The 57,671-nt window shown below is 29.8% G+C and carries 42 protein-coding genes and 1 tRNA gene (2 of these 43 cut by a window edge); 16 read left to right on the top strand and 27 right to left on the bottom strand.

The genetic code is table 11. The features are described from left to right. The 3 genes from rpoB to BTO04_RS05805 all read left to right on the top strand — a co-directional run. On the top strand, positions 1-671 hold the 3' end of the coding sequence (gene rpoB, locus BTO04_RS05815) for a DNA-directed RNA polymerase subunit beta (protein WP_087563606.1). Its footprint begins 3,142 nt before the window's first position; the window shows 671 of its 3,813 coding nt (coding positions 3,143-3,813); its start codon lies off the left edge, out of view; it ends in the stop codon at positions 669-671. A gap of 105 nt (positions 672-776) precedes the next feature. Next, positions 777-5,054, top strand: a complete 4,278-nt coding sequence (gene rpoC / locus BTO04_RS05810; protein ID WP_087563605.1) for a DNA-directed RNA polymerase subunit beta' — start codon at positions 777-779, stop codon at positions 5,052-5,054. A 137-nt stretch (positions 5,055-5,191) separates the two neighbouring features. Continuing rightward, on the top strand, positions 5,192-5,503 hold the full coding sequence (locus tag BTO04_RS05805; RefSeq protein ID WP_087563604.1) for a DUF3467 domain-containing protein: 312 nt from the start codon (positions 5,192-5,194) through the stop codon (positions 5,501-5,503). 2 nt (positions 5,504-5,505) lie between these two features. Here BTO04_RS05805 and BTO04_RS05800 read toward each other — a convergent pair whose 3' ends face one another. Both BTO04_RS05800 and aroC read right to left on the bottom strand, forming a co-directional pair. Next, positions 5,506-6,618 (bottom strand): heparan-alpha-glucosaminide N-acetyltransferase domain-containing protein, encoded by a 1,113-nt coding sequence (locus BTO04_RS05800; RefSeq protein WP_087563603.1) that lies wholly within the window; start codon positions 6,616-6,618, stop codon positions 5,506-5,508. An 81-nt stretch (positions 6,619-6,699) separates the two neighbouring features. Beyond that, complete coding sequence (gene aroC, locus BTO04_RS05795) at positions 6,700-7,764, bottom strand: chorismate synthase (protein WP_087563602.1); 1,065 nt, start codon at positions 7,762-7,764, stop codon at positions 6,700-6,702. A 243-nt stretch (positions 7,765-8,007) separates the two neighbouring features. Between aroC and BTO04_RS05790 the strand changes: the two genes are divergently transcribed. Then, positions 8,008-8,092, top strand: a tRNA-Ser gene (locus BTO04_RS05790). A 564-nt stretch (positions 8,093-8,656) separates the two neighbouring features. Further along, positions 8,657-9,949 (top strand): MgtC/SapB family protein, encoded by a 1,293-nt coding sequence (locus BTO04_RS05785; protein ID WP_087563601.1) that lies wholly within the window; start codon positions 8,657-8,659, stop codon positions 9,947-9,949. Between the two features lie 123 nt (positions 9,950-10,072). Here the strand turns inward: BTO04_RS05785 and BTO04_RS05780 are convergent, their stop codons facing one another. The 8 genes from BTO04_RS05780 to BTO04_RS05745 all read right to left on the bottom strand — a co-directional run bounded on the left by BTO04_RS05780 (position 10,073) and on the right by BTO04_RS05745 (position 20,183). Next, a complete protein-coding gene (locus tag BTO04_RS05780) occupies positions 10,073-11,893 on the bottom strand; it encodes a PAS domain-containing sensor histidine kinase (RefSeq protein WP_087563600.1) in 1,821 nt (606 codons plus the stop codon). A gap of 494 nt (positions 11,894-12,387) precedes the next feature. After that, positions 12,388-13,830 carry a hypothetical protein gene (locus tag BTO04_RS05775; RefSeq protein WP_087563599.1) on the bottom strand — a complete coding sequence of 481 codons (1,443 nt, stop codon included), beginning with the start codon at positions 13,828-13,830 and terminating at the stop codon, positions 12,388-12,390. A gap of 12 nt (positions 13,831-13,842) precedes the next feature. Then, entirely contained in the window at positions 13,843-15,441 is a 1,599-nt protein-coding gene (locus tag BTO04_RS05770; RefSeq protein WP_087563598.1) for an SLC13 family permease, read from the bottom strand. Positions 15,442-15,499: 58 nt separating this feature from the next. Next, positions 15,500-15,976: a CYTH domain-containing protein gene (locus tag BTO04_RS05765; protein WP_087563597.1), complete on the bottom strand. Its 477-nt coding sequence runs from the start codon at positions 15,974-15,976 to the stop codon at positions 15,500-15,502. A 6-nt stretch (positions 15,977-15,982) separates the two neighbouring features. After that, a complete protein-coding gene (locus BTO04_RS05760; RefSeq protein ID WP_087563596.1) occupies positions 15,983-16,624 on the bottom strand; it encodes a hypothetical protein in 642 nt (213 codons plus the stop codon). A 2-nt stretch (positions 16,625-16,626) separates the two neighbouring features. Beyond that, positions 16,627-18,210, bottom strand: a complete 1,584-nt coding sequence (locus BTO04_RS05755) for a lamin tail domain-containing protein (protein ID WP_087563595.1) — start codon at positions 18,208-18,210, stop codon at positions 16,627-16,629. 21 nt (positions 18,211-18,231) lie between these two features. Continuing rightward, a complete protein-coding gene (locus tag BTO04_RS05750) occupies positions 18,232-19,602 on the bottom strand; it encodes an OprO/OprP family phosphate-selective porin (RefSeq protein ID WP_087563594.1) in 1,371 nt (456 codons plus the stop codon). A gap of 140 nt (positions 19,603-19,742) precedes the next feature. Next, a complete protein-coding gene (locus tag BTO04_RS05745) occupies positions 19,743-20,183 on the bottom strand; it encodes an Hsp20/alpha crystallin family protein (RefSeq protein WP_087563593.1) in 441 nt (146 codons plus the stop codon). A 364-nt stretch (positions 20,184-20,547) separates the two neighbouring features. Here BTO04_RS05745 and BTO04_RS05740 point away from each other — a divergent pair, with 364 nt between their 5' ends. The 4 genes from BTO04_RS05740 (at position 20,548) to BTO04_RS05725 (ending at position 28,446) form a co-directional block, all read left to right on the top strand. Beyond that, positions 20,548-21,021, top strand: coding sequence for an Hsp20/alpha crystallin family protein (locus tag BTO04_RS05740; protein ID WP_087563592.1), 474 nt, complete (start codon positions 20,548-20,550; stop codon positions 21,019-21,021). 125 nt (positions 21,022-21,146) lie between these two features. Next, positions 21,147-23,801, top strand: coding sequence for a cation-transporting P-type ATPase (locus BTO04_RS05735; protein WP_087563591.1), 2,655 nt, complete (start codon positions 21,147-21,149; stop codon positions 23,799-23,801). Between the two features lie 534 nt (positions 23,802-24,335). Beyond that, complete coding sequence (locus tag BTO04_RS05730; protein WP_087563590.1) at positions 24,336-25,409, top strand: response regulator; 1,074 nt, start codon at positions 24,336-24,338, stop codon at positions 25,407-25,409. Positions 25,410-28,236: 2,827 nt separating this feature from the next. Further along, positions 28,237-28,446: a dodecin family protein gene (locus BTO04_RS05725; protein WP_087563589.1), complete on the top strand. Its 210-nt coding sequence runs from the start codon at positions 28,237-28,239 to the stop codon at positions 28,444-28,446. Positions 28,447-28,634: 188 nt separating this feature from the next. Here the strand turns inward: BTO04_RS05725 and BTO04_RS05720 are convergent, their stop codons facing one another. After that, positions 28,635-29,303, bottom strand: a complete 669-nt coding sequence (locus BTO04_RS05720) for a BON domain-containing protein (RefSeq protein WP_087563588.1) — start codon at positions 29,301-29,303, stop codon at positions 28,635-28,637. 255 nt (positions 29,304-29,558) lie between these two features. Between BTO04_RS05720 and BTO04_RS05715 the strand changes: the two genes are divergently transcribed. Beyond that, positions 29,559-29,966, top strand: coding sequence for a hypothetical protein (locus BTO04_RS05715; protein ID WP_157662437.1), 408 nt, complete (start codon positions 29,559-29,561; stop codon positions 29,964-29,966). A 38-nt stretch (positions 29,967-30,004) separates the two neighbouring features. On the opposite strand, the gene BTO04_RS05710 is transcribed toward BTO04_RS05715, so the two are convergent. Then, positions 30,005-31,732 (bottom strand): PAS domain-containing sensor histidine kinase, encoded by a 1,728-nt coding sequence (locus tag BTO04_RS05710; protein WP_087563586.1) that lies wholly within the window; start codon positions 31,730-31,732, stop codon positions 30,005-30,007. Next, positions 31,722-34,706, bottom strand: coding sequence for a CheR family methyltransferase (locus tag BTO04_RS05705; RefSeq protein WP_087563585.1), 2,985 nt, complete (start codon positions 34,704-34,706; stop codon positions 31,722-31,724). The genes BTO04_RS05710 and BTO04_RS05705 overlap by 11 nt, the downstream gene beginning before the upstream one ends. A gap of 715 nt (positions 34,707-35,421) precedes the next feature. Here BTO04_RS05705 and BTO04_RS15630 point away from each other — a divergent pair. Further along, on the top strand, positions 35,422-35,547 hold the full coding sequence (locus BTO04_RS15630) for a hypothetical protein (RefSeq protein WP_302849207.1): 126 nt from the start codon (positions 35,422-35,424) through the stop codon (positions 35,545-35,547). 120 nt (positions 35,548-35,667) lie between these two features. After that, entirely contained in the window at positions 35,668-35,907 is a 240-nt protein-coding gene (locus tag BTO04_RS05695; protein WP_087563583.1) for a hypothetical protein, read from the top strand. A gap of 56 nt (positions 35,908-35,963) precedes the next feature. Here BTO04_RS05695 and BTO04_RS05690 read toward each other — a convergent pair whose 3' ends face one another. The 11 genes from BTO04_RS05690 to dnaN form a co-directional block, all read right to left on the bottom strand. Next, a complete protein-coding gene (locus tag BTO04_RS05690; RefSeq protein WP_087563582.1) occupies positions 35,964-37,502 on the bottom strand; it encodes a hypothetical protein in 1,539 nt (512 codons plus the stop codon). Between the two features lie 10 nt (positions 37,503-37,512). After that, positions 37,513-39,807: an FdhF/YdeP family oxidoreductase gene (locus BTO04_RS05685; RefSeq protein WP_087563581.1), complete on the bottom strand. Its 2,295-nt coding sequence runs from the start codon at positions 39,805-39,807 to the stop codon at positions 37,513-37,515. Then, the gene (gene fdhD / locus BTO04_RS05680; RefSeq protein WP_087563580.1) at positions 39,797-40,606 is read right to left on the bottom strand and encodes a formate dehydrogenase accessory sulfurtransferase FdhD; all 810 of its coding nucleotides are present in this window, start codon (positions 40,604-40,606) and stop codon (positions 39,797-39,799) included. Before fdhD ends, BTO04_RS05685 begins: the two co-directional genes overlap by 11 nt. 176 nt (positions 40,607-40,782) lie before the next feature. Beyond that, on the bottom strand, positions 40,783-41,961 hold the full coding sequence (locus BTO04_RS05675) for a class I SAM-dependent methyltransferase (protein WP_087563579.1): 1,179 nt from the start codon (positions 41,959-41,961) through the stop codon (positions 40,783-40,785). Positions 41,962-41,968: 7 nt separating this feature from the next. Beyond that, positions 41,969-43,051 (bottom strand): AI-2E family transporter, encoded by a 1,083-nt coding sequence (locus tag BTO04_RS05670; RefSeq protein WP_087563578.1) that lies wholly within the window; start codon positions 43,049-43,051, stop codon positions 41,969-41,971. Next, a complete protein-coding gene (locus BTO04_RS05665) occupies positions 43,051-44,328 on the bottom strand; it encodes a hypothetical protein (protein ID WP_087563577.1) in 1,278 nt (425 codons plus the stop codon). Before BTO04_RS05665 ends, BTO04_RS05670 begins: the two co-directional genes overlap by 1 nt. 240 nt (positions 44,329-44,568) lie before the next feature. Further along, positions 44,569-45,423, bottom strand: a complete 855-nt coding sequence (locus BTO04_RS05660; protein ID WP_087563576.1) for an RluA family pseudouridine synthase — start codon at positions 45,421-45,423, stop codon at positions 44,569-44,571. Next, positions 45,423-45,845: a VOC family protein gene (locus BTO04_RS05655; RefSeq protein WP_087563575.1), complete on the bottom strand. Its 423-nt coding sequence runs from the start codon at positions 45,843-45,845 to the stop codon at positions 45,423-45,425. The genes BTO04_RS05660 and BTO04_RS05655 overlap by 1 nt, the downstream gene beginning before the upstream one ends. A 46-nt stretch (positions 45,846-45,891) precedes the next feature. Continuing rightward, positions 45,892-47,577, bottom strand: a complete 1,686-nt coding sequence (gene ggt, locus BTO04_RS05650) for a gamma-glutamyltransferase (protein ID WP_087563574.1) — start codon at positions 47,575-47,577, stop codon at positions 45,892-45,894. Between the two features lie 2 nt (positions 47,578-47,579). Further along, on the bottom strand, positions 47,580-48,179 hold the full coding sequence (locus BTO04_RS05645; RefSeq protein WP_232455959.1) for an ACP phosphodiesterase: 600 nt from the start codon (positions 48,177-48,179) through the stop codon (positions 47,580-47,582). Positions 48,180-48,280: 101 nt separating this feature from the next. Further along, positions 48,281-49,399 carry a DNA polymerase III subunit beta gene (gene dnaN / locus BTO04_RS05640; protein WP_087563573.1) on the bottom strand — a complete coding sequence of 373 codons (1,119 nt, stop codon included), beginning with the start codon at positions 49,397-49,399 and terminating at the stop codon, positions 48,281-48,283. 179 nt (positions 49,400-49,578) lie between these two features. Between dnaN and BTO04_RS05635 the strand changes: the two genes are divergently transcribed. From BTO04_RS05635 to BTO04_RS05625, 3 genes are all read left to right on the top strand, one after another. Continuing rightward, complete coding sequence (locus tag BTO04_RS05635) at positions 49,579-52,095, top strand: PIG-L family deacetylase (RefSeq protein ID WP_087563572.1); 2,517 nt, start codon at positions 49,579-49,581, stop codon at positions 52,093-52,095. Between the two features lie 387 nt (positions 52,096-52,482). Continuing rightward, on the top strand, positions 52,483-54,207 hold the full coding sequence (locus BTO04_RS05630; RefSeq protein ID WP_087563571.1) for a sodium:solute symporter: 1,725 nt from the start codon (positions 52,483-52,485) through the stop codon (positions 54,205-54,207). A 3-nt stretch (positions 54,208-54,210) separates the two neighbouring features. Further along, positions 54,211-55,182 carry a Gfo/Idh/MocA family protein gene (locus BTO04_RS05625; RefSeq protein WP_087563570.1) on the top strand — a complete coding sequence of 324 codons (972 nt, stop codon included), beginning with the start codon at positions 54,211-54,213 and terminating at the stop codon, positions 55,180-55,182. Positions 55,183-55,312: 130 nt separating this feature from the next. Here the strand turns inward: BTO04_RS05625 and BTO04_RS05620 are convergent, their stop codons facing one another. The 3 genes from BTO04_RS05620 to BTO04_RS05610 all read right to left on the bottom strand — a co-directional run bounded on the left by BTO04_RS05620 (position 55,313) and on the right by BTO04_RS05610 (position 57,530). Next, positions 55,313-55,525, bottom strand: coding sequence for a DUF2892 domain-containing protein (locus BTO04_RS05620; protein ID WP_087563569.1), 213 nt, complete (start codon positions 55,523-55,525; stop codon positions 55,313-55,315). Positions 55,526-55,760: 235 nt separating this feature from the next. Then, entirely contained in the window at positions 55,761-56,357 is a 597-nt protein-coding gene (locus tag BTO04_RS05615) for a YkgJ family cysteine cluster protein (RefSeq protein ID WP_087563568.1), read from the bottom strand. Between the two features lie 255 nt (positions 56,358-56,612). Further along, the gene (locus tag BTO04_RS05610) at positions 56,613-57,530 is read right to left on the bottom strand and encodes a DUF2911 domain-containing protein (protein WP_087563567.1); all 918 of its coding nucleotides are present in this window, start codon (positions 57,528-57,530) and stop codon (positions 56,613-56,615) included. Between the two features lie 112 nt (positions 57,531-57,642). On the opposite strand from BTO04_RS05610, the gene BTO04_RS05605 reads away from it, so the two are divergent. Then, on the top strand, positions 57,643-57,671 hold the beginning of the coding sequence (locus BTO04_RS05605; RefSeq protein ID WP_087563566.1) for an MIP/aquaporin family protein. It continues 634 nt past the right edge of the window; the window shows 29 of its 663 coding nt (coding positions 1-29); its start codon is at positions 57,643-57,645; the stop codon falls past the right edge of the window.

Raw genomic sequence — 57,671 nt, 5'->3', positions numbered from 1 at the left:
AGATGGCAGGTCGTCATGGAAATAAAGGTATTGTAGCTCGTATTGTTAGAGCAGAAGATATGCCTTTCTTAGAAGACGGAACTCCAGTAGATATCGTTTTAAATCCATTAGGTGTGCCATCTCGTATGAATATTGGTCAGATTTATGAAACTGTTCTTGGTTGGGCAGGTCAAAAATTAGGAACTAAATATGCAACACCAATTTTTGATGGAGCCTCTTTAGATCAAATCAATGAGATTACTGATGAAGCAGGTGTACCAAGATTTGGACATACTTATTTATATGATGGTGGAACAGGAAAACGTTTCGATCAACCAGCAACAGTTGGTATCATTTATATGATTAAGTTAGGACACATGATTGAAGATAAAATGCACGCGCGTTCTATTGGTCCTTACTCTTTAATTACGCAACAACCTTTAGGAGGTAAAGCACAATTTGGAGGTCAACGTTTTGGTGAGATGGAAGTTTGGGCACTTGAAGCATATGGTGCATCAAGTATCTTAAGAGAAATCTTAACTGTAAAATCTGATGATGTAATGGGTAGAGCTAAAACTTACGAAGCAATCGTAAAAGGCGAAACTATGCCAGAACCAGGTTTACCAGAATCTTTTAACGTATTAATGCATGAACTTAAAGGTTTAGGTTTAGACGTTAGATTAGAGGAATAACAAAAAATTGATGTTAGAAGTAGGTTTTAAAACCTACTTCTAACACTCATTTATTTATAAGTCTCATTGAGACCATTTTTACAATTTTAATTCGAATCCATAAAGATGGCAAGAAAACAAGAGAAGTACACTGTAAAAAAGTTTAATAAAATCTCAATTGGTTTATCATCACCAGAAGCAATTTTAGAAATATCTAAAGGTGAAGTTTTAAAACCAGAAACAATAAATTACCGTACACACAAGCCAGAAAGAGATGGTTTATTTTGTGAACGTATTTTTGGTCCTGTTAAGGATTATGAATGTGCTTGTGGAAAATACAAGAGAATTCGTTACAAAGGTATCGTTTGTGATAGATGTGGTGTAGAAGTAACAGAAAAAAAAGTACGTAGAGATAGAGTTGGTCACATTAATTTAGTGGTACCAGTTGCTCATATTTGGTACTTTAGATCATTACCTAACAAAATGGGATACCTTTTAGGTTTACCATCTAAAAAGTTAGATATGATTATTTACTACGAAAGATACGTAGTAATTCAGCCTGGTATTGCGAAAGGTATTGAAGGAGAACCATTACAAAAAATGGATTTCTTAACTGAAGAAGAATATTTAGATATTGCTGAAGAGTTACCACAAGACAACCAATATTTAGATGATTCTGACCCAAACAAGTTTATCGCTAAAATGGGAGCAGAGTGTTTAATTGATTTATTAGCACGTATTGATTTAGATGCGTTATCTTTTGAATTAAGACACAAAGCAAATACAGAAACCTCTAAACAACGTAAAACTGAAGCATTAAAACGTTTAAATGTTGTTGAAGCATTTAGAGACTCTCAAAAGAATAGAGAGAATCATCCAGAATGGATGATCATGAAAGCAGTTCCGGTAATACCACCAGAATTGAGACCATTGGTTCCATTAGATGGAGGTCGTTTTGCAACTTCAGATTTAAATGATTTATATAGAAGAGTTATTATCAGAAATAATCGTTTAAAAAGATTAGTTGAGATAAAAGCTCCTGAAGTTATTTTACGTAATGAAAAACGTATGTTACAAGAATCTGTAGATTCATTATTTGATAACACACGTAAATCATCAGCAGTAAAAACTGAATCTAACAGACCTTTAAAATCTTTATCAGATTCATTAAAAGGTAAACAAGGACGTTTTCGTCAGAATTTATTAGGAAAACGTGTTGATTATTCTGCACGTTCTGTAATTGTTGTTGGACCAGAATTAAGACTTTCAGAATGTGGTATCCCAAAAGATATGGCAGCTGAACTTTACAAGCCTTTTGTAATTAGAAAATTAATTGAAAGAGGAATTGTAAAAACAGTTAAATCTGCAAAGAAAATAATAGATAGAAAAGAACCAGTTGTTTGGGATATTTTAGAAAATGTAATTAAAGGACATCCAGTTTTATTAAACAGGGCTCCTACTTTACACAGACTTGGTATACAAGCATTTCAACCAAAATTAATTGAAGGTAAAGCAATACAGTTACATCCACTTGCATGTTCTGCCTTTAATGCCGATTTTGATGGGGATCAAATGGCTGTTCACTTACCATTAGGACCAGAAGCTATTTTAGAAGCACAAATATTAATGTTAGCTTCTCATAATATCTTAAACCCTGCAAATGGTGCTCCAGTTACTGTGCCTTCTCAGGATATGGTACTTGGTTTATACTATATGACTAAAGAGAGAGTTTCTACTCCAGAAGTAAAAATTAAAGGAGAAGGATTAACTTTTTATTCACCAGAAGAAGTAACGATTGCTTTTAACGAAGAAATGGTAGACTTAAATGCTGGAATTAATGTAAGAACTTATGATGTTGACGAGAACGGAGAACAAGTTAGAAAAATTATAAAAACTACCGTTGGTAGAGTTTTATTTAATGAAGTTGTTCCTGCAAAAGCTGGTTATATCAATGAAGTATTAACTAAGAAAAACTTACGTGGAATTATTGGTGGTATTTTAAAAGCTACAGATATTCCAACAACGGGAGATTTCTTAGATCAGATAAAAAATATGGGTTATAAATTTGCCTTCCAAGGTGGTTTATCATTCAGTTTAGGGGATATAATTATTCCTAAAGAAAAAGCAGGAATGATTGCTGAAGCTAATAAAGAAGTTGAAGTAATTGTATCTAACTATAACATGGGTATGTTAACGCAAAAAGAGCGTTACAATCAGGTAATTGATATTTGGGGAAGAACCAATAACGATTTAACTGAGTTATCTATGAAACGTTTACGTGAAGACCAACAAGGATTTAACTCAGTTTATATGATGCTTGATTCTGGTGCGAGGGGTTCTAAAGAACAAATTCGTCAGTTAACAGGTATGCGTGGATTAATGGCAAAACCTAAAAAATCTACTGCTGGAGGTGGAGAAATTATTGAGAATCCAATTCTTTCTAACTTTAAGGAAGGATTATCAATTCTTGAATACTTTATTTCTACTCACGGTGCGCGTAAAGGACTTGCAGATACAGCTTTAAAAACTGCAGATGCTGGTTATTTAACACGTAGATTAGTTGATGTTTCACAAGATGTTATTATTAATGAAGAAGATTGTGGTACATTAAGAGGTTTAGAAGTTTCTCCTTTAAAGAAAAATGATGAGATTGTAGAATCTTTAACGGAAAGAATTGAAGGTCGTATTTCTTTACAAGATGTTTATCATCCTTTAACAGGAGACGTAATTATTGAAGCAAACCAACCAATTACTTATAAATTAGCGAAAGCAGTTCAAGATGCTGGAATTGATGGAGTTCAAGTAAGATCTGCATTAACGTGTGAATCAGCTAAAGGTATTTGTGCAAAATGTTATGGTCAAAGTTTATCAACTCTTAACAAGGTACAAATTGGTGAAGCAGTTGGTGTAATTGCTGCACAATCTATTGGTGAACCTGGTACACAGTTAACATTGCGTACTTTCCACGTTGGGGGTGTTGCAGGTAACATATCAGAAGAAAATAAATTGATTGCCAAGTTTGATGGAAAAGTAGTTATTGAAGATTTACGTTCAGTTGTTGGTAAAGACAATGATGGTAATGAAGTTGATATTGTAATTTCTAGAACTGCTGAGATTAAAATCATAGATAAGAAAACTGGACTTAACTTAAGTACTAATATTATTCCTTATGGTTCTCATATTTTTGATAAAGATAGAAAATCGATTAAAAAAGGAGATGTAATAGTTCAATGGGATCCATTTAATGGTGTGATTGTTTCTGAATTTGGAGGAAAAGTGAAGTTTGACAACTTAAGCCAGGGTATTAATTACTCTGTAGAAGTTGATGAGCAAACTGGTTTCCAAGAGAAAGTAATGATTGACTCTAAGAACAAGAAACTTATTCCTTCGTTAATTATTGAAGACAAAGACGGTACTGCTTTACGTTCATACAGTTTACCTTTAGGAGCACAATTAATGGTTAGTGATGGAGATGTTGTAGAATCTGGTCATACATTAGTAAAAATACCTCGTAAATCTGGTAAAGCAGGTGATATTACAGGAGGATTACCTCGTGTAACTGAGCTATTTGAAGCACGTAACCCTTCAAACCCTTCTGTTGTTTCAGAAATTGATGGTGTTGTTTCTTTCGGGAAAATTAAGCGTGGTAACAGAGAGATTATTGTTGAATCTAAAACTGGAGATATTAGTAAGTATTTAGTAAAGCTTTCAAATCAGATTTTAGTTCAAGAAAATGACTTTATTAAAGCAGGTATGCCATTATCAGACGGAGCAACCACTCCTTCAGATATCTTAAGAATTAAAGGACCAGCAGCAGTGCAAGAATACTTAGTGAACGAAATTCAAGAAGTATATCGTTTACAGGGTGTGAAAATTAATGACAAACATTTCGAAGTTGTTGTACGTCAAATGATGCGTAAAGTTAAGATTATTGATTCTGGAGATACTTTATTCTTAGAGAATCAATTAATTCATAAAATTGACTTTATTAAAGATAACGATGCAATCTACGGAATGAAAGTTGTTGAAGAGTCTGGAGATTCTGAGAACTTAACTGCAGGTCAAATTATTTCTGCACGTCAATTAAGAGATGAAAATTCTTTGTTAAGAAGAAATGATTTAAACTTAGTTGAAGCTAGAGATGCTAAACCGGCAACCGCAGAACAAGTTTTACAAGGTATTACAAGAGCATCACTTCAAACAAAATCGTTTATTTCTGCAGCTTCTTTCCAAGAAACTACAAAAGTATTAAACGAAGCTGCTGTAAGTGGTAAAGTAGATACTTTAGAAGGCTTAAAAGAGAATGTAATTGTTGGTAAGAGAATTCCAGCAGGTACAGGTATGAGAGCTTATGACCACGTAATTGTAGGTCCTAAAGATGAAATAGAACAAAGTTTTAAATAAGCGTTTAATCGTTTAAAAGTTTAAAAGTTGAATTGTTTACTGTAATTAAATTACAATATTCAGTTCAACTTTTTTATTTTTTGTATCTTTTCAACAGTGAAACAATTACACAATTACACAATTTAACTATTTAAAGTATGGAAGAAAATAAAAAAAAAGAAGGACAATTAAATATTGAATTAGATCAAGAGATTGCCGAAGGAACGTATTCTAACTTAGCAATTATTAATCATTCAATGTCTGAGTTTATTGTAGATTTTATAAATATTATGCCTGGAATACCAAAGGCAAAAGTAAAATCAAGAATTATTTTAACTCCTCAGCACGCAAAAAGATTAACAAAAGCTTTAGCTGACAATGTTCGGAAATTTGAGAATGCTCATGGAGAAATAAAAGATTCTGAACAAGCTCCAATTCCAATGAATTTTGGGCCTACAGGACAAGCGTAGCCTTATAACTTATTTGGTAAAATCGATATCAACCTTTTTTTTATTTTGTATGAAGCAATGGTTGTATAAAGATAGGAGATTGGTTTTTTGTAGTAGAATGCAATAAGGCAAACTCCTACTAAAAAAAGAATTGCTCCAATAGCACTTTGCCACGGGTTTAGGTTTTTCTCTATAAAATGTTGCAACCCAAATTGAATAAAACTGCCATAAATAATGATAAAATGGATGATATAAATAGACAATGTTTTTTCTCCAATTTTTAAGATTACAGGATGTTTTAAGTACTGTTCTAGGCTATAAAAGAACGCAAAGCAAATAAGTACATCACCAAGTCTAGCGTATAAATAATTATAATAAGCAACACTTTTAAATAATTGAATATCAGTTTGGTTATATAATTTAATTAGTGTAGATGACGAATAAAAAATTAAAAAAATACCACAAAAAAAGAAAGAAAATATCATCGTTTTCTTAAAATGAGGTTTGTCTAAATTCCAATAAAATAAAGTAGCTATAAAAGCACCAAAAGAAGAATATCCAAACCATGGTAGTACCGTAAATATAGACCCATTATTTTTTGAAATATAGTTGCCTAGAAACTCAGGAATTACTTCTATATTCAAAGTTCTGTATAGCGGTTCAAATAAAAAGATAAGTACACCTATGCCAAGAGTAATTAAGGAAAACACAATAGTTTTTTTAGCACTTAAAAAATATAAACTTACTATTAGAAGTAAACTTACTCCAATACATTGTAATACATCAATCGCAATAAATTTTGAGTTAAATTTTCCTGAAAACCATTGCACAAAAGGAATTCGAATTAAATAACCGATACCAATAAGCATAAAGCCTCTAGTTATTCCTTTTTTCATTCTGTATTTTTCGGTCCCTTTTTCTTTAGACTTTAGTAAAAGGTACGTAAATATTAAACCAGAAATTGTAAAAAAAATAGGTGCAGTAATTCCTCTAAAATAAGACCAAATTCTAAAGATAGTTGGATTTAAATCACCATAGGTATTTCCTAAAAAAGTGTGAATAAAATGACCTTGCAACATCATTAAAATGGCAAATGCTCTAACAATATCAATAAAATAGATTCTACTACTTTTCACAGGTTTAAAGGTACTTAATAGAATGATTCAAATTAAAAAAATCTACAAAGGTATTTATCCTTATTTGTAAGAAGATACATGTTAAATTTTCCGAGTCTTATTTAGTAACCAAAAATCTGCTAAAACCAAAGCTGTTAAAGCTTCTACGATAGGGACAGCTCTTGGAACAACACAAGGATCATGTCTTCCTTTTCCTGTTATCTCTGTAACTTCGTATTCAGAATTTATTGTTTGTTGAGAACTCATAATGGTTGCAACAGGTTTAAAAGCTACTCTAAAGTAGATATCCATTCCGTTACTAATTCCTCCTTGAACTCCTCCAGACAAATTAGATTGTGTAGAACCATCAGCATTAAATATATCATTATGTTCTGAGCCTTTCATTTTTGCTCCACAAAAACCGCTACCAAATTCAAAACCTTTAACGGCATTAATAGATAGCATTGCTTTACCTAACTCTGCATGTAATTTATTGAAAATTGGCTCTCCCAAGCCTACAGGTACATTTTGAGCGACACATGTAACGGTTCCTCCAATTGTATCACCCGCTTTTCTAATTTCTTGAATTTTAGTAATCATTTTTTCTGCAGAAGCTTCATCAGGGCAACGTACAATATTACTTTCAGTTTTAGAAAAATCTAATTCTTGATAAGGTTTGTCTAAAAATATTTCACCAACAGAAGAAGTAAACGCATTAATATTCATACTAGAAATTAATTGTTTTGCCAAAGCTCCTGCAACTACCCAATTTGCGGTTTCACGAGCAGAACTTCTACCACCACCTCTGTAATCTCTTTCACCAAATTTCTTATCATAGGTGTAATCTGCATGAGATGGTCTATACACATTTGTATTGTGGTTGTAATCTTTAGATTTTTGATTTGTGTTTTTTATAATAAAACCGATAGAAGTTCCAGTAGTTTTTCCTTCAAAGATACCAGACAAAAATTCTACAGTATCTGGTTCTTTACGCTGAGTTACAATTTTAGACTGTCCTGGTTTTCTTCTGTCTAATTCTGCTTGTATCGCATCAAAATCTACATTTAATCCAGCAGGAAACCCATCAATAACACCACCAATAGCAGTTCCGTGTGATTCTCCATAAGTTGTTACTCTCAATAAATTTCCGAAAGAATTAAAAGGCATAGTTCGTTTTTATAAAATTGAATGTAAATATACTAAAGTATCAAATAATAAAGGAGTTGCTATTAATAATAAATTATTTTTAAGCCTTTAAATTGTGGTTATTTATCTTGATTATTAGGGAGTTATATTTAATTAAATATTATTCCTAAAATTTTAGATAAAAAACATTTATTTTATTTCGATATAATGAAAAAGGTTTCTATATTTGCAGCCGCATTCAGGGAATACCTGATGAGACACACTGGAGAAATGGCAGAGCGGTCGAATGCGGTAGTCTTGAAAACTATTGACTGTAACAGGTCCGGGGGTTCGAATCCCTCTTTCTCCGCAAAAACCCTTATAATCATTTGATTGTAAGGGTTTATTTTTTGTGAAAACTGACAGTTTGAGGTCAGATACCTATATTTTCTTCAAATAATATAAATAAGAATCTATCTATTAATTTTTCAATTTTTAAAAAGAATTAACTTAATATTTATGATCTAGGTCATTTCAATATGCTTTTTTAACTTTTAAATTTGTTAAATGATTAGTGTAATATGTATTGTAATAATTATAATAGCGCATAAATTAATTTGATATCTTTTGTTCTTCATCATAATATAGATTAATATATTAATTGGTTTATAGTTAATTTTTTAACAATTGTTACGCTGCTTTTTTTACTTTAACGTATAAAAAGTATCGTTTTAGTTATTTTTTAATTTGTGTTTTTTTATTCTTACCTTTTTATGCTATAAAATAACCTGTGCAGAAAATTTGTTTAGTTATTGGCTTCAAGACCTTTTTCATTTATCAAAAAATTATTATAACAGACTTGTTTATTTTAGTTTTGCTTTTTATGATTTGTATTTGCTTTTGTTTTTAAAGAAGTGTCAAAACCGCAAGAATAATGGAAGAGATTCTTATCATACAAACAGAAAATTTTAAACTTACACAATCTGAGTTTCTAATAAGAATGCTTATTTCTTTAGGAATCGGACTCGTTATAGGATTAGAACGAGAATTTTCTAGTTCAAACCATAAGGAAATTTTTGCAGGACTTAGAACACTATCTATTGTTGCAGTTTTGGGGTTTACTTTCGCATTACTTAATTTTCTTATTCATCCCTGGATTTTTATTATTGGTTTAATAAGTGTTGTAGTGATTGTTTCTATTTCATATTGGATTTCAGGTAGTAAAGGTGAAATAGGTAGTACTACTGAGTTTGCTACTATTTTAATTTATTTACTGGGTGGGCTAACATTGTTAGGATATATTGAGTTTAGTTTGGCTTTGACTGTAATTCTTGTAGTGTTATTGTCCTTAAAAATGAAATTTAAAAATATTATTGGACAAATTAACAAACAAGAACTATCCGCATTTATTCGCTTTGTGGTCATTGCATTGTTAATTTTACCTTTTCTACCCAATCAAAATTTTGGACCTTATAATGTTATTAACCCAAGAGAAGTAGGGTGGATTATTGTATTAACTTCAGGTATTGGTTTCATTGGCTATATTCTAATGAAATTTTTAGGAACCAATAGAGGTATATTACTCACGGGTATTTTTGGAGGTTTAGTTTCTAGTACAATAGTAACCTGGACTTTTTCAAAAAAAAGTAAAGAAACACCAGCGCTTTCAGCCAATTATGCAATTGCAATTTTTGCAGCAGCTAGCATTATGGTTCTAAGAGTTGTGGTTTGGGTTTATATTTTTAATAGAGAAATGTTAGAGAACCTAAAACTTCCATTATTCATAATTTTTTGTGCAGCCTTGGGAACCACATTATTCTTTTACAATAAACAAAAAGGACAAAAAAAAATTAAAGATGTATTACCTTTAGGTGAACCTCTTAATATAAAAGATGCTGTATTTTTTGGACTTCTTTATACAGGTATATTAATTTTAGTTAGTTATGCTAGTAATGAGTATGGCGCTAAGGGAATTTACATTTCTAGTGCTATTAGTGCATTAACAGATATTGATGCTATTGCAATTTCAGTATCAAAATTAGGAGGAACTACTCTTAATTTTTTAACGGCTCAAAATGCCATTTTATTAGCAACATTATCAAATACAGTAGTTAAAATTGGTATTACGTTTTATTCTGGAAGTAAGCTTATTAAAAAATATGTATTAGTGGGATATGGCATTATTTTTATAGCAGGTATAGTAGGTTTTTTACTTTTAAATACATAGTTTATATCTAGTTTTTTCCTTTGCTATACCTGTTTTATCATTCTCCGTTGTATCGATTCCACAATTATTAAATGCTAAAATAGCAACAGTATGCTCTCTTAGATCTTCAACAATACCTGTTTTTTATTTTATATTTATTGGTAATTCTACCTTAAAGGAAGTTCCTTTATTAAGCTTACTTTTAAAGCTGATAGTTCCGCCCATTAATTCTGTATTTTGCTTCACAATATTTAATCCTAAGCCTGTTCCTTGAATATTTACTGAATTTTTAGCTCTAAAAAAACGTTCGAATATATTTTTATGTTCACTTTTTGGAATACCAATACCTTCATCTACAACTTCTAAAGTGATGTGCTTTTCGTTTTTTGTTATTACTAATGAAATTTTCTTGTCTTTTGGAGAGTATTTAATAGCATTTGATAATAAATTAGACAGTATATGAAGCATCAGTTTTGGATCTAAGCAGACTTCTACTTCAGCAGTGTTTTTTATTAGAGTAATAATTTGTCCGTTCTTTTTATTTGGTTTTATTTCATTAATTACTGAACTTGAAAATGCTATAAGATCAAAAAGTTTTGGTCTTGCTACAACTTTTCCTTCTTCTAATTTACTTATGGATAAAAAGTCATTAAGAATCACCACTAAGTTTCTTACATTAGATTTAATCCTCTCTAAATGCTTCTTTCTTTTCTCTTCAAATCCTTGTTTATTTAACTTTTCTATAAGTGTAGTAGAAGAAAGAATAACACTTAAAGGGGTTCTGAATTCATGGGATGCGGTAGAAATGAAACGAGATTTTAATTCATTAAGTTCATGTTCTTTTTTTAGGGAGTTACGAATCTCTTGTTCTATGTTTTTTTGATTATTAATATCGTTATAGACCAATAAAGCTCTATCAATTTTTTGGTTTTCATCAAATAAAGGAGTCGTATTTACAGCGAAAGTAGTATTGTTATAATTGGTTTCAAAAGAGAGGTGTTTTCCATTAAGAGTTTCTTGAATATTTTTTTTTAATTTAGCTCTTAGTTCTAAAGAAAAAATGTCAATTTCATCAATTTTCATTCCTTTCAAATTAATTTCATCTAAATTCATCACCCTTAAACCTTCTCCAACACAATATAAAATTTCAAAATCATTGTTTACTACAGTGATAATACCTTTTGGGAAATTTTCAGCAATGGCAAAGCACATAGCTTGGCTGCTTAATGCTTCATTTTCTGCGGCTTTAGTAATTCTTATTTGGTCTTCTAAGTTTAAATTACTCTCTAATAATTGATGCACTGTAACTTGGAGTTCATGAGTACGCTTATCAATTTTTTCTTTTAATTTAATGGTATCGGCTTGTAACTCTTGTTGATTCTTGATCGCTTTTGTTTCTACCTTCTTTTTTTCTGCAGTATTAGTTACTAGTTTTATTTTATCAGGAACTCTATAACTGTCTTCTGAAAGTGTTTTATAAATTTTATCAGATCCATTTCTATCAGCTGTTCTTAAGTTCCAAGAATTGCTTTTTTTAAGAGAAGTGTTTTGTACTTCGATTATTTTGTTCTCATCTATTTGAGAATTATTTTTTGTTAAGATTCGCTGAGTAACATCTATTATTAATATAATAACTGCTTCATTATTATCTATTGTTGTTGGACTTAGACTTATTTCTACGGGAAATTGTGAACCATCTTTTTTAAAACCTTGAAGATCCATAACTCTTCTCATAGATTGATTTTTGGGTGCTTTTGTATATGCACTTCTATAAACCAAATGTTTGTTTCTAAATGTAACCGGTATTAATTTTTCAACTTTTACACCAACTAAACCTCCTTGTTGATAACCAAACAGACACTCGCAAGCTGGATTAGACTTTATTATAGTTCCTAACTCATCTACAACTAAAATACCTTCCATTGTAGCTTCAAAAATTTTTAATGCGAACTCTTGATCTTTCATTAATTTATTTATGTATGATTATCAAAATTTATTGCTAATAGTATCTTCTAGTTGAAAAACAGCATCTATATTATTCCTTTCAATGTCCCTCTAACTTATTAGTTCTTTTGGATAGATGATTAAATCATAATATGGGAAGTAGGAATCCTATTTTCATAATATGCTATTACTTATTTTAGTTTCAAAGATATTTAACTGGTTGTTTTTTATTTATGACTTAGATCATAAATAAAAAGAAGAATTATAAAATAGGCCTAAAAATTTCAGTTAATCCTTTTTTTTTAACGGTTCTGTTTCGTGGCTCTTCTAAATTTTCATTATATAATCACTGTTTACTGTTTACTGTTTACTGTTCACTCTTCACTATACACTATTCACTATTCACTGTTTCGTTTAAAGTTAGTTAAGAGGTCACCTTTTGTATGATTTTATCAAGTTAAATATTTATAATATGCTTAAAATCAAGGAACTTTATTTTTGTGTTAAATGCTATTTTAAAGTACTTTTTCAATACGTTTTATTCCATTTCTGCTCATAATAATTCGGTAGCGGTTAAATTCAATACCCACTTCTGTATACTGTTTTTGAATAATATTTATGGGGTATACCTTGTCTGCAACTTTGGTATATAGTTCTCCTTTTTTCACTAAAATATAATCCTTTTCAGGATCATCCATGTACTGTATAAATCGATGAAAATTAAATCGTGTAATATCTGTTAACCCCAAAATATCTTCATCTGGCAAGTCTTTACCAAATTTAGTAGGATATAAAATTACTTTCTTTTTATACTGAATGATTTGTTCTCGCAATGTTCTTGTGTTTATAATTCTATCTTTAAAGCGATAATTTCTAATGGTAGGTTCTAGTTTTTTAAAAGGAACAAAAACAAAACTTTCTTTAAAAAGTCCAATTTTCTTATTCATTGAATCTGTAATATTTATTTTATAATCATAAAGAAAAGTACTGGATTTGCTTACAAACAACAGACTTATAAAACCTTTTATTCTATCCTTTAGCATATAACTTACAACCAAAGCAATAAAAAAAGGTGTAGTTAAACTCCCATAATATTTTTGAAAATAGAACGCCACTCCTGTTGAAAATATCATGGCAAGACCAGCGGAAATAGCTAACAAGGTTTGCTCAAAAACAGCACCATCTTTACGAATATCCTGATTTAAGAAAAACACACTATCTATATACTTTTTTAATTGATTTCTTTTGTATAATAAGTCTTCTGGGGGAATAGATTTATTTTTGGGAGAATCATAGTCTACATTTTTTTTATACTTTTGTTCCTCATCTATTATTTTTATAATTGTATCTAGTTTTTCTTTAGAAACGTTCTTTTGTAAATGATTATATAACCGCATTAGTTGTAATTCAACAACATTACTTATATGCTCATCAGCATACAAAATAAATTTCTTGTCGTCAGGTTTTAAAGAAGAAGAAGAAATTTTAAGGACCAACAATCTATATTGAGAAAGTATCGTTGGTATTGTAATTAAAAACGGCTCAATCTCATTATAAATTAAGTTTTTAGTATTGATAAACTCATCTACTTGATCGCTTAGTAAGGCACTAAAAGTTGAAGCAAACATTTTTACCCGTTCTTCATATAAAGACCTGTTTCTTTTAGAAGGATCTTTAATAAAAGTCTCCGTATTTTTATGCAACTTTTTTAATAAAGAGTTCTCTACACTATCAATTTCGTTTAAAGAATGGTATGGAGTATCATATTTAATAAACAATCTTACATCATTATAAAATTTTGTACTTGGATATGTTTTATTATTAATATTTAAACTGTCAGGAAAAAATAAGTAGGTTATGGTTGTATATTCTGATTTTTTTCTTTCAAAAATTTTATCATAAGTAACATCGATAACTACTGAAAATTTATCATGTATTTTAATAGTACTTTTAATCATAATATTTATGAATTAGAACAACCCATTAGGTGTAATTTCCAACCATTTATAATAGGTCATTGCCATTAATATAGAAGTTATCCAAGCGATGCACTGCATGGAAAAACCAAATTTAAAAGCGTCAGACATACTATAATGATTGGTAGAGTAGAGTAACAACCCTGGTTTACTGTTAAAAGGCAATACATACACATGCTCAATTAAAAGTGCCATTGGTAATGCCAGACTAATAATTTCAAAATTAAAACGAGTTGCAATTCCTATAGCAATAGGAATAAAAATCATTGTTCGCATGGTTTTAGATTGCATCAACAATGAACTAAATATCATTACACCGGTTAATACAATATATAAGACCCAAAAAGGTGTGTTAGTACTAAACCCTAAGGCATCAAAAAATGCGTTTACAGAAATTGAAGGTAAATCTGTTACATTAAATCCAGCACCCAAAGTGTAAGCGCCTGCCGAGAACAATAATAAGTGCCATGGTATATCAACATCATTCCATTTTATAATTCCTATTCTAGGTAATAACGCAACAATTGCACCTACAAAAGCGACTGCAGTTGGGCTAATTCCGTGCCATCTATCTGTTATCCAGAACCCTAAGATTAAACTAAAAATAATAATAGATTTTACTTCAATGAAAGAAAATTCACCCATACTTTCCAATTCCTTTTTTAAACTTTCCATACCTCCAGTTATACTTGGTAACCGTTCTTCTTTAGGAATAGGAAAGATAATTTTTGTGCCTATAATCCAACCAATTAGCATTAAACCTAAGGCTACAGGAAAAGAGGCTAGCATCCATTGTGAAAAAAATATATCAGTTCCAATTGCTCCAGCAATTAAAGAAGCTGCTAATAAATTAGCACCAGAACCTGTTAAGAATGAAGAAGCGCCCATATTTATTTGAAATAAATTTTGAATAATTAAATTCCTTCCAAAATTGTTTCGATCTCCTTTTGAAGCACCATAAACAGCAGCAACAACCATCATAATAGGTAATAAAATAGCTGCTTTTGCAGTTGTTGCAGAGATAAATAGCGATAAAATGATATTTATAACCATAAAACTCAGCATAACTGAAGAAGCATTTTTACCAAACTTAAGAATAAACCATAAGGCAAAACGTTTGGCAATACCAGTTGCTACCAACATACTGGCTAAAATAAATGACATTATATTTAGCCACATCACCTTATGACCTAATTGTGCGTAGGCAACCTCTTCTGGCAATACTTTTGTTAATACCAGCGTAATAATTAATATTAGTGAGGTTAAGTAATTGGGTATGGCTTCAGTAATCCATAAGATAAGTGATGCTACAAAAATGGCCAACATGGCTTTATTGGAATGAATAAATTGCTGAAGACCAATAGCATCAAAATTTGCTTTTCCGCTTTTACTTAAAGTGGCTGTATTTATATGTTCTAAAAACGGAATATCAATAAAAAATAATAGGAGTATAAAAGATAAAATAGCCAATGGTCCTCCAATTTTTACTAAAAATTTCTCAAATTTTGATTTTTCTTTTATAGGAAGTTTTTCCATGCGGTAATTTCGCATGTCTAGAACATCAAATTCTTTTTTCTGCTTAATCGCTTCCATTTAAGTGTTTTTGAACCTCAGTGTTGTTTTTAATCACAATTAAAAAAGATAATTTTATTTATTCCCAGTTTTTAAATGGATGTTTCATTAACATTGAATTATAGTATTTTACTTCTCCTGTTACTTCCTTGCCCAACCAATCTGGTTTTTCAAAACTTTCATCTTCAGACGTTAACTCCAATTCTGCAATCACCAGACCTTTATTTTCACCATAAAACTCATCTACTTCAAAACGATGATTACCTAATTGTACATTAAAACGAGTTTTATCAATGATTCCTGGTTCGCATATTTTTAGCAACTCTTTTGCATCCTCTAATGGGATTTCTTTTTCCCATTCAAAACGAGATGCACCTAATTTATTACTGATTCCTTTTACAGTAATAAAAGCTTGGTTATCTCTTATTCGTATGCGAACGGTTCTTTCAGGAACTGAAGACAAATAACCTTGGGTTATTCTCATTGCTTTTATAGACTCTTTTTTAAATGCATTATTTTTTATTAAAAATTTCCTTTCAATTTCTCTGTTTTTCATGATGTATTAATTTGCAAGTGGCTTATTAATCCAGCCAATTACTCTTTTAATTGCTTGTAAATAATTGATATTTTCAACACCAATTAAACCAACATCTGATATTGTTTTTTTAATAGCTTCTATCGCTGTTGATTCAGAATTTATAGTAACAACTTTGGCTCCATTAATAAGTACATTCGCTATTTCACAAATGGTGTTATTTACCATATAACCAAAACGTTGTTTATGAATTTGAACACCTTGTAGCTCTTTATGCGCATCAATCAGTTCCAAAAATTCTTCCAAAGTATAAGCATCTTGATATAATATTGGTGCTTTTACTTGAAAAGCAGGAAAAATATCAGTTACCAAAACCGATTTAGAAATAGGGAATTCCTCCTTCATTAAAGGATTCCATTGTTCTAAACCATTAACCGTTTTTACATAGGTTTTTATATCCATTTTACCATCTCGTATTTTGGTGTTATTGAGATTATTTGTTTTAGATAGGATGTATATTTCGCTTGATTCTCGTTCCCATACTTTTTTAGGAACAGGAACTGATAAACGAGCCATCAATTTTGCTTGTTTGTCAAAATTCTGTCCAAAGGACCTAAACTCAAAACGTGGCTTTGATATTTCTCCAATTGTCATTGCTTGTTCTACCATTACTATTGAACATTATATACATTCCAAAGTGAAGGATCTGCTTTAAAAGCATCAGATTCATCTGTTGTTCCTCCTCCTGGAGTATCATCTAAATACATAGTGCCATCATTTGAATAATAATATTCTGCTGTTGCTGTAGCAATTCTTACATAGAAAGAAACTTTTGCACCCGTTTCACTTAAAGATAAAAGATCACCATCTGTAACTACATCTTTTAAATTAATAGTAACTCTCGTTTGTGTAAACGAGGCATCATCTTCACCTGAAATTTTATTTGCTTTTAAATAAAATGGTGAGTCTCCTACAGAAAAATAAATACGAGCTTCTAGAATAGTTTCTGAACTTGAATAAGCTAAAACGATATTAATATCAGTATCAGGTACTGGGTTTGTTGGGAATAGAACACTTGTTAAAGGTCCTGTAGAAGCGTTAATTGTTGTATTAACAACGTCATCGTAGTTGATTGCTTCAACCGTATAACTTGGCCAGGTTGTACCTAAATCATGATTAAAATCTCCACCATTTTCAAGAGGATAATAGGTTTGAGTACCCTCAATATATTCAACTCTTAGGTAATATCTAATTATATCATCTGTATTTTGAGCAGGAATAACACCTACAAAAGTATCATTGTTTTTAGATAAAACTACTTTCGTTTTATCATCATTAACGTCGTCTTGTAACTCACCTGGTAATAAATAATACAATCTAATTTCATCTACTTGTTCTGGGTAAAAAGGATAGGCTGTAAAAGTTACTTCCCCCCTAAATCCAGCGCTTTCACCTACTATTTCTAATTTATCAATACCACCTAAAACTGTAAAAGTAGCTGGCGTATTATTACCATTTTCAGGATAATAGGTTGTTAAACCTGTATTGTCTGTTGCTACGATATAATATTGTATAATATCACCTACATTAGTTTTGGGTACAGAAGTTTTAAACGCTCCTTCAACTAAAGCCATATCAATAGACTGCACTCCTTCATTTATCATAAACACTAATTTAACAGCAGCTAGTCCTTCAGCATCAGAAACATTCACAGCATAAAGGTTATCAAATTCAGTTAACGGTTCTGCGGTAATTACAGGTGCTAAATTTACATTGCTATTTGCCATCCCTTTTGATGGGCTTTGTACAACCCAAGTATTACCACCATCTACTTCTCGTCCATAAGTTAACCCAACTTGTGAAGCCATATCTGGTGTTGTTATTTCATCAATAATTTCTCCAGCAACATTTCTTAGGGTGATTTTTTCTCCACCTGAAGAAATTTTGAAATTGGTTGCAACATTTGCCACATTTGAATCATCACAATTAAAGGTAACAAATTCACCAGCTGCAATAGAAAGGTTATCAATAGTCCATTCCTGACTTGTGTCTGATAATGTATAACCTGATATGTTAATGCTTGCACTACCACCATTATATAACTCTAGCCAATCTGGGTCGCCAGTTGACATAATTTCGTTCAGTTTAACAGCTTCAGAAACTACGGGTCCAGAAGTGTCTTCTATTGCCTCATCATCTACGCAACTCGTTAGTATAACTAAAGTTATTACTAATAAATATTTTAAATTTTTCATTTTAATCTTGTTTTAAAATTTTTAAAAATCAATTTCTAATCTCATAGTTACCATACTAAAGTCATCACCTGCATTGCCATTTTTTTCTACAACATCTAAAGGATCTTTAGTTAAATCACCATTAATATCGTGGCCAACGTATAATTTACCTTTTCCATTAGCATATCTATCATTATTAGTATATACAAAGTTGACCATGAATTTTACATTTGGGTTAAAGTGATAATTTAAACCAACTGTATACCCTTCAGCAGCACCTCCATAAATCTCAGCATCAAAATCATTGGCATCAACAAAATCGTATCTAAAAGCAAGTTCTAAGTCACCATATTCTTTACCTCTCGTAATTCTAGTGAATTCCCCTTCAGCTTTGTTATAGTTGTATGTACCTCCAAAAAGTAAATACCCAACTTGAGCATAAAAACCATTTAGATTAACTGTGGATAAATCATCTATTCTATTCACATTTGCTATTTTATACTCGCTTTGAAACAGAAGCCCTTTATAAGACCCAGCCAGTTCAAAATCAAACATGTTTGTATTATCAACATTCAAAATATCATCAGTATCTATGTATTTTTTTCTATTGATTGAAGTATACGAACGTGTACTATATCTAAATGAATTTGGCACTTCAGCAGTGGTTTGTGGAGTTCGATAGGTGGCTGCAAAACCTAAATGCAGTACTTTTTTATTATCAATAATAGGTCTATAAACAACTCTACCCGTATATGCATATCCTTCATCTAAACCATAATCTTTATTAGCATCTTTAGAAAAAGTAACTTCTTCTAAGTCACCAACTGTATTAAAATGAACACCTCCAGATACTACATATTTTTCTGCCCAATGGTTTACTTGGATTCCTAAATGACGTGATGGGTCTAATTTGGAGGCTAAAGAACGTTCTATAAAATTTACATATCGAGAAGTTGTGTTGGTTTCCAACCCAAAGCTTTCTCTAAAATGACCCGCTTTAATATTTAAATCACCAGAATCAAAGGTGTATTTAATATAGGCATCTTTTAATTCTACAGCTGAACCTGAAAAATCTAGATCTAACTCAGCATACCAATTATTCCACATAATGGCTTTAATAGCAAATCTAGCTCTACGAATTGTGGCGCCATTACCTATTAAATTTAATGTGTTATCTGAAAAGAATCCACCATCAAATTGAACTCTATTATCAAACCAAAATGAATAACTTTTATCATCTGATGTAAACTTTAAAAAGCCATCTTGAGCTTCACCATTTAAACTTAAGGAACTAACAATTTTTTGACCATACTGATTAATAGGAATAGAATCATTTTTTTTAATCTCCTGAGCAAATGTGCCAATATTATAAAGGAACAATGCTACTAGTACTGCATAATATTTATTTTTCATGTTTTCATTTTTTATTTTTTTTAATAAATCAATCCTATTATTTTTTAATTCTTTTAAAAGTGTAATTTTTAGAATTATATAAGTTTTGATCCATAAATAACTGAGGAAACCTTTCGGTTTCCTCAGTTTAGAAAAGAATTTTAAGAAATTTCTACCATTTTAGGTGCTACTTTTTTAACTTCCTCTTTTTTAGAAAGACTGAATTTTAGTATTCCGTTTTTGTAAGAAGCCTTTACTTTATCATCTTCAATAGTATCAGGTAAAAGCAATGATTTTTCAAAAGAGTTATAGCTAAACTCTTTACAAGTATAGTTTTCTTCCTTTTCTTCTTTAGCACTTGATTTTTTCGCAGAAATATTAAGATATCCGTTATCAATATTAACTTCAAAATCTTTTTTAGAATACCCTGGAGCCGATAACTCAACTTGAAAATCGTCATCTGTTTCTTTGATATTTAAAGCAGGTTCTTCTAATGTATTTAGAAATAAAGGGCTCTCAAAAAAATCGTCTCCATTAAAAAAATCAGATGCAATAATACTAGAGAAAGGTCTTTTTTTGTGTTTAAAACTTATTAACGCCATAGTTTTATGATTTTAAATTAGACAATCTATCAGAAGTAAATTTATTACTGAATAACCGTTTTAGAAATGATCTAGGTCAGTTGGAAGATTCTTTATTAGTGTTTATTATTAATAATTTAAAAAGAGCTCCAGCTGTTGCTCTAGTTTTACTTAATACTTATAAATTACTGAAAAGAACCATTAGAGTGTCTTTCATAATACAAGAACTATGTTCTATTTTTATGTCTAGTTTTCACTAAAATATAAATAATATTTTGAAATTATTTTTTATAAAATTCACCACATTGACATAGGTCATTTCATAGATTACTTTATGGTAATAGATTCGTAAAATATAAATTGTTTAATCCTAAAATATAAAATTATGTCACTAGTAAAATTCAAAAACAGAAGAAGACCATTTGGAGGTCTAAGCACAAAAGATTTATTTGATACCGATGAATTTGTAGGTAATCGATTATGGAATAATGGTCAGTCATTATTAGAGAATTTTTGGAATGGAAAGTCAGATGAACCCGCTTTAAATATTAAAGAGGAAGAGGGTAAATTTGAAATAGAGCTTGCAGCTCCAGGATTTTCAAAAAAAGATTTTGAAGTAACAGTAGATAACGGATATCTTAATATTTCTGCAGAAAAGTCAGATTCTAAGAAGGAAGAAGAAGATAATTACACAAGAAAAGAATTTAGCTATAATTCATTTTCGAGATCGCTACTATTACCAGAAAATGTTGAGGAGGAAGAAATTAAAGCGAGTTACCATGACGGTATTCTTAGCTTTGATATTGTAAAAAAAGAAGAAACTAAAAAGGAAGAACCAAAAAAAATAAAAATAGCTTAGTGCAATTAGCTGCTAATAAAGTTTTTTAGTTTTTCAAACTTAATCACCCTTTAATCTAAGTAATAAAACTATTATTTAGATTAAAGGGTGATTTTTATTAATCACCTTTTTTATACGTTACAAAGATGATACTTAATTACTTCTCAATTTCTTTTCAGAATGTAGCTAAAAAGCTTGACACAAATATCAATAAAGGTATCAGCTCAAAAGAAGCTTTAAAACGCCTACTTTATTACAAACAAAATGAAATTTTAAAAAAGGAGAAGCAAAGTAAATGGAAAATTTTAGTCAATCAATTTATTGATCCAATTATATATATTCTAACTATTGCTACCCTAATTGCATTTCTATTTCAAAATTGGCTAGAAGGATTTGCAATACTTATTGTTATTATTATTACAACAGCTATTGGTTTTTTTATGGAGTTGCAAGCGAGACAATCGCTAGAAGCACTTAGAAAAATGAGTTTAAGTCATTTATTATCTCAAGTAATAAGAGATGGAAATATTTTAGAAGTGAAAACTACAATGTTGGTTCCTGGAGATATCATTATTCTTAAAAGAGGTGATGTTGTACCTGCAGATGCACGCTTAATTTCCGTAGAAAATTTAATGATAAAAGAGGCTTCATTAACAGGAGAAAGCATTCCTGTAGAAAAAAAAACAAATGAGTTGAGGTCTATAAACACTCCCATAGTTTCGCAAAATAACATGATTTTTAAAGGAACTACTGTTTTTTCTGGTAGCGGAAAAGCCATTGTAGTAGCAACAGGAATGAATACCCAATTAGGTAAAATTCAAGAAATGGCTATTAATGCTAAAGAAGAACATACGCCTCTTGAAAAAAAATTAAATAGATTGAGTGGGCGTCTTATTTGGCTAACGTTCTTTTTTACCATATTTATTGTGATTTCTGGTATTATTAGAGGAAATGATATTTTGTTAATGTTTCAAACAGGAATTGCTTTAGCAGTAGCAACAATACCTGAAGGTTTACCAATTGTAGCTACTATTGCTCTTGCTCACGGAATGCTCCGACTATCAAAAAAAAAGGTCATTATAAAAAAATTAGAAGATGTAGAAACTTTAGGAGCTACTAATATTATTTGCACAGATAAAACAGGAACACTTACGGAAGACGAAATGAAAGTACAAACAATTGTACTAGGAACACAATTGATAGAAAACACACATTCTCATGAAACTCATTTTCTACAAAAATTGAAACAAAGAAAAGATTTTGATGCACTAGTATTAACAGGCATACTTTGTAATGATGTGCAATTATCAATACAAGAAAGATATGGAGACACTATAGATTTGTCTTTATTGGATTTTGCAGAACAAAATAGATTCGATTTAAAATCAATCAGAAATAACAATCCTGAAATTTTTAAAATACCATTTAACACCAAGAGTAAGATGATGATAACCGCGCATTCTAATATTGATGGTTATTGTATATATATGAAAGGAGCTTTTGAAAATGTTGTTACCAAATGCAATATGATTTTAAAAAATGGGCAATCTAAACTTTTTGATACCAAAGAAGAATGGAGTGATAAAGTGAATGATTTGGCCTCAAAAGGTTTTAGAACATTAGCTTTTGCTTATAAAAAAACAATATCAAAACCAGAAAAGGAAGATTTATTAGAACATCTTACGTTTATAGGTGTTATCGGTTTTATTGATCCTGCAAGAAAAGATGTAAAACCAATAATTGAAAGTTATAAAAAAGCTGGAATAAAGGTAATAATGGTAACTGGTGATCATCCTGGGACTGCAAAGAAAATTGCTACAGATATAGGACTACTAATTGATAACAGGTTTGAAGAGAACGTTTTTTTGGGGAATGCCTTTCAAAATATTGAAACACTTTCTAAAAATGAAAAAGAACAATTTCTTAATGCTTCTGTCTTTGCAAGAGTAACTCCTGAGCAAAAAATTGCCATTATAACGTTCTTTCAAAAAAACAACAATATTGTAGGAATGATAGGAGATGGTATTAATGACATTCCAGCATTAAAGAAAGCAGATGTAGGAATTGCTATGGGAATTAGAGGCACTGATGCTGCAAGAGAAGCAGCAGACATTATACTGTTAGATGATAAATTTATAGCAACTGAATTGGCGATTAAACAAGGAAGAGTTATTTTTCAGAATATTCGTCAGTTTGTAGTATATCTTTTGTCGAGTAATTTTGCAGAAATACTTTCTGTGGGTGTCGCTGCAATTCTAAACTTACCATCTCCATTATTACCCTTACAAATTCTATTTTTAAATGTTATAACAGATATTTTTCCAGCATTAGCTTTAGGATTAGGAAAAGGAGAGAAGGATATAATGCAATTACCGCCAAAAAACGCTAAAGAACCAATAATGACAAAACAACATTGGCGAACAACAATAATTTATGGTATAAGTATAAGTATAGCAGTACTGGGTATTACTGTATATTCTTTTTTTGTATTAAAGCTCTCTACAAATCAAATAAATAATATGGGTTTTTATACACTTATTTCTGCTCAACTACTTAATGTTTTTAATATGCCTGCACGTCATTTATCCTTTTTTAAAAATGAAGTTACTACCAATATTTGGGTTTGGGTAGCAATTGTTTTATGTGTGTTTTTAACATACCTGGCATATATTACACCTGTTATTTCTAAAGCGCTCTCGTTGATACCTTTATCGTCCAATCAATTTTTAACAATCCTAATATTTTCTGTCAGTTCTTTAGTTTTAGTACAAATTATTAAACGTTTTGGTGGTACACTTTGAGTTTGAAATTATTTGATTTTTTAAGCTATAATTCTAGGTAATTTTTCCAGATTTTATCTCTTTTATTTTTTAATAATTTAAGAACAACTTGTTTTTGTGTTTTGACAAATTCGCATTGTTCTGAAATATGATTTTGTTCCATCACTAAATTAGCGATGAGGTAGCACACAGTAAATTCTGTACCTTAATTTAGATTGACGTAAGTTTTTTATAAACCATCATAGCAGCTACCAATTCCTTATACGATACATAAAAAAATCATCAATTAAAAAATATTTATTATAGATTATGATAGTTATCATATTGTTTTTTAATACATAAGCGTAATTTTAAAGCTCTAATGTATTTTGTGTTATAAATGAAAAATAAAACCTGGTATACCCTTTGTTTTAACTTTTTTAATAAAAATATTCAAAAATTAGAAGAGTAAGTTTAAGGTGAGAATTATATATAGAAACTAATGCAAAGTCTATTTGTTTATGGAAAATTATATTTTAAGAAATATATTTATTACAAATTAATATATAAATTACGATGGAAAAAGTATTAATAATTGAAGATAATGAAGATGTTAGGGAGAATATTGCTGAGATACTCGAATTAGCAAATTATAATGTTGCAACAGCTCAAAATGGTAAAGTTGGTATTAAGATAGCAAACAAAGTTAAACCAGACTTGATTATTTGTGATATTATGATGCCAGATATAGATGGATATGGAGTGTTAGAGGCTTTAAGTAGTTCAAAAAAAACGGCAAGTGTTCCCTTTATATTTTTAACAGCCAAAACAGAAAAGTCAGATATACGAAAAGGTATGAATTTGGGAGCAGATGATTATTTAACCAAACCATTTGAAGAAAAAGACTTACTTAAGGCAATAGAATCTCGTTTAAAAAAACATGATTTTTTAAAAAAAGAGTTTTCAAAAAATGTTAAAGGTCTAAATGATTTTATAGATGAAGCATCAGAGTACATAAGTTTTGAGAGTTTAACTCAAGATTTAAGTATTTATAATTATATAAAAAAGGAAAGTATTTATATGGAAGGTTCAGCAGCTCATAATTTATACTTTATTCAAAGTGGTGCCATAAAAACTTTTCTAACAACAGATTCTGGGAAAGAATTTGTAACAGGTCTTTATGGTCCTGGAGATTTTATTGGCCAATTATCCTTATTAAGCGATAAAGGTGTTTATGTTGATTCTGCAGTGGTTTTGAAGAATGCAGAAATTTGTGAAATACCAAAGACAGATTTTATAAAACTACTTTATGAGAACAAGGTTGTTTCGAGTAAATTTATAAATATGATTTCTAATAATTTAATAGATGTTCAAGAGAAATTAAAAAACATGGCATATGCACCCGTAAGACAGAGGGCTGCTAAAACGTTATTAAAATTGCTTGATAATGGGCTTTTAATTGATAAAGAAAGTGCTGGTATAAATATTTCTAGAGAAGATTTTGCAGGAATTATTGGTACAGCTACAGAGACTGCTATTAGAATGTTAACACAGTTTAAGCAAGAGGGATTAATAACCATTAATTCTAGTAGAAAAATAATTTTGAAAGACAAAGAAAGTTTAGAGTATTTAGCAAATTTTATTGATTAAACTAATTTGATATTGAATACTTTTACTTCAGAAATATTATTATTCGTTTATACCTAGACGGATAATAATATCGCTTTTACAAAGTGAAATTGAATAACTATTTTTTAAATTTTATAGAAATTAAAACCTTATTAAAAAAGAAACGGGAAGCTTAGCTTCCCGTTTCCTATGTTGAGGTTAATTTATTTTAAATCATTAATTCAATGTGTTTAAACACGCTATTGCTAGAATATAAAACAAAAGAATTTTTGACTAAAAATTAAGTCAATCCCTTCATAGTGATCTTACTCGCTATACAGCAAAAAAAGATCAATATTTTAATTATTTTTTAAAAGAAAACCAGAACACTAAAGTGTTCTAGTTTTCTAAAAGGCATTTTATTACTTTAGAACCACTTACAGCTTTTAGGCACACACTTATTACTAAGTCAACACAAAAAAACAAGGTTTAAAAAGAAGTCAGACACCTTTAAGATTTTGGGGTATTACTACATCAAAATCTATACTTTTATATTTTTAAAAGAACGTTTCCTGTTAATTATACAGCTAAGATATAGCCGTATTTTAATTTAGAAAATGATCTAGATCAGTTGCGTGATTTTTTTTAATAAATTATCAAATTAAAATTAGAAACGGGAAGCTTAGCTTCCCGTTTCCTATGTTGAGATTAATTTTATTTTAAATCATTAATTCAATGTGTTTAAACACGCTATTGCTAGAATATAAAACAAAAGAATTTTTGACTAAAAATTAAGTCAATCCCTTCACAACGATCTTACCCGCTTTACAGCAAATAGAGACCAGTACTTTAATTGTTTTTTTTTAAGAAAACCAGAACACCAAAATGTTCTGGTTTTCTAAAAGGCATTGTATTACTTTAGGACCACTTACAGCTTTTAGGTACACACTTATTACTAAGTCAATACAAAAAAACAAGGTATAAAAAGAAGTCAGACACCTTTAAGATTTTGGGGTATTACTACATCAAAATCTATACTTATATGTTTTTCAAAGAACGTTTCCTATTAATTATACAGCTAAGATATAGCCGTATTTTAATTTAGAAAATGATCTAGATCAGTTGCGTGATTTTTTTTAATAAATTATCAAATTAAAATTAGAAACGGGAAGCTTAGCTTCCCGTTTCCTATGTTGAGATTAATTTATTTTAAATCATTAATTCAATGTGTTTAAACACGCTATTGCTAGAATATAAAACAAAAGAATTTTTGACTAAAAATTAAGTCAATCCCTTCACAACGATCTTACCCGCTTTACAGCAAATAGAGACCAGTACTTTAATTGTTTTTTTTTAAGAAAACCAGAACACCAAAATGTTCTGGTTTTCTAAAAGGTATTTTATTACTTTAGGACCACTTACAGCTTTTAGGTACACACTTATTACTAAGTCAACACAAAAAAACAAGGTTTAAAAAGAAGTCAGACACCTTTAAGATTTTGGGGTATTACTACATCAAAATCTATACTTATATGTTTTTCAAAGAACGTTTCCTATTAATTATACAGCTAAGATATAGCCGTATTTTAATTTAGAAAATGATCTAGATCAGTTGCGTGATTTTTTTTAATAAATTATCAAATTAAAATTAGAAACGGGAAGCTTAGCTTCCCGTTTCCTATGTTGAGATTAATTTATTTTAAATCATTAATTCAATGTGTTTAAACACGCTATTTCTAGAATATAAAACAAAAGAATTTTTGACTAAAAATTAAGTCAATCCCTTCACAACGATCTTACTCGCTTTACAGCAAATAGAGACCAGTACTTTAATTATTTTAAAAGAAAACCAGAACACCAAAATGTTCTGGTTTTCTAAAAGGTATTTTATTACTTTAGGACCACTTACAGCTTTTAGGTACACACTTATTACTAAGTCAATACAAAAAAAACAAGGTTTAAAAAGAAGTCAGACACCTTTAAGATTTTGGGGTATTACTACATCAAAATCTATACTTATATCTTTTTCAAAGAACGTTTCCTACTAATTATACAGCTAAGATATTGCCGTATTTTAATTTAGAAAATGATCTAGATCAGTTGCGTGATTTTTTTTAATAAATTATCAAATTAAAATTAGAAACGGGAAGCTTAGCCTCCCGTTTCCTATGTTGAGATTAATTTATTTTAAACCATGAATTCAATGTGTTTAAACACGCTATTGCTAGAATATAAAACAAATGAATTTTTGACGAAAAATTAAGTCAATCCCTTCATAACGATCTTACTCACTTTACAGCAAAAAAAGATCAATATTTTAATTATTTTTTAAATAAAAACCAGAACACCAAAATGTTCTGGTTTTCTAAAAGGCATTGTATTACTTTAGGACCACTTACAGCTTTTAGGTACATACTTATTACTAAGTCAACACAAAAAAAACAAGGTTTAAAAAGAAGTCAGACACCTTTAAGATTTTGGGGTATTACTACATCAAAATCTATACTTATATGTTTTTCAAAGAACGTTTCCTATTAATTATACAGCTAAGATATACCCGTATTTTAATTTAGAAAATGATCTAGATCAGTTGCGTGATTTTTTTTAATAAATTATAAAATTAAAATTAGAAACGGGAAGCTAAACTTCCAGTTTGAAGGCAAAACAATTAAGGTTATTCACCTCGCTTCTAATCTATCTATTTTATTTTTAAACAATAAAAGCATAAATTATTTAACTGACCTAGGTCAGTTAAATGGTTTTCTATGAATTATAATAGTATAAAGAAGAGGTAGTGACCAAGGTCATTTCTTAAGATTGTATTAACCGTTAACTTTAATACTTTATTAACAATATAAAATTAAATATCATGTCAGTATTAAAGGTAATTGAAGTCTTAGGAAACTCTACCGTGAGTTTTGAAGATGCAGTACAAAATGTTATTAACGAAGCATCAAAAACGGTAAAAAATATAAAGTCGGTATATGTTAAAGATATGCAAGTGACTGTAAATAATAATAAAATAGCAGAATATAGAGTAACTACAAAAGTATGTTTTGGTATTATGGATTCTCATTGAGTTACGTTTTTTTAGTTAGCTTCTAAGGTCAGTTTTAAGATAAGATACTTCTTATTAATATTAAAAGATAATTCGTAGAAACGAATTATCTTTTTTTTTTTTGAATTAAAAAAAAATAAATAACCCTGACTTTATTACTAAAGTCAGGGTTATTTACTAAATAAAATAATACTTAGTAACAATAAGTTTTAAGCATATTCTGTTCTGTATTCTATTTTAAGCTCGTTCTTAACGTCGTAAACTCCAGGAGCATTATATGCTGCTGTTTCTGCATCTTCTTTCTCTTTAATAGAATGTACTTTACCACGTAATGTAACAGCATGACCATGAGTTTCAAGAGTAATAGCATTTGAATCAAGAGTTGCCATTCTATGAAATGCTTTTTTAATTCTATCTTTTACTTCTTTGGGTTCAATATTATTTTCTAATTTAATAGAATTACTTACACCTTTTACACCTAATAAGTTTTTAATGGCATTTCTTGCAGCATTTTTTTGATACATCCATTGTACTTCACCAGATAGAAAAACCCAACCATTTTCAACTTTTATGGAGATTTCTTCTTCAGGAACAGAAGAGTTCCATTCAAAAGCATTTACAATAGCTTTTGCAATTTCTTTGTCTGTTTTTTTGTAACTAATTCCGTAAAGAACTTCAATATCTTCAGCTACTGCTTTTACGCCTTCAACATTTTTTACTGCTTTTTCTGCAGCTAGTTTTTTAGAGTAATTATTAACTACACCACTAAGGGTTACTACACCGTTTTCAACAATAACTCCAATTTGAGTTTCATCAATACTAGGTTGCCATGCTAATTCATCTAATACATCTTCTTTAATTTCTACATCTGTTTTCATAATTTATAATATTTTAATTAAACAATAATTATTTGCTTCAAATTTACTTTAGGGTTTAGTCTCTGGAAATGATTCACATCAGTTGTGGTGATTTTTTTATTTTTTATTTTTTTTAGCAATTAGAACGATTGGTTTAATGACTTCCGTCATGTTTTTTTGTTTTTAAAAGTTAAAACTTTGTATTTCTGATGATCTAGTTTCTTGATTAGAAGAATAAGACATTCATTAATAATGAAAATTATCAAACTTAAAAACATGAATACAGAAGTTTTAAATTCAAAGGCAGCAATGTTATTAGAAGTTGGACTTAATATTTTACATTTAGAAAGTAAAGAATGGTTAGAGACCATTGCTTTTTGGAAAGATGAGATTCAACTTTTAGATAATTTACTTAAGGTAAAAAAATCTCAAGATGATCATAAACAAGATTTTATAAAAATTCTGGACTACTTAGATGACCTACATGCCAACCTCTTTAAGTATATAGAGAATGATATTGTTGCACATGAAAAATTATTATATAGGCTGCAACAAAATGAAAAAGGATTATTTGATGCAATTTATAGAGTAATGCATCGTCAACTTAAAGATAGAATGGATTCTTTTAAAAGTGATTTCCTAAATTTTAAGAAAATTGTGTTTAAATATGTAAAAGAGGTATAATGTTTTTTCTATTAGAGTAAGATAATCTAAATGAAATATTAAGCCTTTTGTGGTAATGAAATGTTAAAAGTAGAACCTTCTCCTAATTTACTTTCAAAAGAAATTTCTCCTTCCAGTAAATCAACATAATGCTTAACAATACTTAAACCAAGTCCAGTTCCTTGAATATTAGTAGCATTTTTTGCTCTAAAGAATTTACTAAAAAGATGTTTTTGCTCTTCTTCTGGTATACCAATTCCTTTATCAATAAAAACAATATTTACAACATCATTTTTAACAGTTGTAGAAATTAATATATCAGTATTTGAGTATTTTATAGCATTTGTAATTAAGTTCAAAAAGATATTTCGTAGTATTTTTATATCTAAAAGAACTATAGCATCACCTTTGTGATTATAGTTTATATGTTGCTTTTCTTTTAAAGACCAATTTAGGTCCTCTAATATTTCTTTAATAAGTATTTTTAAGTCAAAAGAATTCTTAGTTGTTTTTATAATTCCTCTTTCCAGTTTATCCATAGAGAGAAAATCTTCTAAAATATCAGTAAGTTGTTTTACAGAAGACTTAATCCTATCAATATGGCGTGGTTGTTTATCATATTGTTTAAGAGTATTGTATTTGTTTAATAAAATTGCAGAAGATAGTACGCTAGTTAATGGTGTTCTAAACTCATGAGATGCCATAGAAACAAATGCCGATTTCATTTCGTTTACCATTTTCTCATTATGTAAAGCTTCCGTTAATTTCTTGGTTCTTAGTTCTACTATATCTTCAAGATCTTGTGTGTATAGTTCTTTACGGGTTTCTATTTTTTTTCGTTCTGTAACATCTTCACCAGCCATTAAAGTTCCTAAAAACGCTCCTTTTTCATCCAACAAAGAAACATTAGACCAAGACATAATAATTGATTCACTATTAGTGCTTTCTAGTTTACTTTCAAAATTAGATGGTATTAGTATCGTTCCTTTTTTATGATTAGCTATAATATCTTCAACTACAGAATTATCATCTAAATCATTTATAAATTTATTAAACCAATTCTTTCCGATGATATTTTGCACTTTTTCACCTATTAAATAACGGCCCTTTTGGTTAATTATTTGTACATTATTAGCTGAATCTAATATGAGAAAAAGAATAGGCGCTAAATCTAAATATTGCTGTATTATTTTTTTTTCTTTTTGTAAGGCTTCATGCTGAAACAATAATGCTTCCGCTTCTTTTAAACTAGTTATATCTTGAAAGGAAATTCTGCAGACATAATCTGTTTGCTCTTTATTTTGCGTAATAATACCTTGTAGAGATGCTTTAAAAAAAACGTTGCTTTTATGTCTCATTTCAAGTTCAAAATCTTCAAGCTTACCTGTTTTGAAAGCAGCTTGTAACTTTAGGAACAATGTACGAGATTCCCCATTTTCCATATAAGAAGAAAGCGGTTTGCCTTTAATTAATGTACGTTCAACACCTAAAAGATCACAGGCGGTAAGATTAATGTTTTCAATGACTCCTTTTTTATCCAAAACTAAGTACCCTACAGGAGCAAAATCAAACAGATCTGTATATTGATCTTTCACTTCTTCAAGACGATTTTGTGCTTCTCTTAACTCTTCATTTTGCATTTCCAGTTCTATCTGGTGCACTTCAAGTTCGTGTAGTAAAGCCTTGGCATTATCCAAAGTAAAACCTTTAAGCAAATCTAGATTTCTTGCAACTCTAGCTTCTGCTCTTTTTCTTAACTTGTTATATATAGATTTTTCAGGATTCATTTATTTTTTTGTTAATGTCTTCTAGTTTTTTTTCTGCTTGATACAGCTCTGTGATATCTGTTGATGTACAAGCAATTCCAGTAATTTTTGAAGCTACAATAATTGGTCTTATTGTTAAGTCTTGGTATTGAGTTGCTCCTCCAAGTAATAACGAAACGGTATTTCTGTATGTTTTTCCAGTTTTAAGGACTTTATTCTTTATAGTTTCTAATTTTTTTGCATCTTCTTTTGAAAAGAAATCCATATCTGTTTTTCCAACCAATAGTTGCGATTGAAAAGCGACACCTTTCTGTACCATACTTGTGTAAACAAGATTTTTGTTTTGAGTATAAACAGTTGTTTGTGTTAACTCTAAGAGATGCTCATAGTTCTCTTTAATTTCATTTAGTGCTACAGCAAGTAATTTTTCTTTAGTTATATCAACAAAAGTAATAACCACACCTTCAATAACATTTAGAGAGGTACGATATGGCATAATCTGCATTTGGTACCAAATACCATCATTACTTTTTACAGCTGCTTGAAAAGGCGTGAGTTTTTCCAATACTTTATTCGCGTCTTTTATTATTCCTTCGTAAATAAGGTTAGATGAGAGGTCTTGTACAGGTCTTCCAACATCACTTTGTATAAGATTTATAATCTTAGACATTGGTGGTGTAAATCGTTTAATTTTTAAATCGGCATCTAGAAAAATAGTACCAATTTCTGTACTGGCAAGCAAGTTGTTCATGTCATCATAAGCTTGTGCTAGTTCGTCAATTTTACCTTGTAGTTCTGTATTAACAGTTACAATTTCTTCGTTAACACTCTGTAATTCTTCTTTAGAGGTTTCAAGCTCTTCAATAGTGCTTTGCAACTCTTCATTACTAGATTGTAACTCTTCATTAGAAGATTTTAACTCTTGATTGGAAACCTCTAACTGCTCTATTGTAGCTCTTAAAAATTCTTTTGTGGCAATTAATTCTTGCTCTAATGCTTGTAATTCTGAAGTTTCAGCTGGATTATTTATTTGTGCATTTTCACTAAGAATAGAAGGTGTGTCTTGATCTTCAAAAGTAAGCATATAATAGTCTTCATCAGGAATAAGAAGTTTTAAAGGTCTTAAACACAGATCTATTATTTGATGATCACCATTTGTTTTTACGTTAATATTTCTTCTAATTTCTATGGTGTTGCTTTTTCTAATTTTAGAGATTATGGCACGTAAGTCAGTTTTAAGTCCTTCCCTTGCCATGTCTACTATATTAAGTCTAGCTTCTCCAGGAGAAGGTTGCAAGTATTTACCTGTATTTCCAGAAAAATAAACAGCTTCACCTTTTAAATTAATAATTGCACTAGCAGGTGCATAATTGTCTAAAAGTAACTGCGCTGTAATTTTAGCTAGGTTGCCAAATTGTTCTCGTTTTGGTAAAGTAACCGCAGTGTTTACTTTAATATTTATAGGTTCTCTAAACAAATAGCCAATATCTGGTATTTTGTTATTATTTACTTTTTTATGTTTGAATAATTTATGCTTCCTATCTATTACTTCATATAAATCTGCATATTCACCAAGAGATTCTGAGCTTCCTAAAAATAAAATTCCTTCTGGGTTTAAAGCATAATGAAATATGGCAAACACTTTTTTCTGTGCTTCAATATTTAAATAGATAAGTAGATTTCTACAACTTACTAAATCTTGTTTTGAAAAAGGAGGATCTTTGATTAAGTTATGCTCAGAAAATATAACTTTATCTCTAATTTCTTTATTAATTCTATAGGTATTAGCTTCATTTTTAAAATAGCGTCGCAAACGTTCTGGTGTTACATCTGTAAAAATAGTTTCTGGGTAAACACCTTGTCTTGCAATGTTTATTGCACGTTCATCTAAATCAGAAGCAAAAATTTGTAGCTTTAAGGATTTGGTTTGTTTGTTAATAGCTTCATCAAAAAGTATGGCTAAGGAATATGCCTCTTCTCCTGTAGAGCATCCTGCAACCCAAATACGAATAGTATCTCCGTCTGTTTTTTTGCTAATTATTTGTGAAACAATAGTATTTTCAATTGTATTGTAAGCTTCTTTATTTCTGAAAAAACGGGTAACACCAATTAGTAATTCATTAAATAATTTTTTAATTTCTTCTTTATTTTTTTGAAGGTATTTTAAATAGTTTTCTAATTTACTTATTTGGTTTAAAGCCATTCGCTTCTCTATTCTGCGTATGACAGTACTACTTTTGTAATCTCCAAAATTACAGCCAGTTTCATTACGCAGTAAGATAAATATTTTTTCAAGCAGCTCATTAACTGTTGCTTCTATTGTTGCTCTCCCTGCTGTTTTAAACGTTCTGTTTTTAGCGTATTTAACAAGTAGATCTGGTATTTTAGTGACTTCAAGCACAAAATCTTCTACTCCAGCAGAAATTGCACTTTTTGGCATGCCATCATATTTAGCTGTAATTGGATCTTGAACAACAGTAAGTCCTCCTTGGCCTTTAATGTCTTTTAGCCCAAGTGTACCTTCTGTTCCAGTTCCAGATAAAATAACTCCAATAGCTTTTTCTTGTTGATCTTCAGCAAGAGACTTAAAGAAAAAATCTATTGGTTTCCTAAACCCTCTGGCAGCAGATGGTTCCATAAGGTGTAATATGCCTTTAAATATACCCATATCTTTATTGGGCGGAATTATATAAATATTATTAGGTTGCACTAAAGTGTAATCCTTAACTTCTTGTACTTGCATATCTGTATGGCTTTCTAGAAGATGTGCCATAAGACTTTTATGTGTTGGGTCTAAATGTTGTACAATAACAAATGCGAGACCCATATTTTTTGGTGCAGAAGAGAAAAATGCTGTAAAAGCTTCTAAGCCACCTGCAGATGCGCCCAATCCTACAATAAGAAAAGGATTTTTTTTATTGCTCGGTACAGTCTCAATTTTTGTTGAAACTGGTTTTTCTATATTTTTTATTACTGATGTTTTCTTTTTTACCATGGATAGGGTTCTATTGTTTAAAAATTATCCTTAACATGGGGTAATAAAGATAATTAATATATAATAAAACGAAAAATTTTTTATGCATTATTTTGTCTTTTAAGCCTTTTTTTAGTAGTTAACAATCAAAATGACGTAGCTCATTTTGATTTTTTTTTTGTTGTAGTTTCTTTGTGTGTAAATAGGAGATGATAAAATGAGTTATAACCGTTAGGTAGATCTGTACCTAAATATTAATGAGCAATTTTTATTAAATATGAAACAAACATAAACAAATGAAAAAAAGAAACTTCCTTCTTGTAATGCTATTATTTACAGCTATGTTCTTATTAGAAAGTTGTGGACCTGTAGTTATTTCTTCTAGCTTAGAAATACCTCCGCCAACTTGGTTTTATCCTAATAGAATTGAAACTGTTAGGTATGTTTATTTTCCTGAGCATAGGATATATTATGATTTATCACTTAGGAGTTATATTTATTTGAAAAATGGGACATGGTTAACAGTTAAAGTGTTGCCTTCACGTTACCGTTCTATCAATTTAAGACGAAGCAGATTTGTACGAATAAAAAACTATAGCGGAAATAATATCTCTCGATATCATCAGGAAAATAATATGAATAAAAGAAGATCAAGTTCAGAAACCAATACAAGAAGCAAAAGAAATTGATCAACTTAATTACAATTAAGTAATTGTTGAATTAAAATTTCATTAAAATGAGAAAAATAATAAATATATTATTGGTATTGACTCTTATAGGTTGTAACAGTCAAAAAAAAGAACAACGGCAACAAGAAAGCAATCAAAAGGAAAAAGATAAAACAATTGTTAAGCCCAAATAAAAATGGGATGTACGTAAAGAATACGATGAATTTGGAAACGTAATAAAGTATGATTCTATTTATTCTTGGTCGTATTCAAATATAAAGGGAGATTCTCTTCGCGTAAACTTAGACAGTATTATGGATTCCTTTAAAGGGTATTTTGATGAAAATGAATCCTTTAAATTGAGTGAAGGTTTTTCCCTTTTCCCTAGAAAAGATTCCCTTTTTATGAATGATTTTTTTAAGGATGATTATTTCTTTAGAAACAGGGAAATTCAACATTCTGAGTTGGAAAAAATGATTAAAAGAATGGATGCTGAACGAAATGCATTTTTAAAGAAGTTTCATCCAGGATTAATGGAATTTAGAGATAAATAAAATTTATTTGAGAGAGTGTATCAACTAGAAATAGTTGATACTTCAGATAGATAACATTATTTTAATTTCAAAAGAGAAATATTGTATTTTATTCCTAAGTTAATAAAAGGACTACTTAATTCTCCTCCTTTGGCTTTAACATAACCTCCAGAAGTTCTTAGGCTTAACGTATTTGATAGCTGATAATCTAAGCCTAAACTGGGTTTAAGTAGTAAGCCTTGTCCTGTGCTTATATTTCCTCCACCAGCAGCTCCTCCTAAAAATTGTGTAAAAAAGGTTGTTGAGTTATTAAAGAAAGAATTGGTTTTTAAACCTAAACCAACTAAACCTTCTGCATAAGCTCCAGCGTTTCCAAAGTTTGCAAATGAAGTTTGAACAGACACAAAAAAGTTTTTATTTAAATCTAAATTTACTTGTACTGAAATTTGATGCATATCTTCTGTAGGGTTTTCCATTCTTTTTGCGTTGAAGTACATATCTTGTTTAATAATTACATCTAAACCTTTAAATTTTCCTTTATTAAAAGAACTATTTTCTGTTTTTACTCCATTTCGTTCTAAATAGTATTTAATTCCAAGTCCAAAAGTAGACGTATAAAAGTGTTTATTAGGTGTTAACAAAAAACCTTTATTTACTGAAACATAAATATCTTTAAATATTTGTTGCTCTATAGATAAGTCAGGGTATAATAAAAAACCACCTTTTGTGTCTACACCACCACCACCACCAGCACCAATACCAAACTTGGCTAAAATGTTAGTGCTATTTTTATTCATGGATACATGATATCCTCCTCCAAGAAAAACATCCATATACCCAGCTCTAATACCATCGTAAGCACCATCTAATTTTAAGAATGTAAACCAATTTTTATTGATATATGAAGTAAATTCAAACCCAGCCAGTTTTATCGTTTTTCCTTCCAAAATTTCCCCAGTTGTTGCCTTGTCTTCGCTTAATACTTTTAAATTATTAAAATGAACCATTAAAGAATTCCTTTTTGGTTTTTGATTCCAAGTAGAGTTCTTTAAATCAGTAATACTTATTTCTTTTTCTAGATATTTATAGTTTGCATACTCAAAATCTAAAGGAATTTCAAGACTAAAATTTAGTTGATGACCTTTAATTGTTCCACCATCAAAAAAGTTAACATAACTCCAACCTGTGTTTAAAGAAAAACGCTCAAAATTATAACCTAAATTTAAATGAGGTAGAATAAATGCTCCACCACCATCTGGTGCACCAGCTCCACCACCGCCACCAAAGTGAAAACCAGTATCTAAATAAAGTTTTTCAGAAATATTTTTTTTTATTCCTGCATTTACTCCTAAGGTGAAAAAACCACCTCTATCTCCACTTACAGATCCATAAATTCCAACACCTGTGTAAAAGAAATCATTTAGCATTAAATTGTAATGAATTCCTGTATACCCCATGTTTTGCTCATTCGGAATGTTGGTTAAAGGCATCTCTATTGAAAGAAAATCTATTTTTGCAAACCCTTTTTGAGTACTCTTTTCAGGAATATTTTCTGATTGAGAAAATAAATATTGATTAGAAATAAGAAGTGTAAATAAAAAAAAATACTTTTTCATAAGGTAATTTTTATCTTTTTTTGATGGTAATTATAACCGTTTTAGAAGCAGGAGTGTTACTGATATCTGCCTTACTTTTTAAAGGTACTAATATATTTGCTTCAGGAAAATAAGTAGCTGTACATTGTCTTGGAATATCATAAGGAACAACTAAAAATCCTTTAGCCACCCTTTTTTCGGTATTAAAATGACTTGTTAAATCTACTAAATCTAATTTTTGTAGTTGTTGGTTTTTCATATCCTCTTTATTCATGAATATGATTCTACGTTCATTTAAAACACCTCTATATCTATCATCCAATCCATAAATTGTTGTGTTGTATTGGTCATGTGTTCTAATCGTCATCATCATAAATTGATTGCGCTCTAGCGCAATTTTGGAAGGTCTGTTGATACTGAAATTAGCTTTTCCAGTTTTGGTTGGTGTATAATTATTTTCTCGAGCATTATTTGGTAAATAAAATCCACCTTTAATTCTTACTCTTTCGTTATAATTTTCAAAACCTGGAATTGTAGCTTCAATTTTAGTACGAATCAAATCATAGTTAGAGACTAATTTAGACCAATTTGTAGTTGTGTTTTTTAGAACTGCATTTGCAATGCCAGCAACGATAGCTGGTTCGCTTAATAATTCTAAGGAAGATGGGTTTAAATTTCCATTAGATTGATGTACAACTCCCATAGAGTTTTCTACAGAAACAAATTGTTCACCAGCTGCTTGAAAATCTTTTTCAGATCTGCCTAAACAAGGTAAAATCAATGCTTTTTTTCCAGTAATTAAATGACTTCTATTTAATTTTGTAGAAATCTGTACTGTTAAATTACAGTTCTGCAGTGCTTCTGCTGTAAACGCTGTATCTGGAGTTGCAGAAATAAAATTCCCACCCATTCCAATAAATACTTTCGCTTCTTTTTTATGCATTGCTTCAATAGCATCTACAACATCTAAACCATGATTTCTTGGTGCTTTAAAGCTAAATTCTTTTTCAAGATTATCAAGAAAAGAGTCTTTAGGTTTTTCCCAAATCCCCATAGTTCTATCTCCTTGAACATTAGAATGTCCACGAACAGGACAAGTTCCAGCTCCTTTTTTTCCAATACTACCTTTCAATAAAAGTAAGTTTACAATTTCTCTAATGTTATCAACCGCATTTTTATGCTGTGTTAATCCCATTGCCCAACAAACAATAATTTTTTCATTGTTTATAATGAGTTTTGTAGCGTCTTTAATTTCATTTAATGATACACCTGTTTGAGGCAATAATTCCTCAATAGAATAAGCATCTAAATCTTTTAAAAGTTCATTTATACCAGCAGTTTTTTCTTTGATAAATTGATGATTAAATACTGAGTTTGGTTCAGCATCTTCTTTTTCTTTCATCAATTTTAATATGATTTTTAGTAAAGCTACGTCACCATTTATTTTTACTTGAAGAAATAAGTCTGTCAAATCTTCATCTTTACCAATCCATTTTAAAGGATTTTGTGGGTCTTTAAAGCTCATTAATCCAACTTCTGGTAGCGGATTTATTGTTATTATTTTACCCCCTTTTTTCTTTGTTCCTTCAAGAGCAGATAACATTCTTGGATGATTTGTACCAGGGTTCTGACCAATAACAATTACTAAATCTGCATGATTAAAATCGTCTAAAGTAACAGATCCTTTACCAATACCTAAAGTTTCAGATAATGCAACACCACTAGATTCATGGCACATGTTTGAACAATCTGGTAAATTATTTGTTCCAAATTGTCTTACAAAAAGTTGGTATAAAAAAGCAGCTTCGTTACTTGTTCTTCCTGAAGTGTAAAAAATAGCTTCATCTGGAGAATTTAGAGAATTCAATTCTTTTCCGATCAAATTAAAAGCATTTTGCCAAGAAATCTCTTCATAATTATCTGCACCTTCTGGTAAATACATTGGATGCGTAATTCTTCCACTTTTTCCAATTTCGTAATCAGATAATTTTGATAGTTCTTGTACAGAATGTGTGGCAAAAAATAATGGTGAAACTCTATTTTTTGTTGCTTCTTCGGAAATTGCTTTTGCTCCGTTTTCACAATATTCAGCTAAAAAAGCACGTTTTTCATCTGGGTCTGGCCATGCACAACCAGGGCAATCAAACCCGTCTTTTTGATTTATTTTAGATAATAAACGAATTCCTTTTATAACACCAACTTCATTCTTAATATGAGTTAAAGCAGAGGTAATCGCTTTTATACCAGCAGAAGAAGAAGGAACGTCAATAAGTTTAATTCCTGTTAGCTTTTCTGGGGGTAGTGCTGTTGGTTTTTTAGTACTCATTTAAAGTATGTTTTATATATGAGGGGTTTGAGTAGATTGTCATTTTTTTGTCTCTTGTAAAACCAATTAAGCAAATACCAAACTCTTTTGCAAAATCTACAGCTAAGCTAGAACATGCAGAAATTGCTACAATAATAGGTATTTTTGCAATAAAAGCTTTGGAAACTATTTCATAGGAAACTCTGCCACTAACTAATAAAAAATTAGCTTTTTTTAAGGTGTTCTTTAAAAGTAAATCACCAATAGTTTTATCAACAGCATTATGCCTTCCAATATCTTCCTTAATGCTTAATAATTGTTTTTTTTTATTAAATATTGCAGCTGCATGACTTCCTCCAGAGTTTTTAAATGTTTCTTGAAAAGAATTCATTTTTAGAAACATTTCTTGCAATATTTCTGAAGAAAATGAATTTTCATTAGAAAGTTTATTACCAGATACCTCAATGTCTTTTAGTTCTTTTTTTCCACAAATTCCACATGAAGAAACAGAGAGTAAAGTTCTCTTATTTAAATATCCTTTGCCTAATTTATCTTTAGGAATTGTAATATTTAAGATGGACGAATAATCCTCTTTTTGCTCAATGATTTGAACATCAAAATTTTCATCATTTTTATAAATATCTTCAGCATACAGTAGACCTCTAACTAATTCAATATCATTATCAGGTGTTCTCATAACAACGGTGTACGCTTCTCCGTTAATGTTTATTTGGAGCGGAGCTTCAATCACTAAAAAATCATTAATTTTTGAGTGTTGATTCTCTAAAATTTTGAAAGCTTGATACGAAAGAGTTTGCATAAAACGGAAAGTTGGCTTTAAATACAAATCTACTAAAAATGTATTTGTGTTATAAAACAAAAGTCTCGAAAATAAACTTGGGACTTTTCTTAGTATTTTATGCCCTTAATAATAATACACTTAAGTGTTACGTAAATATATAAATTTTCTTAATTGATAAAAGGATGAGTATAAATTTATTGTTTTTTAGAGCAAAAAACAACTATTAATTCATTGAGAACGTTTGTTGTACAGAATATAAAAGTATTTCCACCGTCTTTAATTTTTGTTTCTTTTCGAATTTGTTCAACCGTTTTCGGGAAGTTTCTAGTCGTAATATTTGCTTTGTTTTCGGCTAGTAATTTTTTGATGTTCTTTTTATGATAAGGAATAATTTTTTCGACTTTAAATACTCTTCCAGGAAAATTGATGATTTCAGTTGATGTATATAAATGTGAATGTTGATGAATTTTAAAAACGCCTAATTTATTTGATACTTCATGAAAACCACCAGATTTTAAAATGGCAGCATTGGGCTCGTACAAATAGGTGAGTGGCTCAGAATATTCTGAAGTCTCTTCCTGTTTATAAATAAAGCTAAATGACTCCGTATTAATTTTACCAATATTTACTGTTTTAATTTTGATAGGTTTTTCACACCCTTTTTCTAATAAAAATAATAACTCTTTTACTTCGTTATTTACAGCAATAATATGAATTTCTTTTACAAACTTTAGTTCATTTATTGCACTTGTAATATCTAGAATAGGGGAATTTTTAATAAGAATTTGGTTGCTTTTTGAAAATAAAAAGTCAATGTTTTCTGGTACATTTGGCAAGCAATCTTTTAGTAAAAAAACTTTCTCTTTTAGATCATTTCTTCTTGATGGATCTATATAAATACAATCGAAATTATCTTTAGCGTTTTTAAGATACTCAATTCCATCACCAGAAAAAGTAACACTATTTTTTACATTTAATTGTTGATAATTATGGTTTACAATTGTGGATAATTCTGTATCAATTTCACAATGAGTAACTTCTTTAAATTGTTTAGAAAAGTAAAAACAATCAACTCCAAAACCTCCTGTAATATCAATAATTTTATTTCCAGAAACTAAATTAGCCTTGTATGCTGCTGTAATTTCCGATGAGGTTTGCTCAATACTTAATTTTGCAGGATAATAGATGTTATCAATATAAAACCAAGTAGGTAATTTCTTCTCAGATTTTTCTTTTGCAACAATTTGATTTGCTAATTCCTGAACGGAAACATCCTCAAAAGGACTTCCTTTTAAAATCAGTTTTGTGATGTCAGATTTTAAATTATCAGTAATAAATTGCTGAACTTTTGGATGTAATATTGCAGGATTCAAAAGAAAATTAAATGTCTTTGGTTAAAGATTTTACTATTTTATTATCAGACAAAAACTCTTTCAAAATTACTTTCAGAGCGGTGTATAAAGGAACAGCAGTAATCATACCTACAATTCCAAAAAGCAAACCTCCAATAATAATAATTAAGAAAATTTCTAATGGATGAGATTTTGTGGTTTTTGAAAAAATTAAAGGTTGACTAGCAAAATTATCTATTAATTGAGCAATTAAATAACAGGACATAACCCATAATGAAGTTGATAATATTTCAGACTGAAAGTCTAAACCAATATTGCTTATCATTGATAAAATAAACATGATAACAGCTCCAATCATTGGCCCAACATATGGAATTAGGTTTAATAAAGCACACAAAAAAGCAATAACAATAGCATTGTCAATGCCAAAAACTAATAAAATAATAGTGTATAAAACAAACAAAATGGTGATTTGTAATAACAACCCTATAAAATATCTTGATAGTAAATTATTAATGGTTTCTAATGATTTTGAAAAACGTCCTTCTTTTCCATTTGGTATTATTGTCATTACTCCATTTTTTAATAATTGATTGTCTTTCATAAAAAAGAAAGAGATAAATAAAACAGAGAATAAACCAACACTTAAAGTCCCAACTGCTCCTAAAATTGAATTTAAAAAGTTAGGGATTTCTTTAAATTGAGAAATGAAATCTACATTTTTTAATTCACTCAATACATCAATTCCTTTAGATGAAAAGTAAGCGTTTATTTGATTAAATATTTCTTGAACACTTGCTTGTAATTTATCTACTTCTAAAAGAGATAAACTTTTTCCTTGTTCTGTAATTAAAGGGATAAACATTAAAATTAAACCTGTTAAGAACCCCAACATTAAAACCATTGTAAAAACAACAGCAATTGTATTTGGGAACTTTAATTTTTTTCTTAATAAAAGAATAATTGGTCTTGCAATTAATGATAAAATTCCTGCAATAATTATGTAAATAATTACAGATTGGATTGTATATAAAAAATAGCCTAGAAGAAAAATTCCAATAATAATTCCTAGTGCTCTTAAAATTCCGTTTGCTATAATTTTTGAACTCATTAGTTGTATCCTTTTACTTTTCCCATGCTTAAATTTCCGCCGTTAGAAAACGTGTGGTTTGTTGGCAATAATGTTCCTGATGCTGTGGTAATCCAATCTTGCCAAGTTGCAGGAACTTCATTCATTTCCATACTTGGAACATTCATTTTATAACTTTTAGGAATGTTATTTTCGTCTAAAACCCAAATATATGAATCTCCAGGAGTTGTTCCGCCAGTTGTGTAGGTAACTTTAAGCGCGTCTTTATTATCTATAGAAACAATGTTTCTTATGGTGCCAGGATCAAATAATTTATGTGGTGCAACCAACCAAAATGAATCATTATTAAAAATATCCCAAGCTTTTTTTACGATTGTTGAATCAGCTTTTTCTTGTAATTTTTCATTAAAGAAAACGGTACTTTTATCTATTTCTTGAGGATATAAATTTACATGAATTGTATCCCAGGAAACAGCTACAATATGTTTTTCTTTATCCCATTTAAAATGTCTTTTTCCTCCAAAACTCCATTCTATAAAACGTGTTTTCTTATATTTTTCATGTTTTATTGCTTTTAAAATTCTGTATGCTAAGATATTTGCTTTACTGTTTTCTGTTTTTACTTCTCCCATATCTAACTCCATTCCAAACAGAGAGAGTTTATGTTTTGTAGGTAATTTTATTCCTGTTTTGGTAGATTTCCAATCAGACCAAGTTGCAGAAACACCACCAATAGGAATAATACTTGTCCACATTTTAAAAGAAGTAGGGAAGTAGTTGTCGTCTAAAATCCATAAATAAGAATCTCCAGGAGTTGAGCCTCCAGAAGTATAAGTGATTAATAAAGCATCTTTGCCGTTATAATTTACAATGCGTCTTTCTGTTCCTGAATCAAAAATTTTGAAAGGAGCTATTAACCAAAAAGAATCGTTATTAAAGTTGTCTTGCGCTTTTTTGAAAACAACTGAATTAGCTACTTTTTTATCATTAATATAAACTTCTGATTTTTCTCTTTCTTTTGTATTTAAAATAACTTTATTGTTATCCCAAGAAATGTCTACAATGTTTTCTTGTTTGTACCATTTGTAAAAATGAGCTCCTCTAAAACTCCATTCTAAAATTTCGGTATTTTCAAAAGCATCATTATTTATAGCATTAAACATTTTAATAGCTAAAGCATCAGCTTCTTTTCCTTTTTTTCCTTCAGGTAAAGGTTCATTATTAGTAAAATAATAGATGCCGGCAGAAACAATTAAAAGCAATAAAACAATTCCGATAAATTTAAAAAGCTTCTTCATTTTTTGAGAGTTAAAAAAATCTAAAGCTAAAATATCATTTTTTAAAATAAGAAACTATTTGTTGGCTTTATAATAATCTAAAATGTGTTTTGGAATGACCCTGTTTTCCGGTTTTTCTTTATCTGCAGTTGGGTATTCTGCCACTTTTTTTATGGATACAGTTTCTGACTAAACTGTTAATTAGTAGTCTTCTGTTTCATCTCCAATACCAACATCTCTAACTTTCGAAGGAATGGCAGACTAAAAAATCTTTGTAAATTTCTTTGGCAATTCTTTTGAGATTGAAATATTCTCTTTGGTAAATGGATGCACAAATTCTAAAATTCCTGCATGTAAAAACAACCCTTTTCCGTTTAATATTTTATTTTCTAAAAAATACTCTTTATCACCCAAAATAGGATTTTCAATTGAAAACAAATGTTTTCTTAATTGATGTTTTCTTCCTGTTTTAGGTTTCAATTGTACTAAGTTTAAAAACTCAAAACGTTCAGAAATCACTGAATTTAAAACGCTGTATTCTGTATGTGCATTTTTCTCATCAACAGGAGAATTTATAATTCCTTTCGTATTCATTACCCCAATTGTAATAGCAAAATATGTTTTCTTAATTTCTTTATTCTCAAATAATTTACTCAATCTATTTATAGATGAACTCGTTTTTCCAATCAATAATAATCCACTTGTAGGATAGTCTAATCTGTGAATTGGTTGTGGTTTAACAGCATCAGATTGATTGCTTTTTGTAAGATTTTGTGCTAATCCATTTGCAATGGTTACAAACTTATTTCCGCTAACTAATATTCCTGCGGGTTTGTAAATAATAGCTAAATAATCATCTTCAAATACTACTTCTAAATCGAGTTTTAATCGTTCGAAAGTTGATGAGTTTTCTGATTGAAAGAGTTCGATTTTTTCTCTTCCAGAAATATATTTTGAAGTTGTAGCTAAAACTCCATCAATTAAAATAAGTTCTTTTTTGATTGCTTTTTTTATACCAGATTTTGTAGGAATTGTATTAAAAAGACCCACAGCATATTCTTGAAAACGAATTGGTTTTTCTAAAATCGGAACAATATGAGTTTCTGTTAATTGCATTATTTTGCAAATAACTGACTCATATCCTTAAAAGCTTTAAACTCCAACGCATTATTTTCTGGGTCATTAAAAAACATCGTTGCTTGTTCACCAACTTTTCCTTTAAAACGAATGCAAGGTGCTATTTCAAATTTTGTGTCTTTAGCTTTTAATTGATCCGCTAAAGAATGCCAATCTTCCCAAGTTAAAACGACTCCAAAATGCGGAACAGGAACATCATACCCATCAACAGGGTTAGAAATTCTCTTTGGATTAAATTCCTCTTTTTGATGAATTACTAATTGATGTCCAAAGAAATTAAAATCTACCCAATGTTCAGTACTTCGTCCTTCTTCACAGTTTAATATCTCTCTGTAAAAAGTTCTGCATTTTTCTAAATCCTGTACTGGAATTGCAATATGAAATGGTTGTATTTTATTCACTTTTAATGTTTTAAAGTTGTAAATTTTTATTTTTGCTAACTGCTAACTAAAACCCTACAGCAGTATCATCGCCTCTTTTATCTGCACCACCTTCTAATGTTTGATTCGGAAGTACTAAAATAGCAGAAACTTTACCTATAATTCGAGAGGTTGTTTGATCAACATTGTAACCTAAATTATTTAATTTAGAAATAACATTTTTATCAAAACTATTTGGTTCCATTTTAACAACGTCTGGCAACCATTGGTGATGAAATCTTGCAGCATTTACAGCTTCTTGCATGCCCATTTTATATTCATGTACATTTAAAATAGTTTGTAAAACAGAAGTAATTATTGTGGATCCTCCAGGAGTTCCAACTACCATAAAAAGTTTATTATTTTTTTCAACAATCGTAGGTGTCATCGAGCTTAACATTCTTTTTTCTGGATTGATCTCATTTGCTTTTGCTCCAATTAATCCAAACATATTTGGCTCACCTGGTTTACTGCTAAAATCGTCCATTTCATTATTTAGAAAAAAACCTAAATCAGAACAATATAATTTTGATCCATAAGCGCCATTTAAAGTTGTAGTTACAGAAACTGCATTTCCAAATTGATCTATAATAGAATAATGTGTCGTCTCATCACTTTCAATAATTTCTATGTTTCCATGAGAAACATCAGAAGATTTAGTCGATTTTTTAAAACTAAAATCGCTCATTCTTTTAGTGTTGTATGCTTCACTTATAAGTTCCTCTTGTGGAATTTTAACAAAATCGGGGTCTCCTAAAAAGAAACTTCTATCGGCATATGCACGTCTTTCTGCTTCTGTAATAACTTGAATAGATTTTGCTGAATTATGGCCGTATTTACCCAAGTCAAAAGGCTCAATTGCTTTCATAATTTGTGCTAAACAAACACCACCGCTAGAAGGCGGAGACATAGAAATAATACGTAAATCATCATAAGAAAAAGTAACTGGAGCTCTCCATTTTGCTTCATATTTTGCTAGATCTTCTAGTGTGATAATTCCTCCATTATTTTGTATAAATTTCACTAATATTTTAGCTGTTTCACCCGTGTAAAATTCATCCCTTCCATTTTTCTGAATTCTAATTAAAGTCTCTGCTAAAGAAGGATATTTAATAGTATCATTTTCTTTCCAATTTTTAGAAAAAAGAATAGCATCTTTGTTTGCTTTCAAAAATAAAGGTTGATAATTTTTTATACTTTTTTCTTGTTTTTTTGTAACATGTACCCCTTTTTTAGCAAGTTCAATTACAGGTTGTAAAATTTCAGCAATAGAAAGTGTACCAAATTTTTTATGAGTAGCAAAAACTCCAGCAATTGTACCTGGAACTCCAACAGCCATTCCACCTAAAATACTTTTATTGGGAATTACATTTCCGTTTTCATCTAAATACATGTTTTTAGTTGCTGCTAAAGGTGCTTTTTCTCTATAATCTAATGCACCAATTTCTCCATCATTTTTTCGATACACCATAAATCCTCCACCACCAAGATTCCCAGCAAATGGATACGCAACTGCTAATGCTAATTCTGTGGCAACCATTGCATCAAATGCATTTCCTCCTTTTTCTAGAATTTGAACACCAATTTTAGAAGCAGATTCTCTTGCTGAAACAATCATTGCTTTTTTTGTGATTAATCCTATTTCTTTTTTAGGAGCTGTTTTACAGTTGATTAATAAAATAGAAATTGATAATAAAAAAAGTATTTTTCTCATAATTATAAAATGGGGTTTTGTATTTCTTTTAGTTTTTGATGTGTAAATTCTTGTAAATCTTTAAAGAACAGTGTGAAATCTTCATTAAATTCATTCTTTAAAATTTTTAAATCTTCAATAGCTAAATTCATTTGAGACTTTCCCTTAGTCCTCGTATTCATTCCCTTTAAAACTTTTTCAATTCCTTCTTCAAATTGATAATTATAAAGAATGTTATATTCTATCATGTATTTTATAAATTGTTGAGATTTTACAGGCAATTCAGCTGATTTTTCATCAAACAATTTGTAAACTGACTTGGTATAAACAGCTAGTGGAACTTCAGAATAATCTGCCCAATTTTTTGCTAAAAAATAATCGTAAAAAATGTCGATAATTACGCCATCATAATGTCTGTAACGTTTGTGTAAACGTCTTTTACTTTTTCTAACAACTTCATGTGCATCTGTAAACGTATCTATTTCTCTGTGTAAGAAAATTCCTTGCTGAATTTCTTCAGAAAAGTGCTTGTAATTATTGCCTCTAATATGATCTGCAATAAAATTACCAATCATAATATTGGTATTGTTTTCTGATAAATATAAATGTGCTAGAAAATTCATTTGATAAATGTAAACAAAAAACCACAATTTATTCTGAACTAGTTTCAGAACCATTGTGGTTTTCTAAATATCTATAAATCTAAGATTCTAATAATCTTTTTTTAATTGTTAAGCATTACAGGCATTACAAGCATTGTAACTTGTTCTCCTTCATCTGTACCATCAATTGGCGTTAAAATTCCTGCTCTGTTTGGTAAAGACATTTCAATTAAAACTTCGTTAGAGCTTAAGTTGTTTAACATTTCGCTTAAAAAACGAGAGTTAAAACCAATTTGCATATCATCACCTTGATAATCACAACTTAAACGTTCATCAGCTTTATTTGAAAAATCTAAATCTTCTGCCGAAATATTTAATTCAGTACCCGCCATTTTTAAACGAATCTGATGTGTTGTTTTGCTAGAGAAAATAGAAACTCTTCTTACAGAATTTAAGAAAGAAGCTCTATCAACGGTTAATTTATTTGGATTCTCTTTTGGAATTACCGCTTCGTAATTAGGATATTTTCCATCTATTAATCTACAAACTAAAACTACATTATCAAATGTAAATTTTGCATTTGCATCATTATATTCAATAGTTACATCGCTTTCAGAACCACCTAAAATTCCTTTTAATAAATTTAAAGGTTTCTTTGGCATAATAAATTCTGCAGTTTGGTCTGCAGTAACATCTGTTCTAGAATATTTTACTAATTTATGAGCATCAGTTGCAACAAAAGTTAAACTTTGTGAACTAAATTGAAAGAAAACACCACTCATTACAGGGCGTAAATCATCATTTCCTGCAGCAAAAATTGTTTTAGAAATTGCAGTTCCTAACACACTTGCAGGAATTACAGTTTTACTTGGCGATGGTAAAGTAATTGCTTTTGGAAACTCATCTCCACCAAAATAAGCCATGTCATACTTCCCTTGATCAGAACTAATTTCAATGGTATTATCACCTTCAGTTTTAAATGTTAATGGCTGATTAGGAAACGTTTTTAAAGTATCTAATAATAAACGAGCAGAAACAGCAATAGAACCAGAACTTTCACTTTCTACTTCTACTACAGAACTCATTGTAGTTTCTAAATCTGATGCAGAAACTTTTAATTGGTTCTCTGATAATTCAAATAAAAAATTATCTAATATTGGTAAAGTGTTGTTACTATTTATTACGCCCCCTAAAACTTGTAATTGTTTTAATAATTGCGAACTAGATACAATAAATTTCATGTAATGTCTTTTCTTAATTTGTTTTACAAATATATTCTAAATATGTGACTTTAAAAATTATTTTATTAACAGTTTATAAGCACTTCTGTTGATGATTTCAAAAAACGTTATTATTATGTTAATAGCATTCTATTAGTTCATAAAAAGGCTACATTTGTTTGATTCATCAAACTTTAAACATGAAGAAAAACACACTATTAGTACTTTCTTTTTTATTACTTTCCATATCAGCCTTTACACAAAAGCCACTAAAACTAAACTCTAACCAGATTTTTGAGAAAATTCAAAAACTAAATTTTTTAGGTACCGCTTTATATATTGCTGCACATCCAGACGATGAAAACACGCGTTTAATTGCCTATTTAGCAAATAATGTAAAAGCAAGAACGGGTTATTTATCATTAACAAGAGGCGATGGAGGTCAGAATTTAATTGGTCCAGAAATTAGAGAATTGTTAGGCGTTATTAGAACGCAAGAATTATTGGCAGCAAGAAGAATTGATGGTGGAGAACAATTTTTTACAAGAGCCAACGATTTTGGATATTCTAAACATCCAGATGAAACCTTAGAAATTTGGAATAAAACAGCAGTTTTAAGTGATGTTGTTTGGGCAATTAGAACCTTTAAACCAGATGTAATTATTAATAGATTCGATCATAGAACTCCAGGAACAACACATGGCCATCATACAGCTTCTGCCATGTTAAGTGTTGAGGCTTTTGATCTTGCAAACGATAAAACAAAGTATGCAAATCAACTTAAATATACGAGTGTTTGGCAACCAAAACGTTTGTTTCAAAATACATCTTCTTGGTTTTATAGCGATAAAGCAAAATTTGAAGAAGTAGCTAAAAACTTTACCAAATTTGATATTGGAGTGTATTATCCATTAAAAGGACTTTCTAATAATGAGTTAGCTTCAATAGCAAGCAGCCAACATTTATGTCAAGGTTTTGGAAGATTAACAACAAGAGGAGCGCAAACTGAATATGCAGAATTATTAAAAGGAAACCCTTTAAAGGATAAAACAGATGTTTTTTCAGGAATTAATACTACTTGGAATCGTTTGAAAAACGGAGGAGAAATAGGAACTATTTTATATGAAGTTGAGAATAATTTCGATTTTTTAAATCCTTCTAAACATATACCAAAATTGATGAATGCGTATAATTTAATTGAAAAATTAGAAGATACTCATTGGCGAGAAATTAAAGAAAAACAAATTAAAGAAATTATTGAAGCTTGTTTAGGCTTGTATTTAGAAGTTTCGGCAGTTAGTTCTTCAGGAACACAAAATTCTAAAATTGATGTTAATTTTGAAGTAGTGAATAGAAGTAGCGTTCCTATGATATTGACTTCAATTACATCTACACTTGATAAAAATACAATTTATAAAGGTTTTGAATTAGCGCAAAATAAAAAACGGAACTTTAAAGAAAATATTTTATTAAAAACAGATGAATACACTGATCCTTATTGGTTAAGAAAAGAACCTTCTTTAGGTATGTATACAGTAGATAGCCGAGAATTGATTGGAAAACCAGCAACGCCAAGAGTAGTTAAAATAGATTTTAACCTTGTTATAAATTATTTGCCGATAACAATTACCAAGAATGTTGTTATGAGATATGCAGAAAGAGATAAAGGGGAGATTTATGAACCTTTTGAAATTCTACCAAGAGTAACTACCAAACTAAAAAATAAAGTACTTATTTTTTCAGATAGTATTCCTAAAGAGATTCCTGTAGAAGTCAGAGCAGGAATTAATTATGTAAGCGGAAAAGTGAGCTTGAAAGTTCCTAAAAATTGGAGTGTATCACCCAAAGAAATTGTTTTTAATATTGAGCAGAAAAAAGATAAGCAAACTATTTCCTTTTTGGTAACGCCACCAAAAGAGCAATCAGAAGGTAAAATAGAAGTGGTTGCCACTTCTAATGGTAAAACGTATAAAAAAGAGTTGGTAGAGATTAATTACAATCACATTCCAAAACAATCTGTTTTATTAAATTCTGAGGCCAAAATTGTACGTTTAAATATAGAAAAAGCTGGAAATTATATTGGGTATATAAAAGGAGCTGGTGATGTTGTTCCAGAAAATTTACGTCAGATTGGATATACCGTTGTTGAAATAAATCCTTCAGAAATTAATGAGAAAAATCTGCATAAATACGATGCAATTGTTCTTGGTATTAGAGCTTACAATGTGGTGAAAGAGTTAAAGTTCAAACAAAAATTCTTGTTAGAATATGTAGAAAAAGGAGGAAACATGATTGTGCAATATAATACGAATAGAAGAGTAGATGTTGCTGCACCATTTAAATTGGAGCTTTCTAGAGATAGGGTTACAGATGAATTTGCTGAAGTAAGAATTTTAGATAAAAATAGCTCTTTATTAAATTTTCCGAATATAATAACAGATGAAGATTTTAAAGGTTGGGTACAAGAACGTGGTTTGTATTTTCCTGATTCTTGGAGTAAAGAATACACGCCAATTTTATCTATGAATGATAAAGGTGAAGCTGCAAAAAACGGAAGTTTATTAATTGCAAAATACGGTAAAGGAAATTACATTTATACAGGTTTAAGCTTCTTTAGAGAATTGCCTGCAGGAGTTTCTGGTGCTTATAAGTTGTTTGCAAATATGTTGTCTGTTGGGAAAGGTAATGTCGAGTTAAAACAAGAAATTAAAAAATAATTATCTCCTCGAGTACAGTAAAAGGTTTAATTAGTTCTGGACTTCGCTCAAACTGACAAATAAAGTTAGTAAACAAGTTTAGCCCTGATTGAAACCGTTAAAATATCTGGTGATATTTTTAACCTTTTTATTGCTTTTTTAAAAAGCGTCATTGCGAGGAACGAAGCAATCTGCTAATCTAAAAGAGATTGCCAAAGTTTACAGAAAAGTAAACTTCGCAATGACAAAAGTAAAAAGAGATAGCGGAAAGCAGGAAATAGCTTCAAAATAAAATATATGGACAGTAAAAAATACACTTGGAAAAAAGAATATACGTTTGTTTTGGTAGCAAATGTTATTTACATTTTGGCTTTTTATAGTATCACTAAATACTTTACAGTTTAATCTATGGAAATAGAAAGTAAATTACACGCAGTAGATTGGATTATTTTATCTGTTACACTACTATTTATTGTTGCTTACGGAACGTACGTTACTAGAAAAAATGACAATGTTACTGATTATATAAAAGGTGGAAGTGACTCAAAATGGTGGACAATTGGCTTGTCTGTAATGGCAACGCAAGCCAGTGCAATTACATTTTTATCAACTCCAGGACAAGCTTTTCATAGCGGAATGGGGTTTGTACAGTTTTACTTTGGTTTGCCAATTGCGATGGTGATTATTTGTGTAGTTTTTATACCCATTTATCACAAGTTAAAAGTCTACACCGCCTATGAGTTTTTAGAAGGAAGATTTGATCTAAAAACAAGAAGTTTAGCCGCAATTTTATTTCTAATTCAAAGAGGTTTAGCAGCAGGAATTACCATTTTTGCGCCTGCAATTATTTTGTCTGCAGTGTTAGGATGGGATTTATTAACGTTGAATATTATTATTGGTTTTTTAGTAATTATTTACACAGTTTCTGGAGGAACAAAAGCCGTAAATGTTACTCAGAAACAACAAATGATTATCATTTTTATTGGAATGTTAATCGCGTTTTTTATGATTATGAGTCAGCTTCCTGAAAATATTACCTTTACAAAAGCATTGGAAATTGCGGGTGCAAGTAACAAAATGGAAGTGTTAGATTTCTCTTTTGATTTAAGCAATAGATACACCGTTTGGACAGGGATTCTTGGTGGAACTTTTTTAATGTTATCGTATTTTGGAACAGATCAAAGTCAGGTGCAGCGTTATTTGTCTGGAAAATCGGTTAGAGAAAGTCAATTAGGTTTAATTTTTAATGGATTATTAAAAGTGCCAATGCAGTTTTTTATTCTATTAATTGGTGTAATGGTTTTTGTTTTTTACCAATTTAATGCCTCGCCTTTAAATTTTAATCCCACTGCAAATGATGCAATTGCAAATTCTGAATATGTTGCAGAATATCAAGCATTAGAAAAGGAACATATAGAAATAGAAAACTCTAAAAAAGCAATTTTTGCTAATGGTTTTCAGGTTGAAGAAAAAAATAAAATTCAATCTTTAAACGAGAGAGATTTAAAACTAAAAGAAGCAGCGAAAGAAATTATAAAAAAAGTTGATGAAAAATCAATAGATAAAATAGAATCGAACGATAAGGATTATGTGTTTATTCATTTTATTTTAAACAATTTACCAAGAGGTTTAATCGGACTTTTATTGGCGGTAATTTTATCTGCAGCAATGTCCTCTACAGCATCAGAATTAAATGCATTGGCAAGTACAACTGCCATCGATTTATATAAACGTAATGTAAGTGAAGATAAGAGTGAAGAGCATTATGTAAAAGCGTCTAAATGGTTTACGCTAGCTTGGGGGATAATCGCAATTTCAGTGGCTTGTGTAGCCAATTTATTCGATAATTTAATTCAGCTTGTAAATATTATTGGGTCTATTTTCTACGGAAATGTTTTAGGGATTTTCTTGTTAGCGTTCTTTATTAAATTTGTGAAAGGAAATGCTGTTTTTATAGCAGCTTTAATAACACAAGCTTTAATTATTACCGTATTTCTATTAGATTGGTTGCCTTATTTGTGGTTAAATTTATTAGGGTGTGCTTTAGTGATGGGAATTGCAATTGTATTACAAACTTTTACTCCTTCTAAAGAGAATAATAGCGATAATCTAGAAACAATAGGAATTGAGTAAATTATGAAAAATAAAAATATACGTTGGGGAATTATTGGTCTTGGAAACATCGCTCATAAATTTGCTACAGATTTAGCAACTGTTGAAAATGCAGAACTAGTTGCTGTTGCTTCAAGAAGTCAAGAAAAAGCAGCTGAATTTGCAGAGAAATTCAATTCAAAAAAAGCCTATAATTCTTATGAAGATTTAGTGAAAGACGCTGAAGTAGATGCTGTTTATATTGCAACGCCACACAGTTTTCATAAAGAACATGCGATACTTTGTTTAAAAAACAAGAAAGCTGTTTTATGTGAAAAACCTTTTGCCATGAATTTGCATGAAGTAGAAGAAATGATTGGGGTGGCAAAAGAGAACAATGTCTTGTTAATGGAAGCGCTATGGACCTATTTTTTACCACATTATGCGTATGTTTTAGAATGCCTTAAAAATGAAAAATTTGGAAAACTCTTAAAACTAGAAGCTGATTTTGGTTTCTCTAGAGCATTTGATACGAATAGCAGATTATTTAAGAAAGAAGTTGGTGGAGGAAGTTTATTAGATATTGGTGTTTACCCCATTTTTGCTGCGTTGTCTACTTTAGGAAAACCAGATACTATAGAAGCAGCTGCTACTTTTTTTGATAATGGAGCTGACTCATCATGTAATATGATTTTTAGTTACAAGGATACAGAAGCCGTTTTAAAAAGTACTTTAGTAGAAGATACTGCAACAGAAGCAACTTTTACTTGTGAAAGAGGAATTATAAAAATAAACACCATGTTTCATATGCCTACAACTGTAACTATTTCTGAGAACGGTAAAGATGAAATTATTGATTTTAAAACTAAAACGATTGGTTATAATTTTGAAATAATACATTTTAATAACCTTCTAAGAACAAACAAAAAAGAAAGCGATTTAATGACTTTTGAGTTTTCTAGAAACTTGATAAAAACAGTAGATAAAGTTCGAGAAATTATAGGATTAAACTATTAAAAATCAATAACAATCAGTTTTTGGGATACAACAAAATATAGATGCTATTTCTGATAATGCTGCCTGTTTTTTTCTAATTTCTCTCTATGTTTTCCTGAATAAACAAAGTACGCTACTCTTTTGTTTTAGACTATTCTTTATCTTTAATTGAACATGTATTAAGACCGAAAGGTAAATATAGAGGACAAAAATTAATAAAACTTGTAATAGCAAATACAGCTGCTAAAACTAATAAAACAAGGCCCAAAGTTCCAGGAATTAGACCCGTATAATGAAGTACTCCTATAATTGCAGCAATTATCAATCGGATAATTTTATCTGTATTTCCCATATTTTTTTTCATCGTTCGTGTTTTATAAGTTTCTATATTACAAATTTAAGTGTTTTCTGATTAAATTTCATTTGTTTTTTTATTTCCAATCCCATCAAAGAATGTTCTACTTATCTATAGCATCTTTAAATGTATGAATTATTTTAAAGCCTATTTTATTATCAGCCAGCATTGAAGTTTTATTACTAGAGGAAACTGCTGTTATGCAATAGTCAAAATTTTTAGAATAAATTTGTTTATATTTTAACTACACTTTTTCTAAATCAGGTAATGGTCTGTAAGCATAGTACTGTAAAACTTCTTCTAAAGCCATTTTAAGTGCTTTGTTTACGGGTAATATTATGTTGCCTAACTTAAAATCTATTTGATTTAGTTGCATGTAATATTCTGTAAATACAGGTACATATAACCCTTTTTTCATTGCCTCAGCTGTAGAGTTGTATTTGTCAGTCTGTCCTTCTTTGATAATTTTGCAAGTTGCCAATCTCAAATTACCGTATTTATCTGTATTGGCAGCAAACCCAAACAACCTACAAATTAAACCTCGATATTTGTAATTACTACAACTACCTTGGTTAATTTCTGATAAAGGTTTGTAAATAAAGCAAGTAGCACTTTCTGTTTTATTAAGTAAAGTGAGCGTTTTTTCTGCTTCTCCATTTAATAATAAGTGAAATGCCCAAGGTAAAAATTCTAAAGGAGAAGCTTCTATATTTGAGTAAGTACAGCATTTTCCACAACCAGCAACACAACCTATTCCAGATGTTTTTTTTAACTGAATATTTTCTTGTTCTAGTTGATTAAAAAGGTTTTCTACTAATTGAACTTTCCGTTCTACCGACATTGTTTTTTACCGAAGGTAGACTTAATACTATTATGAAGTCTGATTTCTTATTGAAAAGAAATTAAAATAGATTGATCTCTAATTAGAAAATTTATTATTGAAGTTATTTCTGAATGAGAAAACACTTTATACTGAATTAAGTGAAGCACAAAAGCGAGGTTGTTAGAAGATAATTTAACGATAAACGAAATAGATTATAAAAAAAACCTCAAGCTTTCACTTGAGATTTTAAAGGGTGTTAAAAAATAGCAATAATTATATTGCTCCCCATTCTTTTAAAGAATCGGTATTCATTTTTACATAATCATCGTTTCCAGCTTTTTTAGCCAACTCTAAAGATTTTTTTGCAGCAACAATTGCAGATTCTTTTTTGCCTGCTTTTGCATGAATTAAAGCTTGTTGTCTTAACATCCAAAATTTAGGATCGTCTTTTGTCATTTCTATTGCTTTATCAACCCAAGTCACTGCTTGGTTTACATCTTTATCTGCAGTTTTAAAATAAACAGCAGCAGCATAATAAGCACTAGCATTTGGTTCTCCTTTCATAACTTCATCAATAGAAGCCATTACAGCTTTGTCTGTTGGAACTGTAAAAGGTAAACCAACATACACATCTTCCCATACTAAACCAATTACTCCAGAGTTGTTTGTTAAATCGTCTAAGGTTATTGTAAAAGTTTCTACTTTCATTGGCATTTTTAAAACTTCTGCAGACGTTTTAGCCATTACTTTGGCATCATCCCATTCTTTAGGATTTCCCGAATTGTCTGTATCTTTATAGAGCATAAGTTCCCAAGAATCTTTATTTGGCAAACTATACAATGCATAAGCACCTTTAGTTAAATTCTTGCCATTAATTGTAACATCTGTACTAAAAGTAATTTTTGTATTTGCATTGGCTCCGGTTCTCCACGTTTTTCCATAAGGAACTAAATTTCCAAAAATTGCTCTTCCTTTCATACTTGGCCTAGAATATTCAACAGTAACATCTGTTAAACCTACTTTTTGCTCCATTTTAGAAAATGGACTCGGCTGTGGTGCTGCAATTTGTGCTACAGGTGCCTTTACTTCTTCTTTTATTTCTTCCTTTGCCTCTTTATTCTGACAACTAGTAAAGAAAACGAGTGTTAAAATTGTTATTGTACTAAAAAATTTAGTTGAAAATTTTTTCATAATTTGTTATAATTTAATTTATTTTGTATCAAAATTACGAATTCAAAAAACACTAAATGTTAACAAAACCTTAAAATAAAGGAATGTATATTTGTCATTATTTTTAGAATACATGAAGAAATATATATCAGAGTTTATTGG

Origin of the sequence: Polaribacter sp. SA4-10, assembly GCF_002163835.1 — a bacterium.
Classification (GTDB): domain Bacteria; phylum Bacteroidota; class Bacteroidia; order Flavobacteriales; family Flavobacteriaceae; genus Polaribacter.
The sequence above is the reverse complement of the archived record's forward strand: the minus strand, read 5'-3'. Positions and strand labels throughout refer to the sequence as shown.

Coding starts and splice junctions, on each gene's coding strand:
- rpoC (WP_087563605.1), top strand. CDS start 777: ATGGCAAGAAAACAAGAGAAGTACACTGTAAAAAAGTTTAATAAAATC.
- BTO04_RS05805 (WP_087563604.1), top strand. CDS start 5,192: ATGGAAGAAAATAAAAAAAAAGAAGGACAATTAAATATTGAATTAGAT.
- aroC (WP_087563602.1), bottom strand. CDS start 7,764: ATGCCTTTTAATTCTTTCGGAAATTTATTGAGAGTAACAACTTATGGA.
- BTO04_RS05785 (WP_087563601.1), top strand. CDS start 8,657: ATGGAAGAGATTCTTATCATACAAACAGAAAATTTTAAACTTACACAA.
- BTO04_RS05780 (WP_087563600.1), bottom strand. CDS start 11,893: ATGAAAGATCAAGAGTTCGCATTAAAAATTTTTGAAGCTACAATGGAA.
- BTO04_RS05775 (WP_087563599.1), bottom strand. CDS start 13,830: ATGATTAAAAGTACTATTAAAATACATGATAAATTTTCAGTAGTTATC.
- BTO04_RS05770 (WP_087563598.1), bottom strand. CDS start 15,441: ATGGAAGCGATTAAGCAGAAAAAAGAATTTGATGTTCTAGACATGCGA.
- BTO04_RS05765 (WP_087563597.1), bottom strand. CDS start 15,976: ATGAAAAACAGAGAAATTGAAAGGAAATTTTTAATAAAAAATAATGCA.
- BTO04_RS05760 (WP_087563596.1), bottom strand. CDS start 16,624: ATGGTAGAACAAGCAATGACAATTGGAGAAATATCAAAGCCACGTTTT.
- BTO04_RS05755 (WP_087563595.1), bottom strand. CDS start 18,210: ATGAAAAATTTAAAATATTTATTAGTAATAACTTTAGTTATACTAACG.
- BTO04_RS05750 (WP_087563594.1), bottom strand. CDS start 19,602: ATGAAAAATAAATATTATGCAGTACTAGTAGCATTGTTCCTTTATAAT.
- BTO04_RS05745 (WP_087563593.1), bottom strand. CDS start 20,183: ATGGCGTTAATAAGTTTTAAACACAAAAAAAGACCTTTCTCTAGTATT.
- BTO04_RS05740 (WP_087563592.1), top strand. CDS start 20,548: ATGTCACTAGTAAAATTCAAAAACAGAAGAAGACCATTTGGAGGTCTA.
- BTO04_RS05735 (WP_087563591.1), top strand. CDS start 21,147: ATGATACTTAATTACTTCTCAATTTCTTTTCAGAATGTAGCTAAAAAG.
- BTO04_RS05730 (WP_087563590.1), top strand. CDS start 24,336: ATGGAAAAAGTATTAATAATTGAAGATAATGAAGATGTTAGGGAGAAT.
- BTO04_RS05725 (WP_087563589.1), top strand. CDS start 28,237: ATGTCAGTATTAAAGGTAATTGAAGTCTTAGGAAACTCTACCGTGAGT.
- BTO04_RS05720 (WP_087563588.1), bottom strand. CDS start 29,303: ATGAAAACAGATGTAGAAATTAAAGAAGATGTATTAGATGAATTAGCA.
- BTO04_RS05715 (WP_157662437.1), top strand. CDS start 29,559: ATGAATACAGAAGTTTTAAATTCAAAGGCAGCAATGTTATTAGAAGTT.
- BTO04_RS05710 (WP_087563586.1), bottom strand. CDS start 31,732: ATGAATCCTGAAAAATCTATATATAACAAGTTAAGAAAAAGAGCAGAA.
- BTO04_RS05705 (WP_087563585.1), bottom strand. CDS start 34,706: ATGGTAAAAAAGAAAACATCAGTAATAAAAAATATAGAAAAACCAGTT.
- BTO04_RS15630 (WP_302849207.1), top strand. CDS start 35,422: ATGAGAAAAATAATAAATATATTATTGGTATTGACTCTTATAGGTTGT.
- BTO04_RS05695 (WP_087563583.1), top strand. CDS start 35,668: ATGGATTCCTTTAAAGGGTATTTTGATGAAAATGAATCCTTTAAATTG.
- BTO04_RS05690 (WP_087563582.1), bottom strand. CDS start 37,502: ATGAAAAAGTATTTTTTTTTATTTACACTTCTTATTTCTAATCAATAT.
- BTO04_RS05685 (WP_087563581.1), bottom strand. CDS start 39,807: ATGAGTACTAAAAAACCAACAGCACTACCCCCAGAAAAGCTAACAGGA.
- fdhD (WP_087563580.1), bottom strand. CDS start 40,606: ATGCAAACTCTTTCGTATCAAGCTTTCAAAATTTTAGAGAATCAACAC.
- BTO04_RS05670 (WP_087563578.1), bottom strand. CDS start 43,051: ATGAGTTCAAAAATTATAGCAAACGGAATTTTAAGAGCACTAGGAATT.
- BTO04_RS05665 (WP_087563577.1), bottom strand. CDS start 44,328: ATGAAGAAGCTTTTTAAATTTATCGGAATTGTTTTATTGCTTTTAATT.
- BTO04_RS05660 (WP_087563576.1), bottom strand. CDS start 45,423: ATGCAATTAACAGAAACTCATATTGTTCCGATTTTAGAAAAACCAATT.
- ggt (WP_087563574.1), bottom strand. CDS start 47,577: ATGAGAAAAATACTTTTTTTATTATCAATTTCTATTTTATTAATCAAC.
- BTO04_RS05645 (WP_232455959.1), bottom strand. CDS start 48,179: ATGAATTTTCTAGCACATTTATATTTATCAGAAAACAATACCAATATT.
- dnaN (WP_087563573.1), bottom strand. CDS start 49,399: ATGAAATTTATTGTATCTAGTTCGCAATTATTAAAACAATTACAAGTT.
- BTO04_RS05635 (WP_087563572.1), top strand. CDS start 49,579: ATGAAGAAAAACACACTATTAGTACTTTCTTTTTTATTACTTTCCATA.
- BTO04_RS05630 (WP_087563571.1), top strand. CDS start 52,483: ATGGAAATAGAAAGTAAATTACACGCAGTAGATTGGATTATTTTATCT.
- BTO04_RS05625 (WP_087563570.1), top strand. CDS start 54,211: ATGAAAAATAAAAATATACGTTGGGGAATTATTGGTCTTGGAAACATC.
- BTO04_RS05620 (WP_087563569.1), bottom strand. CDS start 55,525: ATGAAAAAAAATATGGGAAATACAGATAAAATTATCCGATTGATAATT.
- BTO04_RS05615 (WP_087563568.1), bottom strand. CDS start 56,357: ATGTCGGTAGAACGGAAAGTTCAATTAGTAGAAAACCTTTTTAATCAA.
- BTO04_RS05610 (WP_087563567.1), bottom strand. CDS start 57,530: ATGAAAAAATTTTCAACTAAATTTTTTAGTACAATAACAATTTTAACA.